This is a genomic window from Pseudomonas sp. GW456-12-1-14-TSB6, assembly GCF_059424205.1.
Map to the genome: position 1 here is coordinate 115,343 of NZ_JBWKZE010000005.1, position 56,600 is coordinate 171,942.

53 protein-coding genes (1 of these 53 cut by a window edge) are annotated in these 56,600 nt (G+C 60.6%); 25 read left to right on the plus strand and 28 right to left on the minus strand.

What is annotated here, in order from left to right:
* Positions 1-3 precede the first annotated feature (3 nt).
* The 6 genes from AC07Y2_RS06310 to AC07Y2_RS06335 form a co-directional block, all read right to left on the minus strand.
* The gene (locus AC07Y2_RS06310; RefSeq protein ID WP_007953665.1) at positions 4-1,014 is read right to left on the minus strand and encodes an ABC transporter permease subunit; all 1,011 of its coding nucleotides are present in this window, start codon (positions 1,012-1,014) and stop codon (positions 4-6) included.
* A gap of 74 nt (positions 1,015-1,088) precedes the next feature.
* Positions 1,089-2,684 carry an ABC transporter substrate-binding protein gene (locus AC07Y2_RS06315; RefSeq protein WP_103385644.1) on the minus strand — a complete coding sequence of 532 codons (1,596 nt, stop codon included), beginning with the start codon at positions 2,682-2,684 and terminating at the stop codon, positions 1,089-1,091.
* A gap of 77 nt (positions 2,685-2,761) precedes the next feature.
* Positions 2,762-4,177: an OprD family porin gene (locus tag AC07Y2_RS06320; RefSeq protein WP_103385645.1), complete on the minus strand. Its 1,416-nt coding sequence runs from the start codon at positions 4,175-4,177 to the stop codon at positions 2,762-2,764.
* Between the two features lie 177 nt (positions 4,178-4,354).
* Positions 4,355-5,953 (minus strand): ABC transporter substrate-binding protein, encoded by a 1,599-nt coding sequence (locus AC07Y2_RS06325; RefSeq protein WP_103385646.1) that lies wholly within the window; start codon positions 5,951-5,953, stop codon positions 4,355-4,357.
* A gap of 300 nt (positions 5,954-6,253) precedes the next feature.
* Positions 6,254-7,879, minus strand: coding sequence for an ABC transporter substrate-binding protein (locus AC07Y2_RS06330; RefSeq protein WP_103385647.1), 1,626 nt, complete (start codon positions 7,877-7,879; stop codon positions 6,254-6,256).
* A gap of 260 nt (positions 7,880-8,139) precedes the next feature.
* Positions 8,140-9,741 carry an ABC transporter substrate-binding protein gene (locus AC07Y2_RS06335; RefSeq protein WP_103385648.1) on the minus strand — a complete coding sequence of 534 codons (1,602 nt, stop codon included), beginning with the start codon at positions 9,739-9,741 and terminating at the stop codon, positions 8,140-8,142.
* Positions 9,742-10,610: 869 nt separating this feature from the next.
* On the opposite strand from AC07Y2_RS06335, the gene AC07Y2_RS06340 reads away from it, so the two are divergent.
* Positions 10,611-10,970, plus strand: coding sequence for a DUF6124 family protein (locus tag AC07Y2_RS06340; RefSeq protein ID WP_103385649.1), 360 nt, complete (start codon positions 10,611-10,613; stop codon positions 10,968-10,970).
* Between the two features lie 74 nt (positions 10,971-11,044).
* On the opposite strand, the gene AC07Y2_RS06345 is transcribed toward AC07Y2_RS06340, so the two are convergent.
* Positions 11,045-11,761, minus strand: a complete 717-nt coding sequence (locus tag AC07Y2_RS06345; protein ID WP_103385650.1) for an SIMPL domain-containing protein — start codon at positions 11,759-11,761, stop codon at positions 11,045-11,047.
* Between the two features lie 278 nt (positions 11,762-12,039).
* Between AC07Y2_RS06345 and AC07Y2_RS06350 the strand changes: the two genes are divergently transcribed.
* The 4 genes from AC07Y2_RS06350 to AC07Y2_RS06365 all read left to right on the plus strand — a co-directional run bounded on the left by AC07Y2_RS06350 (position 12,040) and on the right by AC07Y2_RS06365 (position 16,557).
* Entirely contained in the window at positions 12,040-13,302 is a 1,263-nt protein-coding gene (locus AC07Y2_RS06350) for an ATP-binding protein (protein ID WP_011332442.1), read from the plus strand.
* A complete protein-coding gene (locus AC07Y2_RS06355; protein ID WP_003221630.1) occupies positions 13,295-13,855 on the plus strand; it encodes a response regulator transcription factor in 561 nt (186 codons plus the stop codon). The genes AC07Y2_RS06350 and AC07Y2_RS06355 overlap by 8 nt, the downstream gene beginning before the upstream one ends.
* A gap of 96 nt (positions 13,856-13,951) precedes the next feature.
* Positions 13,952-15,679, plus strand: a complete 1,728-nt coding sequence (locus tag AC07Y2_RS06360; RefSeq protein ID WP_103385651.1) for an ABC transporter ATP-binding protein/permease — start codon at positions 13,952-13,954, stop codon at positions 15,677-15,679.
* Positions 15,680-15,810: 131 nt separating this feature from the next.
* The gene (locus tag AC07Y2_RS06365; protein ID WP_176240928.1) at positions 15,811-16,557 is read left to right on the plus strand and encodes a FadR/GntR family transcriptional regulator; all 747 of its coding nucleotides are present in this window, start codon (positions 15,811-15,813) and stop codon (positions 16,555-16,557) included.
* Between the two features lie 7 nt (positions 16,558-16,564).
* Here the strand turns inward: AC07Y2_RS06365 and AC07Y2_RS06370 are convergent, their stop codons facing one another.
* From AC07Y2_RS06370 to AC07Y2_RS06385, 4 genes are all read right to left on the minus strand, one after another.
* A complete protein-coding gene (locus AC07Y2_RS06370) occupies positions 16,565-16,918 on the minus strand; it encodes a hypothetical protein (RefSeq protein ID WP_039769246.1) in 354 nt (117 codons plus the stop codon).
* 191 nt (positions 16,919-17,109) lie between these two features.
* Positions 17,110-17,484, minus strand: a complete 375-nt coding sequence (locus tag AC07Y2_RS06375; protein ID WP_039769248.1) for a hypothetical protein — start codon at positions 17,482-17,484, stop codon at positions 17,110-17,112.
* Positions 17,485-17,586: 102 nt separating this feature from the next.
* Positions 17,587-17,778 carry a hypothetical protein gene (locus tag AC07Y2_RS06380; protein WP_103385652.1) on the minus strand — a complete coding sequence of 64 codons (192 nt, stop codon included), beginning with the start codon at positions 17,776-17,778 and terminating at the stop codon, positions 17,587-17,589.
* A gap of 11 nt (positions 17,779-17,789) precedes the next feature.
* Positions 17,790-19,088: a phospholipase gene (locus AC07Y2_RS06385; RefSeq protein ID WP_103385653.1), complete on the minus strand. Its 1,299-nt coding sequence runs from the start codon at positions 19,086-19,088 to the stop codon at positions 17,790-17,792.
* A 234-nt stretch (positions 19,089-19,322) separates the two neighbouring features.
* Here AC07Y2_RS06385 and kdgD point away from each other — a divergent pair, with 234 nt between their 5' ends.
* From kdgD to AC07Y2_RS06410, 5 genes are all read left to right on the plus strand, one after another.
* Positions 19,323-20,234 carry a 5-dehydro-4-deoxyglucarate dehydratase gene (gene kdgD / locus AC07Y2_RS06390; RefSeq protein WP_011332448.1) on the plus strand — a complete coding sequence of 304 codons (912 nt, stop codon included), beginning with the start codon at positions 19,323-19,325 and terminating at the stop codon, positions 20,232-20,234.
* A gap of 61 nt (positions 20,235-20,295) precedes the next feature.
* Complete coding sequence (locus AC07Y2_RS06395; RefSeq protein WP_039769256.1) at positions 20,296-21,735, plus strand: aldehyde dehydrogenase family protein; 1,440 nt, start codon at positions 20,296-20,298, stop codon at positions 21,733-21,735.
* Positions 21,736-21,834: 99 nt separating this feature from the next.
* Positions 21,835-23,199 carry an MFS transporter gene (locus tag AC07Y2_RS06400; protein WP_039769701.1) on the plus strand — a complete coding sequence of 455 codons (1,365 nt, stop codon included), beginning with the start codon at positions 21,835-21,837 and terminating at the stop codon, positions 23,197-23,199.
* An 11-nt stretch (positions 23,200-23,210) separates the two neighbouring features.
* Positions 23,211-24,764, plus strand: a complete 1,554-nt coding sequence (garD, locus tag AC07Y2_RS06405; RefSeq protein WP_039769258.1) for a galactarate dehydratase — start codon at positions 23,211-23,213, stop codon at positions 24,762-24,764.
* 184 nt (positions 24,765-24,948) lie between these two features.
* Positions 24,949-25,890, plus strand: a complete 942-nt coding sequence (locus tag AC07Y2_RS06410) for an AEC family transporter (RefSeq protein WP_007953620.1) — start codon at positions 24,949-24,951, stop codon at positions 25,888-25,890.
* 9 nt (positions 25,891-25,899) lie between these two features.
* Here AC07Y2_RS06410 and AC07Y2_RS06415 read toward each other — a convergent pair whose 3' ends face one another.
* From AC07Y2_RS06415 to gatC, 6 genes are all read right to left on the minus strand, one after another.
* Positions 25,900-26,280 (minus strand): carboxymuconolactone decarboxylase family protein, encoded by a 381-nt coding sequence (locus AC07Y2_RS06415; protein WP_039769260.1) that lies wholly within the window; start codon positions 26,278-26,280, stop codon positions 25,900-25,902.
* The gene (locus AC07Y2_RS06420; RefSeq protein ID WP_085666963.1) at positions 26,277-27,338 is read right to left on the minus strand and encodes a calcium/sodium antiporter; all 1,062 of its coding nucleotides are present in this window, start codon (positions 27,336-27,338) and stop codon (positions 26,277-26,279) included. Before AC07Y2_RS06420 ends, AC07Y2_RS06415 begins: the two co-directional genes overlap by 4 nt.
* Before the next feature lie 46 nt (positions 27,339-27,384).
* Positions 27,385-27,759: a septal ring lytic transglycosylase RlpA family protein gene (locus tag AC07Y2_RS06425; RefSeq protein ID WP_064593383.1), complete on the minus strand. Its 375-nt coding sequence runs from the start codon at positions 27,757-27,759 to the stop codon at positions 27,385-27,387.
* A 145-nt stretch (positions 27,760-27,904) separates the two neighbouring features.
* On the minus strand, positions 27,905-29,350 hold the full coding sequence (gene gatB / locus AC07Y2_RS06430) for an Asp-tRNA(Asn)/Glu-tRNA(Gln) amidotransferase subunit GatB (RefSeq protein ID WP_039769265.1): 1,446 nt from the start codon (positions 29,348-29,350) through the stop codon (positions 27,905-27,907).
* 10 nt (positions 29,351-29,360) lie between these two features.
* Complete coding sequence (gene gatA, locus AC07Y2_RS06435) at positions 29,361-30,812, minus strand: Asp-tRNA(Asn)/Glu-tRNA(Gln) amidotransferase subunit GatA (RefSeq protein ID WP_103385655.1); 1,452 nt, start codon at positions 30,810-30,812, stop codon at positions 29,361-29,363.
* Between the two features lie 16 nt (positions 30,813-30,828).
* Positions 30,829-31,116, minus strand: coding sequence for an Asp-tRNA(Asn)/Glu-tRNA(Gln) amidotransferase subunit GatC (gene gatC / locus AC07Y2_RS06440; RefSeq protein WP_007953612.1), 288 nt, complete (start codon positions 31,114-31,116; stop codon positions 30,829-30,831).
* Between the two features lie 211 nt (positions 31,117-31,327).
* Between gatC and mreB the strand changes: the two genes are divergently transcribed.
* The 8 genes from mreB to tldD all read left to right on the plus strand — a co-directional run bounded on the left by mreB (position 31,328) and on the right by tldD (position 42,542).
* Positions 31,328-32,365: a rod shape-determining protein MreB gene (gene mreB, locus AC07Y2_RS06445; RefSeq protein ID WP_002555108.1), complete on the plus strand. Its 1,038-nt coding sequence runs from the start codon at positions 31,328-31,330 to the stop codon at positions 32,363-32,365.
* Positions 32,366-32,505: 140 nt separating this feature from the next.
* Positions 32,506-33,630 (plus strand): rod shape-determining protein MreC, encoded by a 1,125-nt coding sequence (mreC, locus tag AC07Y2_RS06450; RefSeq protein WP_103385656.1) that lies wholly within the window; start codon positions 32,506-32,508, stop codon positions 33,628-33,630.
* A complete protein-coding gene (mreD, locus tag AC07Y2_RS06455; RefSeq protein WP_039769270.1) occupies positions 33,630-34,121 on the plus strand; it encodes a rod shape-determining protein MreD in 492 nt (163 codons plus the stop codon). Before mreC ends, mreD begins: the two co-directional genes overlap by 1 nt.
* A gap of 63 nt (positions 34,122-34,184) precedes the next feature.
* Entirely contained in the window at positions 34,185-34,781 is a 597-nt protein-coding gene (locus AC07Y2_RS06460; RefSeq protein ID WP_103385657.1) for a Maf family protein, read from the plus strand.
* A gap of 57 nt (positions 34,782-34,838) precedes the next feature.
* Complete coding sequence (gene rng / locus AC07Y2_RS06465) at positions 34,839-36,296, plus strand: ribonuclease G (RefSeq protein WP_007953605.1); 1,458 nt, start codon at positions 34,839-34,841, stop codon at positions 36,294-36,296.
* 75 nt (positions 36,297-36,371) lie between these two features.
* Entirely contained in the window at positions 36,372-40,175 is a 3,804-nt protein-coding gene (locus AC07Y2_RS06470) for a YhdP family protein (RefSeq protein WP_103385658.1), read from the plus strand.
* 58 nt (positions 40,176-40,233) lie between these two features.
* The gene (locus AC07Y2_RS06475) at positions 40,234-41,094 is read left to right on the plus strand and encodes a carbon-nitrogen hydrolase family protein (RefSeq protein WP_103385659.1); all 861 of its coding nucleotides are present in this window, start codon (positions 40,234-40,236) and stop codon (positions 41,092-41,094) included.
* A 5-nt stretch (positions 41,095-41,099) separates the two neighbouring features.
* Complete coding sequence (gene tldD, locus AC07Y2_RS06480) at positions 41,100-42,542, plus strand: metalloprotease TldD (protein ID WP_007953601.1); 1,443 nt, start codon at positions 41,100-41,102, stop codon at positions 42,540-42,542.
* A gap of 51 nt (positions 42,543-42,593) precedes the next feature.
* Here tldD and yjgA read toward each other — a convergent pair whose 3' ends face one another.
* Positions 42,594-43,118, minus strand: coding sequence for a ribosome biogenesis factor YjgA (gene yjgA / locus AC07Y2_RS06485; protein WP_007953598.1), 525 nt, complete (start codon positions 43,116-43,118; stop codon positions 42,594-42,596).
* Between the two features lie 108 nt (positions 43,119-43,226).
* On the opposite strand from yjgA, the gene pmbA reads away from it, so the two are divergent.
* From pmbA to AC07Y2_RS06515, 6 genes are all read left to right on the plus strand, one after another.
* On the plus strand, positions 43,227-44,573 hold the full coding sequence (pmbA, locus tag AC07Y2_RS06490; protein WP_039769277.1) for a metalloprotease PmbA: 1,347 nt from the start codon (positions 43,227-43,229) through the stop codon (positions 44,571-44,573).
* A gap of 162 nt (positions 44,574-44,735) precedes the next feature.
* A complete protein-coding gene (locus tag AC07Y2_RS06495) occupies positions 44,736-45,143 on the plus strand; it encodes a hypothetical protein (protein WP_039769279.1) in 408 nt (135 codons plus the stop codon).
* Positions 45,124-46,500, plus strand: coding sequence for a class II fumarate hydratase (locus AC07Y2_RS06500; protein WP_103385660.1), 1,377 nt, complete (start codon positions 45,124-45,126; stop codon positions 46,498-46,500). The genes AC07Y2_RS06495 and AC07Y2_RS06500 overlap by 20 nt, the downstream gene beginning before the upstream one ends.
* 27 nt (positions 46,501-46,527) lie before the next feature.
* Complete coding sequence (locus AC07Y2_RS06505) at positions 46,528-46,968, plus strand: DUF2753 family protein (protein WP_039769283.1); 441 nt, start codon at positions 46,528-46,530, stop codon at positions 46,966-46,968.
* Between the two features lies 1 nt (position 46,969).
* Positions 46,970-47,581 (plus strand): superoxide dismutase, encoded by a 612-nt coding sequence (locus tag AC07Y2_RS06510; RefSeq protein ID WP_074691823.1) that lies wholly within the window; start codon positions 46,970-46,972, stop codon positions 47,579-47,581.
* A gap of 29 nt (positions 47,582-47,610) precedes the next feature.
* Complete coding sequence (locus AC07Y2_RS06515; RefSeq protein ID WP_074691820.1) at positions 47,611-48,504, plus strand: ZIP family metal transporter; 894 nt, start codon at positions 47,611-47,613, stop codon at positions 48,502-48,504.
* A gap of 37 nt (positions 48,505-48,541) precedes the next feature.
* On the opposite strand, the gene AC07Y2_RS06520 is transcribed toward AC07Y2_RS06515, so the two are convergent.
* The 10 genes from AC07Y2_RS06520 to AC07Y2_RS06565 all read right to left on the minus strand — a co-directional run bounded on the left by AC07Y2_RS06520 (position 48,542) and on the right by AC07Y2_RS06565 (position 55,569).
* Positions 48,542-48,817 (minus strand): HPr family phosphocarrier protein, encoded by a 276-nt coding sequence (locus tag AC07Y2_RS06520; protein WP_039769289.1) that lies wholly within the window; start codon positions 48,815-48,817, stop codon positions 48,542-48,544.
* Positions 48,818-48,832: 15 nt separating this feature from the next.
* The gene (rapZ, locus tag AC07Y2_RS06525) at positions 48,833-49,690 is read right to left on the minus strand and encodes an RNase adapter RapZ (RefSeq protein ID WP_039769291.1); all 858 of its coding nucleotides are present in this window, start codon (positions 49,688-49,690) and stop codon (positions 48,833-48,835) included.
* Positions 49,691-49,692: 2 nt separating this feature from the next.
* Positions 49,693-50,157 carry a PTS IIA-like nitrogen regulatory protein PtsN gene (gene ptsN / locus AC07Y2_RS06530; protein ID WP_007953580.1) on the minus strand — a complete coding sequence of 155 codons (465 nt, stop codon included), beginning with the start codon at positions 50,155-50,157 and terminating at the stop codon, positions 49,693-49,695.
* 11 nt (positions 50,158-50,168) lie between these two features.
* On the minus strand, positions 50,169-50,477 hold the full coding sequence (gene hpf, locus AC07Y2_RS06535; protein WP_011332471.1) for a ribosome hibernation-promoting factor, HPF/YfiA family: 309 nt from the start codon (positions 50,475-50,477) through the stop codon (positions 50,169-50,171).
* Positions 50,478-50,550: 73 nt separating this feature from the next.
* On the minus strand, positions 50,551-52,044 hold the full coding sequence (locus AC07Y2_RS06540; protein ID WP_011332472.1) for an RNA polymerase factor sigma-54: 1,494 nt from the start codon (positions 52,042-52,044) through the stop codon (positions 50,551-50,553).
* 187 nt (positions 52,045-52,231) lie between these two features.
* Positions 52,232-52,957, minus strand: coding sequence for an LPS export ABC transporter ATP-binding protein (lptB, locus tag AC07Y2_RS06545; protein ID WP_007953572.1), 726 nt, complete (start codon positions 52,955-52,957; stop codon positions 52,232-52,234).
* Positions 52,957-53,502, minus strand: coding sequence for a lipopolysaccharide transport periplasmic protein LptA (gene lptA, locus AC07Y2_RS06550; RefSeq protein WP_039769292.1), 546 nt, complete (start codon positions 53,500-53,502; stop codon positions 52,957-52,959). The genes lptB and lptA overlap by 1 nt, the downstream gene beginning before the upstream one ends.
* Positions 53,489-54,061: an LPS export ABC transporter periplasmic protein LptC gene (gene lptC / locus AC07Y2_RS06555; RefSeq protein ID WP_007953568.1), complete on the minus strand. Its 573-nt coding sequence runs from the start codon at positions 54,059-54,061 to the stop codon at positions 53,489-53,491. The genes lptA and lptC overlap by 14 nt, the downstream gene beginning before the upstream one ends.
* Positions 54,062-54,069: 8 nt before the next feature.
* On the minus strand, positions 54,070-54,594 hold the full coding sequence (locus AC07Y2_RS06560; protein ID WP_074691813.1) for a KdsC family phosphatase: 525 nt from the start codon (positions 54,592-54,594) through the stop codon (positions 54,070-54,072).
* Positions 54,595-55,569 carry a KpsF/GutQ family sugar-phosphate isomerase gene (locus AC07Y2_RS06565; RefSeq protein ID WP_011332477.1) on the minus strand — a complete coding sequence of 325 codons (975 nt, stop codon included), beginning with the start codon at positions 55,567-55,569 and terminating at the stop codon, positions 54,595-54,597.
* 275 nt (positions 55,570-55,844) lie between these two features.
* Between AC07Y2_RS06565 and AC07Y2_RS06570 the strand changes: the two genes are divergently transcribed.
* A protein-coding gene (locus AC07Y2_RS06570) for an ATP-binding cassette domain-containing protein (protein WP_039769298.1) crosses the window boundary here: on the plus strand, positions 55,845-56,600 show its 5' portion. The gene runs 57 nt beyond the window's last position; only the first 756 of its 813 coding nucleotides appear in the window; the start codon lies at positions 55,845-55,847; its stop codon lies off the right edge, out of view.

The window sequence follows — 56,600 nt, forward strand, 5'->3', positions numbered from 1 at the left end:
ACCTCAGCGCTGATGACGGATGCGTGGGTTGGCAAAGCCGTAGAGGATATCCACCACGAAGTTGACCAGAATCACCAGGCAGGCGATTAACAGGATGCCGTTTTGCACAACCGGGTAGTCCCGGGCGCCGATGGCTTCGATCAGCCATTTACCGATGCCGGGCCAGGAGAAGATGGTTTCGGTCAGGACCGCACCGGCCAGCAGGGTGCCGACTTGCAGGCCGACCACAGTCAGCACCGGAATCAGCGCGTTGCGCAGGCCGTGGACGAACACCACGCGCGACGGCGACAGGCCTTTGGCCTTGGCGGTACGGATGTAGTCTTCACGCAGCACTTCGAGCATCGACGAACGGGTCATTCGCGCGATCACCGCCAGCGGAATGGTACCCAGCACGATGGCCGGCAGGATCAGGTGGTGCAGGGCATCGAGGAACGCGCCCATGTCATCGGCCAGCAGGGTGTCGATCAGCATGAAGCCGGTGCGTGGCTCGATGTCGTAAAGCAGGTCGATCCGCCCGGACACCGGGGTCCAGCCCAGGCTCACCGAGAAGAACATGATGAGGATCAGGCCCCACCAGAAGATCGGCATCGAATAACCCGCGAGGGAGATGCCCATCACCCCGTGGTCGAACAGGGATCCTCGCTTGAGGGCCGCGATCACCCCGGCCAGGAGGCCCAGGATGCCGGCGAACAGCAGGGCGGCCATGGACAGTTCCAGGGTCGCCGGGAAGAGGGAGGTGAACTCGGTCCATACGCTCTCACGGGTGCGCAGGGATTCGCCGAGGTCGCCGTGGGCCAGTTTGCCGATGTAGTCCAGGTATTGGGCGTACAGCGGTTTGTTCAGACCGAGGCGTTCCATTGCCTGAGCGTGCATTTCGGGGTCGACCCGACGTTCGCCCATCATCACTTCCACGGGGTCGCCGGGAATCATGCGAATCAACGCGAAAGTCAGCAAGGTGATGCCGAAAAACGTGGGGATCAACAACCCCAGTCGGCGGGCAATAAAACTAAACATCGTGTGTGGTACCTCATCAGCCGGTTAGGCGTGCCCGGTTTCCCTGGGGTCAGGGAAACCGGGAGTTTTCTTATCTACTTCACCTGGGTGGTGGCGAAGTTATTGGTTGTCAGAGGGCTGATGTGATAACCCTCTACGTTGTTGCGCATTGCGGTAAACATGCGGGTGTGGGCCATGCTGATCCACGGCTGATCCTGATTGAACAGCACTTGAGCCTGTTCATACAGCCCGGCGCGTTCGGCCGGATCTACTTTAGCCCGTGCTTCGTCGAGCAGGGCCTGGAATTTCTCGTTGCACCAGCGCGCGTAGTTTTCGCCGTTCTTGGCGGCTTCGCAACTGAGCATAGGCGTCAGGAAGTTATCCGGGTCGCCGTTGTCGCCCGCCCATCCGGCCGAGACCATGTCGTGCTCGCCGGCCTTGGCGCGTTTGAGCATCTCGCCCCATTCCATCACGCGGATGTCGATCTTGATCCCGACTTTCGCCAGGTCAGCCTGCATCATCTGCGCGCCGAGCATCGGGTTCGGGTTGGTCGGGCCGCCGCCGTTACGGGTAAACAGGGTAAACACGGTGCCTTCCGGTACGCCGGCTTCCTTGAGCAGCTTGCGGGCAGCATCGAGGTCACGTGGCGGGTTCTTCAGTTCGTGGTTGTAGCCCAGCAGGGTTGGCGGGTACGGGTTGACCGCAACCGTCGCGTTGCCTTTGCCGAACAGGGCGTTGACGTAGGCTTCCTTGTCGAAGGCGATGTCGATCGCCTTACGCACCCGCACGTCGCTGATGTACTTGTGCTGGGTGTTCATGGCGACGTACGAGACGGTCATCGCATCCAGTTCGTCGACTTTCAGATTGCTGTCTTTCTTGATGCTCGGGATGTCATCCGGTTTCGGGTACAGCGCGATCTGGCACTCGTTGGCCTTGAGTTTCTGCAAGCGCACGTTGTTGTCGGTGGCGATCGCCAGGATCAGCGCGTCAGCCGGCGGCTTGCCGCGGAAATAGTCCGGGTTGGCCTTGAAGCGCACCTGGGCGTCCTTGTTGTAGCGCTGGAAGATAAACGGCCCGGTGCCGACCGGCTTGTTGTTCAGATCGCCAGTCTTGTTGGCCTTGAGCAACTGATCGGCGTACTCGGCCGAGTAGATCGAGGAGAACGCCATGGCGATGTCGGCCAGGAACGGCGCTTCGCGACGGGTCAGGGTGAACTTGACGGTGTTGTCGTCGACTTTCTCGACGCTTTTGAGCAGTTCCTTGAAGCCCATGCTTTCAAAGTACGGGAAGCCCACGCTCGACAGCTTGTGCCACGGGTGATTCGGGTCCAGCTGACGCTGGAAACTCCAGACCACGTCGTCGGCGTTCATGTCGCGGGTCGGCTTGAAATATTCGGTGGTGTGAAACTTGACGCCTTTGCGCAGGTGGAACGTGTAGGTCAGGCCGTCGTCGCTGATGTCCCAGGATTCGGCCAGCGCCGGAATCACTTCGGTGGTGCCGGGCTTGAAGTCCGCCAGACGGTTTAAGATGGTTTCGGCCACCGCGTCGGCTGTGACTGCAGTCGTGTACTGGACTATATCGAAGCCTTCCGGACTGGCTTCGGTGCAGACCACCAAGGGTTTGGCCGAGACGCCGACAGCGACACTCAGCAACGCAGCCGCGATGGCCGCACGTAGGGGAAGCATTTTCATCAAGAACCCTCTGCAATCGGTTGAAGACAAAAGCCGAACGGCCGACTCGTCACTGAGTCAGCCGTCGGCTGGCGGTTTTACAGGATGTTGAATGGAACGGTGGTCACCAGACGGAACTCGTTGATGCTGCCGTCAGCCTGGTTTTCGCTGGCGCGGTGCGCGGTGTAGGTCGCGCGAACGGTGGTTGCCTTCAGAGGACCGCTCTGTACGGCATAAGCGGCACCGATGCCGTATTCATAGTGGTGCTCGCCGTCCATCGACTGCACGCCATCGTAGCCGCCACCCTTGTAGTGAGTGCCGTCGATGCCCCAGCCGCGGGCCTGGTAGATGTTGAACTTCAGGCCTGGCACGCCGTATTCGGCCATGTTCAGACCGTAGGCCACCTGGAAGGATTTCTCGTTCGGGCCGTTGAAGTCCGACAGCAGGGAGTTGGCCAGGTAGATACCGTTGGTTTCGTGCAGGTAGTCGAAGTACTCGTTACCGTTCACTTCCTGGTAGGAGAAGGTCAGGGTATGCGCCTGGTGGGTCAGACCGAACGACAGGGAGTAGGTGTCGTTGTCGATTTCACCGAGTTTTTTCTTACCTTCGTCCACGGTCTTGTAGTAGTTCAGACCGGTGGTCAGGGCCAGAACCGAGCTGTCACCCAGCACGTGGGTGGCGCCGAAGTAGTACTGGTTCCACAGGTCTTCGGCCTGGGTGCCCCACAGGCTGGTGGTCAGGCTGGCGAACGGCTGGTACGAGATACCGCCGGTGTGAACGTGGTCGGCTTCGGCATCGATCGCGCCGTATTCGGAGCGGAATTTGCTCAGGCTTTCTTCGGTACGCGGCGACACGCGGTCGAACGAGGCCAGGTCGAAGGACAGGTTGTTCAGTTCTTCGCTGTGGATCGCGAGACCTTCGAAGCTCGATGGCAGCGGACGGTTGCCGATCACATCGACCTGCGGGCTGCTGAAGTTCATGCGACCGGCGGTCAGGGTGGTGTTGGAGATCCGCGCCTTGACGTTGGCCAGGCCGACTTTGCTCCACTGGCCCTGGGCTTCGCCGCCTTCACGGGTCAGGGTACGGTTGTTGCCCGCGCCTGGACGGGTTCCCGGTGCGCCGCCGTTGTTGGCCGCCAGGTTCTCGCGGTCACGCTCCAGCGCGATGGCGTTGTACGCCGCCACTTCGGTGCTGAAACCGACGGTGCCTTCGGTGAAGCCCGAGTTGTACTTGACGATAGTGCCTTGCACCCAGTTGATACGGCGGTCGGTCGGGGTGGCCACACCATCCTTGCGATAGGTGAACTTGCCGCCGCGCTTCAGTTGTTCGTTGGCGTACCAGTTGCGGGTAGTGCCGGTGATCGACTGACCTTCGACGAAACCGGTGGCTTCTGCCTGGGCGCTCTTGGTGTTGACGGTCACCGGGGTGAACGCCTGGCTTTGGGTTTCCGCGTAAGCCGTGGCGGTGATGCTGCTGATGGCCAGGGCCAGTATCGCGGTATTGCTCAGTTTCATGGGTGAAGCTCCTTTACTTTCTTTTTATGCCGGCTTTTTTGGGTTGGCCGGTTATTGGTTTAGAACTCATTCACACATCGCAAACGTTTGCAAAAGGCCTGATTGGCGAATTTCGGCAAAGCGCTTGCGTGAGGGGGTAGACGGCCCCCTCAGCATTGCGGCTAATCGGTTTTTTGTTTAATCGATGCTGACACCCGAAAACACGTTGCGACCGAACGGGCTCACCTTGAACCCTTCGACTTTGGCGCTCAGCGGCTGGTTGACCGTCGAGTGGGCGACAGGCGTGATCGGCACTTGCTGCTTGAGCAGTTGCTGGGCCTGTTTGTAGAGCACGGTGCGCTGGTCGCGGTCGGTGACGACCTTGGCCTGCTTGATCAGCTTGTCGTAAGCCGGATCGCACCACATGGAGTAGTTGTTGCCGCCGATGGCGTCGCAGCTGTATAGCGTGCCGAGCCAGTTGTCCGGATCCCCGTTGTCACCGGTCCAGCCGATCAGGCTGACGTCGTGCTCGCCATTCTTGGTGCGTTTGATGTACTCGCCCCATTCGTAGCTGACGATCTTCACTTTCAGACCGATCTTGGCCCAGTCGGCCTGGAGCATTTCGGCCATCAGTTTGGCGTTCGGGTTGTACGGACGTTGTACCGGCATCGCCCACAGGGTGATCTCGGTGCCTTCCTTGACGCCGGCAGCCTTGAGCAGCTCTTTGGCTTTTTCCGGGTTGTAGGCGGCGTCCTTGATGGTGTCGTCGTAGGACCATTGGGTCGGCGGCATGGCGTTGACGGCCAGTTGGCCGGCGCCTTGATAAACAGCGTTGAGAATTCCCTGTTTATTCACCGCCATGTCCAGCGCCTGACGCACTTCGAGCTGGTCGAACGGCTTGTGGCGCACGTTGTAGGCGATGTAGCCGAGGTTGAAGCCTGGTTTCTCGATCAATTGCAGTTTCGGGTCGTTCTTCAGTGCCGGCACATCGGCCGGACGCGGGTGCAGGGTGACCTGGCATTCGCCGGCCTTGAGCTTTTGCACACGTACCGAGGCGTCGGTATTGATCGCGAAAATCAGGTTCTTCAGCTTCACCCGGCTCGGATCCCAGTAGTGCGGGTTGCCGGTGTAGCGAATGTTCGAGTCTTTCTGGTAGCTCTTGAACACGAACGGGCCAGTGCCGATCGGCTTCTGGTTGATGTCGCTCGGCTTGCCTTCGGCCAGCAGCTTGTCGGCGTACTCGGCGGACAGAATGGCGGCGAAGCTCATGGCAATGTTCTGGATGAACGCGGCGTCGACGCTGTTGAGCGTGAACTGCACGGTCAGCGGCCCGGTCTTCTCGACCTTGGCGATGTTCTTGTTGAGGCTCATCCCGTTGAAATACGGGAACTCGGTCGGATAAGCCTTACGGAAAGGCAGTTGCGGATCGAGCATGCGGTTAAACGTGAACAGCACGTCGTCGGCGTTGAAATCGCGTGTAGGTTTGAAGTACGGCGTTGTATGAAATTTCACCCCTTCACGCAGGTGAAAGGTGTACTTGAGGCCGTCCTCGGAAATATCCCAGCTGGTTGCGAGGCCCGGTACTACACCAGTCGCGCCTTTTTCGAACTCGGCCAGGCGGTTGTACAGCGGTTCGGCGGCGTCGTTATCGGTCGCCGTCGTGTACTGCGCGGTATCGAAACCGGCCGGGCTGCCTTCGGAGCAGAACACCAGGCTGTCGCTGGCGGCGAAACTGGCGGACGTGGCGGCCAACAGGCCGGCGCCCAGCAATGCGGAAAAAACCAAGGTATGGCGCATGACGCTCCCTCTTTTTTAGTGTTTTTCAATGCGCCGCGATCCCGTCCAGGGACGTTGTGGCTGCATTGAGCTCCAACCGAAACGAACAGCAAAACCGAAAGCCCACGCAGTCACTGGTCAGAACCCGACGGTAGGGGCCGTGGGTCTGGCAGTAAATGCGCTGAGTCCTAAAGACTCGTAGGAAAAGGCGACACGTCCTAAACCATCCCGGTCAGACGGGCTGGAAAAGGTTGTAGGCAAATTCCTTACTTCTCGGCAAAAAAAACAGCGGCGACGCTGAAAACGTCGCCGCTGCCTCTTTTATTTGCTGACGCTGACGCCGTAGAAGGAGTTCAAGCCGAACGGGCTGATCTTGAAGTCCTGCACGTTGGCGCGCATGGGTTGATACACCGTCGAGTGAGCGATAGGTGTCATAGGGACTGCATTTTTGAGGACGTGCTGCGCCTCTTTGTAGAGTTCGGTGCGCTTGGCCTGGTCAGTGGTGCGCTTGGCTTCTTTCACGAGGCCGTCGAATTTCTTGTCGCACCATTTGGAGAAGTTGTTGCCACTCAGGGAGTCGCAACCAAACAACACGTTGAGCCAGTTGTCCGGATCACCATTGTCACCGCTCCAGCCAATCAGCATGCCCTGGTTCTCGCCACCCTTGGAGCGCTTGATGTACTCGCCCCACTCGTAGCTCTGAATCTTCACGTTCAGACCGATTTTCTTCCAGTCGGACTGGAGCATTTCGGCCATCAGTTTGGCGTTCGGGTTGTACGGACGCTGAACCGGCATCGCCCACAGAACGATCTCGGTACCTTCCTTGACGCCGGCTTCCTTGAGCAGCTGTTTGGCTTTCTCAGGATCGTACTTGGCGTCCTTGATGGTGGTGTCGTAGGACCACTGGGTCGGCGGCATGGCGTTGACGGCCAGTTGGCCCGCGCCCTGGTATACCGAGTCGATGATCTGTGGCTTGTTGACCGACATGTCCAGCGCCTGGCGAACGCGCAGGTCGGCCAGCGGATTAGGCTCGTTGCTGCCCTTGACCTTGTCCATCACGTTGTAGGCGATGTAGCCCAGGTTGAAGCCAGCCTGGTCAGGCATCTTCAGCGCAGGATCGGCTTTCAGTGCCGCGAGGTCGGCCGGACGCGGGAACAGGGTGACCTGACACTCGTTCTTCTTCAGCTTCTGGATACGTACCGACGGGTCGGTGGTGATGGCGAAGATCAGGTTGTCGATCTTCACGTCTTCAGGCTTCCAGTATTCCTTGTTGCCGGTATAGCGGATGTTGGAGTCTTTCTGGTAGCTCTTGAACACGAAAGGACCAGTGCCGATCGGCTTCTGGTTGATGTCGGCAGCCTTGCCTTCTTTCAGCAGCTGGGCTGCGTACTCGGCGGACTGGATCGACGCGAAGCTCATGGCCATGTTCTGGATGAACGCAGCGTCGACTTCTTTCAGGGTGAACTTGACGGTGTGGTCGTCGACTTTATCGATCTTGGTGATGTTGGTGTCCATCCCCATGTCGGTGAAGTACGGGAATTCGGTCGGGTACGCCTTACGGAACGGGTCATCCTTGTTAATCATGCGATTGAAGGTGAACAGCACGTCGTCGGCGTTGAACTCACGAGTCGGCTTGAAATACGGGGTGGTGTGGAACTTGACGCCTTCGCGCAGGTGGAAGGTGTAAGTCAGGCCGTCATCCGAGATGTCCCACTTGGTCGCCAGACCAGGAATCACGGCGGTACCGCCACGCTCGAACTGGGTCAGACGGTTGAACATGGTTTCGGCTGAGGCGTCGAAGTCGGTTCCGGTGGTGTATTGGCCTGGATCGAAACCGGCCGGGCTGCCTTCGGAGCAGAACACCAGGTTAGTCGCAGCGGTGGCGAAAGGTGCGGAGGCTAACAAGCCTGCGCCGACTAAAAACGGAATGACCGCGTGTTTAAGCATGTTGGCCTCATGATTTGTTGTCATTTTTTAGTAGTGAGGTACGACCTCGTGAGTCGTGCCTGCGGATACTTATGCAGGGCCCATACCCAATGCAAGATCCAGAGCGCTCGGCGGCCTCAAAGCGTGGCACGAACGTACCTTAATGTCGCATCCGTATAACTTCTGACGCATTTGACCGTTTGCGACCGGTTTTTACGGTGCAAATGGAGCCCCAAAACGGTGCATTGGTCATGCCGTACGCGCCGCATTGGGGCCGGGTGTTACTTATTTATACCCACGCCATAGAAGGGGGTTAGACCGAACGGGCTGATCTTGAAGTCGCTGACTTCCTTGCGCAGCGGCTGGAACACCGTGGAGTTGGCGATCGGCGTGATCGGCACCTGCTGTTTAAGGATCAGTTGCGCCTGTTGATACAGTTTTACCCGTTGCGATTTATCGGTGGACACCTTGGCCTGCTGCACCAGCTTGTCGTAGGCCGGATTGCACCATTTGGCGTAGTTGCTGCCGTTCACCGCCGCGCAGCTGTAAAGCACGCCCAGCCAGTTGTCGGGGTCGCCGTTGTCACCGGTCCAGCCGTAGATCATCGCGTCGTGTTCGCCATTCTTGGCGCGCTTGATGTACTCGCCCCATTCATAGCTGACGATGTTGGCCTTGATACCGATCTTCTCCCAATCCTGCTGGATCATCTGTGCCGACATCCGCGCATTCGGGTTCGAGGCGCGCTGCACGGTCATGGCCCAGAGGTTGATGGTTGTACCCGGTGCAACCCCGGCTTCCTTGAGTAGCGCTTTGGCTTTCACAGGGTCGTGCGGCGCGTCTTTTATGTTCGGATCGAACGACCATTGCGCTGGCGGCAAGGCGTTTTGCGCCAGCTGTCCGGCACTCTGATAAACCGCTTTGATGATTGCCGGTTTGTCGATGGCCATGTCCAGCGCCTGGCGCACTTTGAGCTGATCCAGCGGCGGATGGGTGGTGTTGTAGGCGAGGAAGCCGAGGTTGAAACCGGGCTGCTTCAACACCCGCAGGTTCGGGTCTTTTTCCATCACTTCGATGTCGGCGGGGCGCGGGTAACCGCTGACCTGGCATTCGCCGGTCTTGAGCTTTTGCAGGCGGACGGCGGCGTCCGGGGTGATCGAGAACACCAGGTTGTCGAGCTTCACGTCCTCGGGTTTCCAGTAGTCCTTGTTCGCGGCGTAGCGGATCTGCGCGTCCTTCTGGTAGCGCTTGAACACGAACGGGCCGGTGCCGACCGGTTTCTGGTTGAGGTCAGCGGCGTGGCCTTCCTTCAGCAATTGGGCGGCGTATTCGGCCGATTGCACCGAGGCGAAGCTCATGGCGAGGTTTTGCACGAACGCGGCGTCGACGTTGTTCAGGTTGAAGCGCACGGTGTTGTCGTCGAGTTTTTCCACGGATTTGATCGTGGTGTTCAGGCCCATGTCGGTGAAGTACGGGGACTCGGCGGGGTAGGCCTTGCGAAAGGCGTTGTCCGGGTCGAGCAGGCGCTGGAAGGTGAAGAGGACGTCGTCGGCGTTGAAGGTTCGGGTTGGGGTGAAGTAGTCGGTGGTGTGGAATTTTACGTTTTGGCGCAGGTGGAAGGTGTACTGGAGGCCGTCCGGGCTTACGTCCCATTTGGTCGCCAGACCGGGTTCGACTTCGGTGCCGCCGCGTTTGAATTGGGTGAGACGGTTGAAGAGGGTTTCGGCGGAGGCGTCGAAGTCGGTGCCGCTGGTGTATTGGCTGGGGTCGAAGCCTGCGGGGCTGGCTTCGGAGCAGTAGACGAGGGTTGTGGCTGCGTTGGCGATTGGGGTTATGGCGGTCAGGGCCAGGGTGATCAGGAGTGGTTTTAGGGTGGATCTATGCATGTCTGGCCCGTGGGTTTTTAGGTGGTTGTTGTTTGAGGTTAGCGGGGATTTGGGGGTGTTCGGAAATATCGTTTTTTGAGGGGATGCGTCTATCTCGGTATATCTGGGCTTGTGTACATATCCGTTGCTGCGGTAACGGCTTCTTATGGTTCCGCCCTGACGGCGGGTCACTTTTTACAAACGCCTAAAAAGTAACCAAAAACGCTTGCTCCTGCGTTCGGCCCCTCGCTGGGGCTCGGGGTTCCTTCGTTACGGGATTCATCCGGGGGCATCGCCTACGGTTTGCTTCGCTGCACCTCCTCTCGATGTGTTTGGCTTCGCCAAACGGTCGCTGCGCTCCCACCCCCGGATAAATCCCTCCACTCAGCCTTCCGACGTCGCCAAAAGATCAAGAGCTTTACTCGAGCTAACGCTCATCGTGTTGAGTGGTGGGAAGCGGAAAGCGGAAAGCGGAAAGCGGAAAGCAACTGCGGACTGCTTGATCGTTCCCACGCTCCGCGTGGGAATGCAGCCCGGGACGCTCCGCGTTCCATTTTCGAATGTTTAAAGATGTGTGGGATTCACCGAACCTTCCCACAAGGTTTTCAGGTTGTCCGTCGGAAGCACGATCCCTAGTCTTTGGTTGTCGCAGAAGACTCTGCGATCGGGAGGTGAGATTCCCGGTTACTGAATTTGGAAACCAGAGCAAGCCGCCCCATAATCGCCGCCAGTTCATGCTGTCGGCAGTTCTTTATGGCGGCTATGTACGGGCGGACTTCGGTCCGGCCGGGTTGGTTTCCTTACCGGTAATCTCACTCCGTACATAGTTGCCACCTCATTTCTCGAGTGAGATCGGAAATGAGTGGCGCAAATTCATAAGGAAATGCTCCATGAACAAGCCCGTACCCGACCCACCCCTCGAAACACCCACACCCCTCGAAGAAGCCATGCGCGCCGAAGACCTCGCCCGCAACCGCGAAGCCATCAAACGCGCCCTCGACTATTACCTGTGCCCCAACCCCACCAAACCGCGCCCGAGCACGATGTACATGGTCACGCCCAACGTCGACACCGAAAGCCTGCTGGCCAATGCCTGCGAATCCCTGGCCTCGGCCAGTACCATCGCCAGCAATTTCGCCAACGAACTCAGCGGCCCGCAACGCAATACGGCACTGGGTATCCAGCAGATCATCATGCTGGCGGAGCTTGCAGTGAACCGCGCGCTGGATCGGGTTGATCCGCAAACCTGACAACACAAATCCCAGGTATAAAAAAAACCGGCGATCATCACTGATCGCCGGTTTTTCATTCAGTCGTCATTCAATCACTGCATCAACACTTCAATCGAGCCATCAGCGGTCAGGCTGACCTGGCTGGTGCCGGCTTCGACTTCAGGCGTGACGGGCGCCGAATCCATGCCAGCGGCTTTCATCATCATCGGGGCGCGCATGTACGGTTGCGGGAAGCCGTTGCTGTTGAGGTTCAGGTTGACGATTTTGTAACCCTTGCCGCCCAGGGCGTCGGTGGCCAGTTGGGCGCGGGCCTTGAAGGCGGTGACGGCTTCTTTCAGCAGTTGGTCTTCGCTGGCCTTGCGGGTCGGGTCGGCGATGGCGAAGTCCATGCCGCCCATTTTCAGGTCGGTCAGCAGCTCGCCGGTGAGTTTGGACAGGGCGGCGAAGTCGGCGCTTTCCAGGCGCAGTTCGGCGCGTTCGCGCCAGCCGGTGATTTTCTGGCCCTTGGTGTCGTAGATCGGGTAGCTGTTGCGGCTGCCCTGGCGCAGGGTGATGTCTTTGACCTGCTTCGCCTGGGCGAGGGCCTTGTTCATGGTGGTGCTGACGTCGGCGGCGAGTTTGGCCGGGTCGGTGTTCTGTTCTTCGGTGTAGAGGGTCACGATCATAAGGTCGCGGGCCACTTCCTGGCTGACTTCGGCGCGCAGGGAAATCTGGTTGTAGTGCAGCTCATCGGCGGCCATGGCCGGAAGGCTGGCGATGCTGCCGACGGTCAGGGCGAGAAGGGCGGCGCTGCGGCGAAATGTGTGCATGAAAGCTCCTTGATGAGGGCGCAGGTGATGGTTCGGGGGCCTGCGTGAAACCATCAGACTCTAGCTTTTATGATCCGGTTCGCCCAGTTACAACTTCTATACAGATGACAAGGCCAGCGACGAGATTCAAGCTGCAAGCCGCAAGCTTTTGCTCGTAGCTTGAAGCTCGCAACTTGCAACTGCTTTTGGGTGTGGTCGTTTGCCGCACTTTCGCCTCTCAAGCCCGCGCCTTGGTTATACTCCGTGCGATCCGCCTGGAGCGCTCATCAGGAGAGCTCATGCTCGCCCCCGTACAACTGACTTCCGCCACTCGCCAGAATCTCTGGCGGCTGACTTTCATCCGCACCCTGGTGCTCGCCGCGCAGGCCGGCTCCGTGGGCCTCGCTTACTGGCTGGATCTGTTGCCGTTGCCGTGGGTGCAACTGGTGATGACCCTCGGCTGTTCGATTCTGCTCTGTGTGTTCACCGCCGTACGCCTGCGCACTTCGTGGCCGGTGACCGAACTCGAGTACGCGCTGCAACTGGCCTGCGATCTGGTTATCCACAGTGCCTTGCTGTATTTCTCCGGTGGTTCGACCAACCCGTTCGTTTCGTATTATCTGGTGCCGCTGACCATCGCTGCGGTGACGCTGCCATGGCGTTATTCGGTGGTGCTGTCCGGTATTGCGCTGGCCTTGTACACATTGATGCTGACGCACTTCTATCCGCTGGAAACCCTGCCGGTGGCCCGGGAGAACTTGCAGATCTACGGCATGTGGCTGAGCTTCGCGCTGGCGGCGGCAGTGATTACGTTCTTCGCCGCGCGCATGGCTGAAGAGCTGCGCCGGCAGGAAGAGTTGCGCGCGATCCGCCGTGAAGAAGGCCTGCGCGATCAGCAATTGCTGGCCGTCGCGACTCAGGCCGCCGGTGCCGCCCATGAGCTGGGAACGCCGTTGGCGACCATGAGCGTGTTGCTCAACGAAATGCAGCAGGATCATCACGACCCGATGCTTCAGGAAGATCTGAAGGTGCTGAAGGATCAGGTAAAACTCTGCAAGGAGACTCTGCAACAACTGGTGCGCGCCGCCGAGGCCAATCGCCGGATGGCGGTGGAGATGCAGGACGTCACCGAGTGGCTCGACGAGGCGCTCAACCGCTGGCACCTGATGCGCCCGGAAGCCAGTTATCGCTTCCAGCGTCTGGGCCAGGGCCCGTTGCCGCGTGTGGCGCCGCCGCCGGATCTGACCCAGGCCTTGTTGAATCTGTTGAACAACGCCGCGGACGCTTGCCCGGAAAACCTTCAGGTGACCCTGGACTGGACCGCCGAAGACCTGACCATCAGCATCCGCGATCATGGCGCCGGTGTGCCGCTGGCCATCGCCGAGCAGATCGGCAAACCGTTTTTTACCACCAAGGGCAAAGGTTTCGGCCTGGGCCTGTTTTTGAGCAAGGCCAGCGTGACACGCGCCGGCGGCTCAGTGAAACTCTATAGTCATGAGGAAGGCGGCACGCTCACCGAGCTGCGCCTGCCCCACGGCGCACGAGGAGAGCAACATGAGTGACGAAATCCAAGTCGAAGGCGAAGAACTGCCGCATTTGCTGCTGGTCGATGACGACGCGACCTTCACCCGAGTGATGGCCCGTGCCATGGCCCGCCGCGGTTTCCGCGTCAGCACCGCCGGTTCTGCCGAAGAAGGCCTGACCATCGCTCAGGCCGATCTGCCGGACTACGCCGCGCTGGACCTGAAAATGGACGGCGACTCCGGTCTGGTCTTGCTGCCGAAGCTGCTGGAGCTGGACCCGGAAATGCGCGTAGTAATCCTCACCGGTTATTCGAGCATCGCCACGGCGGTTGAAGCGATCAAGCGCGGCGCCTGCAATTACCTGTGCAAACCGGCGGATGCCGACGACGTGCTGGCAGCGCTGCTTTCCGAGCATGCCGACCTCGACAGCCTGGTGCCGGAAAACCCGATGTCGGTGGATCGCCTGCAGTGGGAGCACATCCAGCGCGTGCTGACCGAGCACGAAGGCAACATTTCCGCCACTGCCCGCGCCCTGGGCATGCACCGCCGCACCTTGCAGCGCAAACTGCAGAAGCGTCCGGTTCGTCGCTGAACCTGCGCTGAACGACCATCGCCAGCCCTCGCGATAAAACGCACCGATCATCTATGATCGGTGCGTGTCTGTTCTTTTCTTTATCGAGCCTTTTCCATGAATCAGAACGCTGAATATTCCGCGGTCAACGATACTGTGCGCGGGCAGTTTTTTCGCAAGGTGTGGGCCATGACCACGCCTTACTGGCGCAGCGAAGAGAAGGGCAAGGCCTGGACGTTGCTGATCGCCGTGATTGCGCTGACGTTGTTCAGCGTGGCGATCTCGGTGTGGATCAACAGTTGGTACAAGGATTTCTATAACGCCCTGCAGAAGAAGGATGAGGCGGCGTTCTGGCAGTTGATCCTGTATTTCTGCGGCATCGCGGCCGTGGCGATTCTTGGCGCGGTGTATCGCCTGTACCTGACGCAGATGCTGACCATCCGTTGGCGGGCATGGCTCACCGAGAACCATTTCAAACGCTGGCTCGGGCACAAGAACTATTACCAGCTGGAGCAGGGCGGTTACACCGACAACCCTGACCAGCGGATTTCCGAAGACCTCAATACCTTCACCACCAACACCTTGAATCTCGCGTTGGGCCTGATCCGCACGGTGGTCAGCCTGGTGTCGTTTTCGATCATTCTGTGGGGCGTCTCCGGCAGCATCGAAGTGTTTGGTATCGAGATTCCCGGCTACATGTTCTGGTGTGCGCTGCTGTACGCAGCGGTCGGCAGTTGGCTGACGCACCTGATCGGTCGACGCCTGATCGGCCTGAACAATCAACAACAACGCTTCGAAGCTGACCTGCGTTTCTCCATGGTCCGCGTACGTGAGAACGCCGAGAGCATTGCGCTGTACAACGGTGAGCCGAACGAGAATCGCCGTCTGAGCAATCGCTTCGGTCTGGTCTGGCACAACTTCTGGGACATCATGCGGGTGTCCAAGCGCCTGACGTTCTTCACCTCGGGTTACGGCCAGATCGCAATCATCTTCCCGTTCATCGTCGCGGCCCCGCGTTACCTGACCGGCAAGATCGAACTGGGTGAGCTGATGCAGATCAACTCGGCGTTCGGCAACGTGCAGGAGAACTTCAGTTGGTTCATCAATGCCTATGCGGATCTCGCCGCGTGGCGCGCCACCTGTGATCGTCTGCTGAGCTTCCGCCAGGCCATGGCCGACAACGAAGAACGTACGCCAGCCATCGACGTGCAGAATCAGGGTGATGAGCTGAAGGTTCATAACCTCGGCCTCGATCTGGCCGACGGTCGTCATCTACTGACCAGCGCCGACATGACCGTGGAGCAGGGCGATCGGGTGATGCTCAGCGGTCGTTCCGGCAGCGGTAAATCCACGCTGCTGCGGGCGATGGGCCATTTGTGGCCGGCCGGGCACGGCAGTATTCGATTGCCGGCTTCGCGTTATCTGTTCCTGCCACAGAAACCGTATCTGCCGATCGGCACCCTGCGCGACGCCTTGAGTTATCCACAACCGGGCGACACCTACGCGCCCGAGCGTTATGCACAAGTGCTGGAAATCTGCCGTTTGCCGCATCTGGTGGCTCGACTGGACGAGGCCAATCACTGGCAGCGCATGCTCTCGCCGGGTGAACAGCAACGTCTGGCCTTCGCCCGCGCGCTGCTCTATGCGCCGCAATGGCTGTACATGGACGAAGCAACGTCGGCAATGGATGAAGAGGATGAAGCCACGCTGTATCAGGCGCTGATCGATCAGTTGCCCGGCCTGAGCATCGTCAGCGTCGGCCATCGCAGCAGCCTCAAGCGCTTCCATCCACGGCATGTGCGGATCGACAGTGGTCACCTGGTTGAGCAGAACGTGACCGCCTGATATGTCCACACAAACCCTGTGAGGGCTGGCTTGCCGCCTCCCACAGGGTTTGTGTGGAAACGGAAAGTGATCGTACAACCCGCTTGAGCTATGATGCCCACAAGCCGAATTTTCGAGACAAGATGCAGACCATGGAAAACCTGATCGACACCCCGCGACTCCCTCGCAAGCGCCGCAGCCTGGCTCAGGAACTGGTGACGGTGCTGACCGAGCAGATCCGCGACGGTCTGCTCAAGCGCGGCGACAAGTTGCCGACCGAGTCGGCGATCATGGAGGCCCATGGCGTCAGCCGCACCGTGGTGCGCGAGGCGATTTCCCGTTTGCAGGCGGCGGGGCAGGTGGAAACCCGTCATGGCATCGGCACCTTCGTGCTCGACACCCCGAGCCCAAGCGGTTTCCGGATCGACCCGGCCACCGTGGTCACCCTGCGTGACGTGTTGGCCATTCTCGAATTGCGTATCAGCCTCGAAGTCGAATCCGCCGGCCTTGCCGCGCAGCGCCGCAGCACCGAGCAACTTGCTGCGATGCGCGCGGCCCTTGATGCGCTGAATGACAGCGTGGCCCACGCCAGCGATGCAGTGGCGTCGGACTTCCAGTTCCATCTGCAAATCGCGCTGTCCACCGGCAACCGCTATTTCACCGACATCATGACCCACCTGGGCACCAGCATCATTCCGCGCACGCGGCTGAATTCGGCGCGCCTGGCCCATGACGATCAGCAGCACTACATGAGTCGCCTGAGTCGCGAGCACGAGGAAATCTACGACGCCATCGCCCGTCAGGATTCCGATGCCGCCCGTGCGGCCATGCGCCTCCATTTGACCAACAGCCGGGAAAGACTGCGCCAGGCTCATGAAGAGGCACAGGCGCAGGGGTGATTGTTGCTTATCGTTCGAGTTGAACTGTCAGCAATGGGGATGACGAAGCATTACCGTTGTTTATGGTGACGGTGTAATGCAGTTCGGCCCTCGCACCGGGAACAAGTTTTTTCTCAAAGACATCTTTGGGGATGGCGAAGATCACTGACTTTCCCACCTCGGCTGCGGTCAGGGTATGTCTTGCTTCCCATTTGTTACCGGTCGAGGTCTCTACTTTCATGGTAATCACGTCGCCAGCGACGGCCTGCTGGTAAGGCGGTACATCACCGTGAGCGTCTCCTTTGAGTTTGCTAAGGAAGAGCACACCGTTCTCGGCTTCCTTGAGAATAGGTGCCACCAAGGTTTTGACTTGTGCAGTCATGATCAAACTCCTTTTCACATCCATTTGAACCGTTGTAAGAACGCAAACCATGGTGTTGCGTAGATGGAGCCGGTTCGTTAACTCCCAAGTCAGTAAGCCCGAACCTGCCAAGCGTTCGCACCTGTCAGAAATGACAGTTGCGATGAACGGTAGTAGTGAGCTCGGTCTTGGAAGGACTCGAAAGAGCAGGATCAGGACTCGATGTACAGTTTCAGCGGCTCCGAACAAGGCTCGAGACCGGCCTCATCAGCGAACTTGTAGCGCAGTTCAACGGTGCTGTTCAGGTACTTTTCCAGCTCGAATCTCGGGATGCTCAGTTCGATCCCGGTCAGGCCGACCATGTCATCCAGTGTGTCATCCCAGACGCCGGTCGGCTCCGCCAAACCCTGCCATTCAGGCTCCTCCGGATCATCACCGAGGATCGGGTACACATCCCAGTTCGGCGGTGTGTTCTGGCCATCGGGCACACGAACGATCAAGTCATCATCCAGAGTTGATAACCGCAGAATGATCGAGTCGCTGGCGTGGTCGGGGAATTGCGGAAGGTGTGCAGCGGCAAACGTCATGTTTCGCTCTCCTTGAAAGATCTGCCGCGATCCTTCGCGGCAGTCGTCGCACTTTACCCGGCGAGTCGGTGAGGCGCGCCGGGGCAATCTTGTCCGGGCATTTCAGCTCTGGGGCAGAGTCGAACGATCCAACCTGACTGCGAGTTTGCCGGGGCCGGGCCGGACGTCGAACGTCGCCTGGCCATGAGCATCCACCGACGCCCGGGCGATGGCCACGCCATCGCGCAGCAATTGCAGCGGCGCACCTTCCATCGATTGGCCCGAGGCCAGTTCCAGTTTCAATTTGATGGTCATCGAATCGCTCCTTAATTCGTGTTGCCCGTTGGGTGATAGTCCTTGAGCAGCAGGTAAGTGCTCCAGCCCCACCAGTCGTCGACGGTGGCGGTGTCGTTGAGGTTGTTGACGTCCTTGCGCCGCAGGACTTTGTTGCCCTCGACGCGGAACAGTGGCGAGAAGTTGTTGGCCGGGTCCAGCACGGCCGTCAGATCCGGCAACCGTTGCAGCGCGTTGAAGGTGGTCGGCACGTTGCCGCTTGAATACGCGGCGTACACCTCGTCCGCCGAATCCTGTACCGCCCGATTCACCTGATTGCGGTTGTCAGCGTCCGTGGCGTCGAAGTAGCGCTTGTCACCGAATGCCCGCCATTGCTCGCCATGTCCGTTGCGTACCTTGAGGCCGAACTTGCTGTCTTCGTCGTGCATGAAACGTGTGATGAGCGAGCCCAGATCGCTCGGTGTCACCGCTGCGGCCATGGCTTTGCGCGGCACTCGCAAATGCCCGGAAGAGAACAGATCGGTGAGGTAGTGGTCGGCGAATGCGTTCATCGCGTAGGCCCGTTCCAGTTGCAGTTCGTCCTGACTGGCGTGGGCGGCAGCGGCGGTTTGCAGGGCGGCGGTGTGCCCGGCGATGTAGGCCTGGCGAGCCCATTCGCCGAAGTGGTCGGCGTTGTTCGCTGCCAGTTTCAGATAGCGACCGAGCGGGAACAGGGCCGAGACAAAACTCCCGCCGCCGGTGATTTTGTTCCACTCTTCCGACAACGTATCTCCTAACGCGTCGTAGGCCTCATGAGGTTGCTTGCCATCCTTGATGGCCTGTTTAACCGCGTCGATCTCCTTTTGCATGATTGCGAGAATTTGCGTCGCCTCGATCTTCGAGGCCGACAGCGTGGCGAGAGTGTCGAAGGCCGCCGTGAAGCGCTGAAGGCGATCAGCCGAAGTCGACCCTTCATTGATCGGACGGTCGACGATTCCATAGAAATCACCGCCCAGCGCCAGCACCTGGCCGTAGGTCAGCGCCAATCCGTTCGGCAGATGCAGCGGCACATTTTGCGCGAGCACCGGCTCGGCATTTTCAATAAAGCGCAGCCGGGTGTTATCGCCTATAGCCTTGTGTTCCGCACCTTCGAAGCGCAGTTGCGGCTTGCCTTTCAAGGCTTGAGCGGGCAGGGCGATCGCGGGTTCGACATCGCTGTGCGAGTCGGCGATGTGCAACAGCAAGTGCGGGTTCTCGGCATTGAAGGCGATGCCGCCGGGGGTAAACAAGTCATCAAAACGGGCGATGACCGGTGCAGGCTTTTCGGGGCATTTTGTTTGTAGACCGGACATTTCTTTCTCCTTGATATGTCGTCGGCAGGTTGTATTTGACTGTACGTATATACAGTTAAAATCAGCCTAGTCGAGAAATTTCCTACGTCAAAAAAAATCTTGTCCGACAAAAAATGCCCTGCAACGATGAAATGCAGTTGACGGTTATATTTTAAGTTGTACGATGACCTACAACTTCGGCGAAGGCTGAACGGTCCACTCACAAAAAAACGTTGCTACCAGGGTGTTCGAATAATGAATCCACAAGAACTGAAGTCCATCCTCTCCGCCGGCCTGCTCTCGTTCCCGGTGACCGATTTCAATGCTCAGGGCGATTTCAACCGCGCTGGCTACATCAAACGCCTGGAATGGCTGGCCCCGTACGGTGCTTCAGCCCTGTTCGCCGCCGGTGGCACCGGTGAATTCTTCTCCCTGGCCGCCAGCGAATACTCGGAAATCATCAAGACTGCCGTCGACACCTGCGCCAGCAGCGTGCCGATCCTCGCCGGTGTCGGTGGTTCGACCCGTCAGGCCATCGAATACGCTCAGGAAGCCGAGCGTCTGGGCGCCAAAGGTCTGTTGCTGCTGCCGCACTACCTGACCGAAGCCAGCCAGGACGGCGTCGCCGCCCACGTTGAAGCGGTGTGCAAATCGGTCAACATCGGCGTGGTGGTCTACAACCGCAACGTCTGCCGCCTGACCGCGCCGCTGCTGGAACGCCTGGCCGAGCGCTGCCCGAACCTGATCGGTTACAAGGACGGTCTGGGCGATATCGAACTGATGGTGTCGATCCGTCGTCGCCTCGGCGATCGCTTCAGCTACCTCGGTGGTCTGCCGACCGCCGAAGTCTACGCCGCTGCCTACAAGGCCCTGGGCGTGCCGGTCTACTCGTCGGCGGTGTTCAACTTCATCCCGAAAACCGCGATGGACTTCTACCACGCGATTGCCCGTGAAGATCACGCCACCGTCGGCAAGATCATCGACGACTTCTTCCTGCCGTACCTGGACATCCGCAACCGCAAAGCCGGTTACGCCGTGAGCATCGTCAAGGCAGGCGCCAAGATCGCCGGCTATGACGCAGGCCCGGTGCGGGCGCCGCTGACCGACCTGACCGGCGAAGAGTACGAAATGCTCGCTGCGCTGATCGACAAGCAAGGTGCGCAGTAACACACCTCTATAAACAAGGCCGCTGAGCAATCAGCGGCCTTTTGCGTCAGGAGAATGATTCGTGACCAAGCGCTATGACAACTACATCAACGGTGAATGGGTCGCCGGTAACGATTACTCGGCGAACATCAACCCGTCCGAACTGAGCGACACCATCGGCGATTACGCCAAGGCTGACCTGGCTCAGGTCAACGCCGCCATCGACGCCGCGCGCGCCGCGTTCCCGGCGTGGTCGACCTCGGGCATTCAGGCCCGTCACGATTCGCTGGACAAAGTCGGTACTGAAATCCTCGCCCGCCGCGAAGAGCTCGGCACCCTGCTGGCCCGGGAAGAGGGCAAGACCCTGCCCGAAGCCATCGGCGAAGTGACCCGCGCCGGCAACATCTTCAAGTTCTTCGCTGGCGAGTGCCTGCGCCTGTCCGGCGACTACGTGCCGTCGGTGCGCCCGGGCGTCAACGTTGAAGTCACCCGCGAAGCCCTCGGCGTGGTCGGCCTGATCACCCCGTGGAACTTCCCGATTGCCATCCCGTCGTGGAAAATCGCCCCGGCCCTGGCCTATGGCAACTGCGTGGTGTTGAAACCGGCGGATCTGGTGCCGGGTTGCGCCTGGGCCCTGGCCGAAATCATCTCCCGCGCAGGCTTCCCGGCCGGCGTGTTCAACCTGGTGATGGGCAGCGGCCGCGTGGTTGGCGAAGCGTTGGTCAACAGCCCGAAAGTCGACGGCATCAGCTTCACCGGCTCCGTCGGTGTGGGCCGTCAGATCGCCGTCAACTGCGTGTCGCGTCAAGCCAAGGTTCAGTTGGAGATGGGCGGCAAGAACCCGCAGATCATTCTCGACGACGCCGACCTCAAGCAGGCGGTCGAGCTGTCGGTGCAGAGCGCGTTCTACTCCACCGGCCAGCGTTGCACGGCTTCGAGCCGACTGATCGTCACTGCCGGGATTCATGACAAGTTCGTCGAAGCCATGGCCGAGCGCATGAAGTCGATCAAGGTCGGCCACGCGCTGAAGGCTGGCACCGACATCGGTCCGGTGGTTTCGCAAGCGCAGCTTGAACAGGACATGAAGTACATCGACATCGGTCAGTCCGAAGGCGCGCGTCTGGTCAGCGGCGGTGCTCTGGTGACCTGCGACACCGAGGGTTACTTCCTTGCGCCGACCCTGTTTGCCGACAGCGAAGCGTCGATGCGCATCAGCCGCGAAGAGATCTTCGGCCCGGTGGCCAACATCGTCCGCGTGGCCGATTACGAGGCTGCACTGGCCATGGCCAACGACACCGAATTCGGTCTGTCGGCGGGTATCGCCACCACGTCGCTGAAGTACGCCAACCACTTCAAGCGTCATTCCCAGGCCGGGATGGTGATGGTCAACCTGCCGACCGCCGGTGTCGATTACCACGTTCCGTTCGGTGGCCGTAAGGGGTCATCCTATGGCTCACGTGAGCAAGGCCGCTATGCGCAAGAGTTCTACACGGTCGTGAAGACCAGCTACATCGGTTCGTAAATCGCTGCACCCGCGCCGGGCCTTCGCCTGAGGCCCTGCGCGGTACAAGACCAAAGAATGTTTTACCCGCATAAAAATAATCAGTGGGAGTACATCTACATGCAATCGTCCAAGCCGACTCACGTCCGCTATTTGATCCTGCTCATGCTGTTTCTGGTGACCACGATCAACTACGCCGACCGCGCCACCATCGCGATCGCCGGTTCCAGTTTGCAAAAAGACCTCGGCATCGACGCGGTCACCCTCGGCTACATCTTCTCTGCTTTCGGTTGGGCCTACGTGGCCGGGCAAATTCCCGGCGGCTGGCTGCTCGATCGCTTCGGCTCGAAAAAAGTCTATGCCCTGAGCATTTTCACCTGGTCGCTGTTCACCGTGCTGCAAGGCTTCGTCGGTGAGTTCGGCATGTCCACGGCCATCGTCGCGCTGTTCATGCTGCGCTTTTTGGTCGGCCTGGCCGAGGCGCCATCGTTCCCCGGCAACGCGCGCATCGTCGCGGCCTGGTTCCCGACCGCTGAACGCGGCACCGCTTCGGCGATCTTCAACTCGGCGCAATACTTTGCCACCGTGTTGTTCGCGCCGCTGATGGGCTGGATCGTGTTCTCCTTTGGCTGGGAGCACGTGTTCATCGTCATGGGCCTGCTCGGCATCGTGTTCTCGCTGGTCTGGCTCAAGGTTATCCACAGCCCGCGCCAACACCCGATGGCCAACGAAGCGGAAGTGAAGTTCATCGCCGACAACGGCGGCATGGTCGACATGGACCAGAAACAAGGCAAAAAGGCAGACGGTCCGAAGTGGGATTACATCCGCCAGTTGCTGACCAATCGCATGATGCTCGGCGTTTATTTGGGCCAGTACTGCATCAACGGCATCACCTATTTCTTCCTGACCTGGTTCCCGGTGTACCTGGTGCAGGAACGCGGCATGACCATCCTCAAGGCCGGTTTCATTGCCTCGTTGCCGGCGATCTGCGGCTTTATCGGCGGCGTCCTCGGCGGGGTGATTTCCGATTACCTGCTGCGCAAGGGCCATTCGCTGACCTTCGCCCGCAAGGCGCCGATCATTGCCGGTCTGCTGGTTTCGAGCAGCATCGTGGCGTGCAACTATGTCGACGTTGAATGGATGGTGGTCGGCTTCATGGCCCTGGCATTCTTCGGCAAAGGCGTGGGCGCGCTGGGCTGGGCGGTGGTGTCCGACACCTCGCCGAAACAGATCGCCGGTCTGAGCGGTGGCCTGTTCAACACCTTCGGCAACATCGCCTCGATCACCACTCCGATCGTCATCGGTTACATCATCAGTTCCACCGGCTCGTTCAAATGGGCGCTGGTGTTCGTCGGTGCCAACGCACTCGTGGCGGTGTTCAGCTACCTGGTGATCGTCGGCCCGATCAAACGTGTGGTCCTTAAAGAGCCGCCAACCCAAGGCGGTTCCGAAGCCACCGGCAAATTGTCTCAAGCGCATTCCTGAGGAGCGGCGTCATGCAGTTGATTGAACATTCCGACTCGCCGCGCTACATCCGCCTGCACGAGCGGGACAACGTAGTGGTAGTGGTCAACGACCAGGGCGTGCCGGCCGGCACCGCATTTGCCGATGGCCTGGTGACGGTGGATTTCGTGCCGCAGAGTCACAAGGTCAGCCTCGTGGATATCCCCGAGGGGGGCACGGTGATTCGCTACGGCCAGATCATTGGCTACGCGTTGCAGCCGATTCCCCGTGGCAGTTGGGTCAAGGAAGATCAACTGCGCATGCCGACCGCGCCACCGCTGGACAGCCTGCCGCTGTCCACCGATGTGCCGGCCGCCCAGGCACCGCTGGAAGGCTTCACGTTCGAGGGTTATCGCAACGCCGACGGCACCGTCGGCACGCGCAACATTCTCGGGATCACCACCACCGTGCAATGCGTCACCGGGGTGCTGGATCACGCGGTAAAACGCATCAAGGACGAACTGTTGCCCAAGTACCCGCACGTTGATGACGTGGTGGCGCTGACCCACAGTTATGGTTGCGGCGTGGCCATCACGGCCACCGACGCCTACATCCCGATCCGCACTGTGCGCAATCTGGCGCGCAACCCGAATCTCGGTGGCGAGGCGTTGGTGATCAGCCTGGGATGCGAGAAATTGCAGGCCGGGCAGGTGATGCACGAGGACGACGCTTCTGTAGATCTGAGCGAGCCATGGTTGTATCGCTTGCAGGACTCCAGTCACGGTTTCACCGAGATGATCGAGCAGATCATGGAACTGGCCGAAGTCCGCTTGAAGAAACTCGACCAGCGCCGCCGGGAAACCGTGCCGGCGTCTGAGTTGATTCTCGGCATGCAGTGCGGCGGCAGTGATGCGTTTTCCGGCATTACCGCCAACCCCGCGCTGGGTTACGCCTCGGACTTGCTGCTGCGGGCGGGCGCGACGGTGATGTTTTCCGAAGTCACCGAAGTGCGCGATGCGATCTACCTGCTGACCTCACGGGCGCAGAGCAAAACCGTTGCCGAGGAACTGGTGCGCGAAATGGACTGGTACGACCGTTACCTGGCCAAGGGTGAAGCGGATCGCAGCGCCAACACCACCCCGGGCAACAAGAAGGGCGGGTTGTCGAACATCGTCGAAAAGTCGCTGGGCTCGATCGTGAAGTCCGGCAGCAGCGCGATCAGCGGTGTGCTCGGCCCTGGGGAGCGCTTCAAGCAGAAGGGCCTGATTTTCTGTGCGACGCCGGCGAGCGATTTTGTCTGCGGCACCTTGCAACTGGCGGCGGGGATGAATCTGCATGTGTTCACTACCGGGCGTGGCACGCCTTATGGTCTGGCCATGGCGCCGGTGGTGAAGGTTTCGACCCGTACGGAGCTGGCGCAGCGTTGGCCGGATCTGATCGATATCGATGCCGGGCGGATTGCTACCGGACGCGCGTCCATCGAGGAGTTGGGTTGGGAGTTGTTCCACTACTACCTGGATGTGGCGAGCGGCAAGCAACAGACGTGGGCGGAGAAGCACAAGCTGCATAACGACATTACGTTGTTCAATCCGGCGCCGATTACTTGATCTGCTTGAGGGGTATGGATCGTTCCCACGCTCCGCGTGGGAATGCAGCCCGGGACGCTCCGCGTCCCAACAGCGTGACGCGGAGCGTCACAGGAGACGTTACCACGCAGAGCGTGGGAACGATCAGGGTGAAAGTGGCTTATCATTAGCCCCCTAACGACGCTCACCTCCAAGGCTCCCCGGCATGCTGGCTATCTTCCTCGAAACCCTGAACATCACCGCGCCGGTGTTTGCCATGCTGTTTCTCGGTGTGCTGCTCAAGCGCATCGACTGGATCAACGACAACTTTATCCACACCGCTTCGTCGCTGGTGTTCAACGTCACCATGCCGGCGCTGCTGTTTCTCGGCATCCTGCACGCCGACCTGCACGCCGCGCTGCAACCGGCGCTGCTGATCTATTTCGCCCTCGCCACGCTGGTCAGTTTTGCCGTGGCCTGGGGCTGGGCGATTTTCCGCTGTCCGCGTGAAGATCGCGGCATTTATACCCAAGGCGCGTTTCGCGGCAACAACGGGGTGATCGGCCTGGCGCTGGCGGCGAGCATGTATGGCGACTACGGGATTTCCCTCGGCGCGATTCTCGCGGCGCTGGTGATCCTGTTCTACAACACCCTGTCGACCATCGTGCTGGCGGTCTACAGCCCGGTGATCAAGTCGGACCCGTGGAGCATCTGCAAAAGCGTGGTCAGCAATCCGTTGATTATCAGCGTGATCGCGGCGGCGCCGTTCGCTTATTTCAAGATCGGTCTGCCGGGGTGGCTGGAAACCTCCGGTCAGTACCTGGCGCAGACCACGCTGCCGCTGGCGCTGATCTGCATTGGCGGCACGCTGTCGCTGGCGGCGCTGCGCAAGAGCGGCAACATGGCGCTCAGTTCGAGTCTGGTCAAAATGGTCGGCCTGCCGGTGATCGCCACGCTGGGTGCATGGCTGTGGGGTTTTCGCGGGGCGGAGCTCGGGATTCTGTTTCTGTATTTCGGCAGCCCGACTGCCGCCGCCAGTTTTGTCATGGCCCGTGCGGCGCAGGGCAACCATGAACTGGCGGCGGCGATCATCGTGCTCACCACGCTGATGGCGGCGATCACCACCAACATCGGGATTTTCTTTTTGCAGTGGGGCGGGTGGATCTGAGGCCGGCGATTACTCAGGCTTCTGGTAACTGTCGATCACTTCCTGCGCCGCGCGGAACGCATCGATCGCCGCCGGCACGCCGGCATAAACCGCGCAATGCAACAGCGCTTCGCGGATCTCTTCAACGGTGCAGCCGTTGTTCAACGCGCCGCGCACGTGACCTTTCAACTCTTGCGGGCACTTCAGCGCGGTCAGCGCGGCGAGGGTGATCAGGCTGCGGGTTTTCAGCGGCAGACCTTCGCGATTCCACACGCCGCCCCAGGCGTGTTCGTTGACGAAGTCCTGCAAGGGTTGAGTGAACTCGGTGGCGTTTCCCAGCGCGCGATCGACAAACGCGTCGCCCATTACCTGACGGCGGACTTCAACCCCGGACTTCTTCGATTCGGTCATGGCACATCCTTCTTGTGGTGTTGGCGGCGCCAGGCGCGCACGGACGTGAAAAACAGAAACGCCAGCAGCGTCGGCAGCACATAAAACAGCATCAATCGTTCAAGCTTGCCGGCCAGTGGCATGCCGGTGGTGAACGACACCACGTGCAGCCCGTACGCCAGATACAAACCCAGCAGCAGCAGACCTTCCGCGCGAGTCACTCGGTAGCCGGAATAGAACACCGGCAGGCATAGCAACGCGACGCCGAGCATTACCGGCAGGTCGAAATCCAGCGCATTGGGCGAGACCGACAGCGGTGTCGGTGCGATCAGCGCGGTGAGGCCCAGCACCCCGAGCAGGTTGAACAGGTTGGCGCCGATCACGTTGCCCACGGCGATGTCCCGCTGACCGCGCAGCGCGGCGATCAGCGAGGTGGCGAGTTCCGGCAGCGAAGTGCCGACCGCGACCACGGTCAGACCAATCACCCGTTCGGAGAATCCCAGGTCAGTGGCGACGACCACGGCCGCCCCCAGCAGCAAGTGTCCGGCGAACACCAGCATGCCCAGGCCGCCGACAATCATCAGCAGGCTGGTGAACCACGGGGCTTGCGGATCGTGGGGTTGATCGGAATGCGGGCGGGTCGAGTGCCGCGACTGGCGCAGCAACAATCCGAGGTAAAGCGCCAGGGCACCGAGCAACAGAATGCCGTCGAAGCGCCCGAGTTCTTCATTCCACGCCAGTACGAATACCAGCAGGCTGGCGCCGATCATCAACGGGATATCGAGGCGCACCAGTTGCCGCGACACCCGCAGCGGAATGATCAGCGCTGACAGGCCGAGGGTGACAAGAATGTTGAAAATGCTGCTGCCGATCACGCTGCTGACGGCGATGTCCGGCGTGTGCGCCTGCACGGCTTGCAGGCTGACGGCCATTTGCGGGGCGCTGCTGCCGAGGGCGACGATGGTCAGGCCGATGATCAGTGGTCGTACATGCAGGCGCGCGGCCAGGCGCACGGCGGCGCGCACCATCAGCTCGGCGCCGGCGATCAGCAGGAACAGCCCGCTGAGCAATTCGATCACGCTGATCAGCGGCAAGTCGGTCAGTCCGAAAATGGTGGACGCTCCATCAGTCGTCGAGGGCCTGCACCCGAACCCGGGCGGTTCCACTGCGCAGCATACCGAGCTGTTCGGCCGCCGCACGTGAAACATCGATCAGGCGGCCGCGGGTGTGCGGGCCACGGTCGTTGATGCGGACCACGACGGATTCATCGTTTTTCAGGTTGGTGACCTTCACCCGAGTGCCGAACGGCAACTGGCGGTGGGCGGCGGTCAGGGAATTCTGGTTGAACGCTTCGCCGCTGGCGGTACGTTTACCGTGGTGTTTGGCTCCGTAATAGGAGGCGACGCCGGTCTGGTCGTAACCGTGAGGGTCGATGATGTCGGTGCTGGCGCAACCGGCCAGCAAAGAGAGCAGGGCGCAGGCGCCGAGCAGACGTTTCATTCATAAGCTCCCAAGTGATCGTTCCCACGCTCCGGCGTGGGAATGCACCCCGTGACGCTCTGCGTCACACCGCAATGGACGCGGAGCGTCCGAGGCGGCATTCCCACGCAGAGCGTGGGAACGATCCTCAGGCGCGGGGCCATCGTCAGCCTTCGAGCTTGCTTTTCAGCAGTTCGTTCACTTGCTGCGGGTTGGCCTTGCCCTTGGAGGCTTTCATGGCCTGACCGACGAAGAAGCCGAACATCTTGCCGCGCTTGGCTTCGTCTGCCGCGCGGTATTGTTCGACCTGCTCGGCGTTGGCCGCGAGCATTTCGTCCAGCACCGCCGAGATCGCGCCAGTGTCGGTAACCTGCTTCAGGCCGCGCTTTTCGATGATCTCGTCTGCGCTGCCTTCGCCGTTGGCCATCGCTTCGAACACCACCTTGGCGATCTTGCCGGAGATGGTGTTGTCCTTGATGCGCTGCAGCATGCCGCCCAGTTGCTCGGCGGAAACCGGCGAATCCTCGATGTCCAGGTTCTGCTTGTTGAGCAGGCTGCCCAACTCGACCATCACCCAGTTCGCCGCCAGTTTGGCGTCGCCGCCGATGCTCGCGACTTTCTCGAAGTAGTCCGCCTGCTCACGGCTGGTGGCCAACACGTTGGCGTCGTAGGCCGACAGACCGAAGGCACTCTGGAAGCGCTCGCGTTTCTGCGGTGGCAGCTCCGGCAGAGTGGCGCGCACGTCGTTGAGGAACGAGTCCTCGATGACGACCGGCAGCAGGTCCGGATCGGGGAAGTAACGGTAGTCGTTGGCTTCCTCTTTGCTGCGCATCGGACGGGTTTCGTCCTTGTTCGGATCGTACAGACGGGTCTGCTGGATCACTTTGCCGCCGTCTTCGATCAGGTCGATCTGACGCTGGATCTCGGAGTTGATCGCCTTCTCGATGAAGCGGAACGAGTTGACGTTCTTGATCTCGCAGCGGGTGCCGAACTCGACCTGGCCTTTCGGACGTACCGACACGTTGCAGTCGCAACGCAGCGAACCCTCGGCCATGTTGCCGTCGCAGATGCCCAGGTAACGCACCAGCGCGTGGATCGCCTTGACGTAGGCCACCGCTTCCTTGGCGCTGCGCATGTCCGGCTCGGACACGATTTCCAGCAGCGGCGTGCCCGCACGGTTCAGGTCGATGCCGGTGGCACCGCTGAATTCTTCGTGCAGGCTCTTGCCGGCGTCTTCTTCCAGGTGCGCACGGGTGATGCCGACGCGTTTGACCGTGCCGTCTTCCAGGGCAATGTCCAGGTGACCCTTGCCGACAATCGGCAACTCCATCTGGCTGATCTGGTAGCCCTTCGGCAGGTCCGGGTAGAAGTAGTTCTTGCGGGCGAACACGTTGTGCTGACCGATCTCGGCGTCAATCGCCAGACCGAACATCACCGCCATGCGCACCGCTTCCTGGTTGAGCACCGGCAGCACGCCGGGCATGCCCAGGTCGATCAGGCTGGCCTGGGTGTTCGGCTCGGAACCGAACTGGGTGGAACTACCGGAAAAGATTTTCGACCGGGTGGTGAGCTGGGTGTGAATCTCCAGCCCGATCACGACTTCCCATTGCATGTGTGTCTCCTCAGAAGCCGGTTGGGGTGCGAGTGTGCCAGTCAGTGTTCAACTGATACTGATGCGCAACGTTGAGCAAACGGCCTTCCTGGAAATACGGCGCGAGCAGTTGCACGCCAACCGGCAGACCGTCGACAAAACCGGCCGGCATCGACAGGCCCGGCAGGCCCGCGAGGTTGGCGGTGATGGTGTAGACGTCTTCCAGGTAGGCAGCGACCGGGTCGCTGTTCTTGGCGCCGAGTTTCCAGGCCGGGTTTGGCGTGGTCGGGCCGAGGATGACGTCGACTTCATTAAATGCGGTCATGAAGTCGTTCTTCACCAGGCGACGGATCTTCTGCGCTTTCAGGTAGTAGGCATCGTAGTAACCGGCGGACAGCGCGTAGGCACCGACCATGATCCGGCGCTGTACTTCAGGCCCGAAACCTTCGCCACGGGAGCGCTTGTACAGGTCTTCCAGGTTCTTCGGGTCTGCGCAGCGGTGGCCGAAGCGCACGCCGTCGAAACGCGACAGGTTGGAGGAGGCTTCTGCCGGGGCGATCACGTAGTACGCAGGGATCGCGTGCTGCATGTTCGGCAGGCTGATTTCCTTGATCACGGCACCGAGCTTCTGCAGCTCTTTGATGCTGTTCTGGATCAGGTCGGCGATGCGCGGGTCGAGACCTGCACCGAAGTACTCCTTCGGCACACCGATGCGCAGGCCTTGCAGCGAACCATTCAGGCCAGCGGCGTAGTCCGGCACTGGCTCATCGATGCTGGTGGAGTCGTTCGGATCGAACCCGGCCATACCTTGCAACAAAATCGCGCAGTCTTCGGCAGTGCGCGCCAGAGGGCCGCCCTGATCGAGGCTGGAGGCGTAAGCGATCATGCCCCAGCGCGAAACGCGACCGTAGGTCGGTTTCAGGCCGGTGAGGTTGGTGAACGCGGCCGGCTGACGGATCGAACCGCCGGTGTCGGTGGCCGTTGCGGCAGGCAACAGACGAGCGGCAACCGCGGCAGCCGAACCACCGGACGAACCGCCCGGCACGTGTTCCAGGTTCCACGGGTTTTTCACCGCGCCGTACCAGCTCGACTCGTTGGCCGAACCCATGGCGAATTCGTCCATGTTGGTCTTGCCCAGGGTCACGGTGCCGGCGGCGGCCAGCTTCGATACCACGGTGGCGTCGTATGGGGCCTTGAAGTTGTCGAGCATCTTCGAGCCGCAGCTGGTGCGGATGCCCTGGGTGCAGAACAGGTCTTTATGGGCGATCGGCGCGCCGAGCAGGGCGCCGTTCTCACCATTGGCCCGGCGCACGTCGGCGGCTTTCGCCTGCTCGAGGGCCAGCTCTTCGGTGAGGCTGATGAAACTGTTGAGCTGCGGGTCGAGCTGGGTAATGCGTGCCAGCAGGACTTTGGTCAGCTCTTCGGAGGAAAACTTTTTATCGGCGAGACCGCGGGCGATCTCGGCCAGAGTCAATTGATGCATTGCAGGCTCTTTCCCTTTAGTCGATGACTTTCGGAACCAGGTACAGGCCGTTTTCGACCGCTGGTGCGATGGACTGATAAGCCTCGCGGTTATTGCTTTCGGTCACGACGTCGGCGCGCAGGCGCTGACTGGCTTCCAGCGGGTGGGCCAGCGGCTCGATACCGTCGGTATTGACCGCCTGCATTTCGTCAACCAGCCCGAGAATGCTGTTGAGGGCCGAAGTGATGTGTGGAAGATCGGCGTCATTCAGGCCAAGGCTGGCCAGATGAGCGATTTTTTCCACGTCGGAGCGTTCTAGCGCCATCGGGTTTCTCCAGTGGAAAACAGGACGGACGGCGTCCGTGTGTTAGATTGTCGGAACACTACCGCACTTCTACGGTCATAAGGCCGCGATTGTGGGGCTTGGTGCACAGAAAAGCGGCCAATTTAACATATTGGCGCCTTGCCCAAAATCCCTGTCGTTGTTAGAGTTTGCCGCACTTTTTTACCCACGCGTTGCCTAGGGTCCCTTTCCCATGTTCAAGAAACTGCGTGGCATGTTTTCCAGCGATCTTTCCATTGACCTGGGCACTGCCAACACCCTTATTTACGTGCGCGAGCGCGGTATCGTCCTGAATGAGCCATCGGTTGTGGCCATTCGGACACACGGTAACCAGAAAAGTGTCGTCGCTGTCGGCACCGAGGCCAAGCGCATGCTCGGCCGTACGCCGGGCAACATTGCTGCCATTCGTCCGATGAAGGACGGCGTGATCGCCGACTTCAGCGTCTGCGAAAAGATGCTGCAATACTTTATCAACAAGGTTCACGAAAACAGCTTTCTGCAGCCCAGCCCTCGTGTGCTGATCTGCGTTCCATGCAAGTCCACCCAGGTTGAGCGTCGTGCCATCCGTGAATCGGCCCTTGGTGCCGGTGCCCGTGAAGTGTTCCTGATCGAAGAGCCGATGGCCGCTGCGATCGGTGCCGGCCTGCCGGTTGAAGAAGCTCGCGGCTCGATGGTCGTGGATATCGGTGGTGGTACCACCGAAATCGCGCTGATCTCCCTGAACGGTGTGGTCTACGCCGAATCCGTACGCGTTGGCGGCGATCGCTTCGACGAAGCGATCATCACCTACGTGCGCCGCAACTACGGCAGCCTGATCGGCGAATCCACCGCCGAGCGCATCAAGCAGGAAATCGGCACGGCCTATCCGGGCGGCGAAGTTCGCGAAGTCGACGTTCGCGGTCGCAACCTGGCCGAAGGCGTTCCACGCGCATTCACCCTGAACTCCAACGAAGTGCTGGAAGCTCTGCAAGAGTCCCTGGCAACCATCGTTCAGGCCGTGAAAAGCGCCCTGGAGCAATCGCCGCCGGAACTGGCTTCCGACATCGCCGAGCGTGGCCTGGTGCTGACCGGTGGTGGCGCGCTGCTGCGTGACCTCGACAAGCTGCTGGCCCAGGAAACCGGTCTGCCGGTGATCGTTGCCGAAGATCCGTTGACCTGCGTCGCTCGCGGTGGTGGCCGTGCACTGGAAATGATGGACAAGCACACCATGGACCTGCTCTCCAGCGAATAATCGCCGGGTGCAATACGTGGGTGAGCGCACAGGCAGCACTTTGCAGTGCTGCCTGTTGGCGTTTATCTTCTGTCAGTCTTCATCCAGGCCGGTTTGATGCCGTATGAATAAACAGAACATTTGCCTGGGAGGAGCGGCTTATTAAACCGCTTTTCGCCAAGGGCCCCTCACTGGGCGTGCGCTTGTTGGTGTTGGCCGTGCTGTCGGTCGCGCTGATGGTCGTTGATGCGCGCTTCAGTCTGCTTAAACCCGTACGCAGCCAGGCCTCGCTGGTGCTGATGGACGCCTACTGGATTACTGACCTGCCCGGACGGTTGTGGGAAGGGATCGCCAGCCAGTTCGGCAGTCGCACCGAGCTCGTCGCCGAAAATGAAAAACTCAAGTCGGAGAACCTGCTGTTGCAGGGTCGCATGCAGAAGCTTGCCGCCCTCACCGAGCAGAACGTCCGTCTGCGCGAGTTGCTCAATTCCTCCGCGCTGGTCAACGAGAAGGTCGAAGTGGCCGAGTTGATCGGCATGGACCCCAACCCTTTCACCCATCGCATCATCATCAATAAAGGTGAGCGTGATGGCGTGGTGCTCGGTCAGCCGGTGCTCGATGCTCGCGGCCTGATGGGGCAGGTGGTCGAACTGATGCCGTACACCTCCCGTGTGCTGCTGCTGACCGACTCGACCCACAGCATTCCTGTGCAGGTGAACCGTAACGGTCTGCGGGCGATCGCCAGCGGCACCGGCAACCCGGAACGCCTTGAGTTGCGCCATGTCGCCGACACCGCCGATATCAAGGAAGGGGACCTGTTGGTCAGCTCCGGTCTCGGCCAGCGTTTCCCGGCGGGTTACCCGGTGGCGACGGTCAAGGAAGTCATCCACGATTCCGGCCAGCCATTCGCCATTGTTCGCGCCGTGCCGACCGCCGCATTGAACCGCAGCCGTTACCTTCTGCTGGTATTCAGTGACAACCGCACCGCCGAAGAACGTGCCAACGATGCCGCGCAGGCTCAGGAAAACCTCGATGCCTTTGGTGGCGGTCCGGTGATTCCGGCCACGGTGCCGAAAATCGTCACTCCGCCTGCCGCAGCAGCAACTCCTGCCACGACGACAGCGCCGGCTGCGCCTGCCGCCAGCTCCGCGCCGGCCAAACCCGCTGCAAGCAAACCGCCTGCAGCCACACCAGCGGCCAGCAAGCCACCGGCGAATCAGCCCGCTGCTCGACCAGCAGCCAAACCGCCTGTCACTGCGCCGGCCACCACCGGGAGGCAAGAATAATGGTCGGGGCTACCGCATCGCGTAACGGCTGGATCGTCTGGCTGACGTTTATCGTCGGCATACTGCTCAGCGTCTCGCCATTGCCGATTTTCATGGAAATCCTGCGCCCGCTGTGGCTGGCTTTGCTCCTGGCCTTCTGGGCTTTGTACCTGCCGCATACGGTCGGCATGGTCACGGCCTTCTGTCTGGGATTGGCCGAAGACGTGCTGCAAGGCGATCTGCTCGGTCAGAATGCCTTGATCCTGACCCTGATCACGTTCCTGGTGCTGTCATTGCAGCAACGCCTGCGAATGTTCCCGATGTGGCAGCAGAGCCTGGTGATTCTGGTGATCTTCGGCCTCGCCCAGCTCGTACAACTCTGGCTCAGTGCCTTGACCGGCAACCGTCAGCCGACCCTCGCACTGGTCCTGCCGGCACTGGTCAGCGCCTTGCTCTGGCCATGGGTCAGCTTCGCTTTGCGTGGGTTGCGCCGGCGCTACAAAATCAACTGATTCGGTCAGGCATGGGCCCCCACCGGTGCCATGAGGCAGGGCACTCAACAGGGAGATGTTTGGATGAAGCCGCTTTACCTCGCCTCAGGATCGCCGCGTCGGCGTGAGTTGCTCACGCAGATCGGCATCCCGTTTACCGCCATCAGCGCGGATATCGATGAAACCCCTCTCGCCAATGAATCCCCATCGGCCTACGTCGAGCGCCTGGCGCGCGGCAAGGCAGAGGCCGGGCGGCGCACCGTCGTCTGCGACGTAGCGTTTTGCGTACTGGGCGCCGACACCGCCGTGGTGCTGGACGGCAAAATTCTTGGCAAACCGGTGGACGAAGCCGATGCATGCGCCATGCTGATGATGTTGTCCGGCAAGGAGCATGAAGTGCTGACGGCGATTGCCGTGCTCGACGGCGAGTGCTGCGAGTCGCGGGTGGTGCGCAGTCGGGTGCGGTTCCGCCCGATCAGCCGCGAAGAAGCCGTCGCCTACTGGGCCAGCGGCGAGCCCCGGGACAAGGCGGGTGGCTACGGCATTCAGGGGCTTGGCGCGGTGTTCGTCGCCGGCCTCAATGGCAGTTACTCGGCGGTCGTCGGCTTGCCGGTGTGCGAAAGCGCAGAACTGCTTGGCCATTTCGGCATACCCTGTTGGCAAACCCTGAACGCGCAATGAGCGTCGAACGGACAAGATGCAGCCATTATCGTGAACATGCCTGAACGAGACCCTGCCATGAGTGAAGAGATTCTGATCAACATCACGCCGATGGAATCGCGCGTGGCGGTGGTCGAAAACGGTGTGCTGCAAGAAGTGCACGTCGAGCGTACGCAAAAACGCGGGATCGTCGGCAACATCTATAAAGGCAAGGTGGTGCGGGTTCTGCCGGGCATGCAGGCGGCGTTCGTCGACATCGGCCTGGATCGCGCAGCCTTCATTCACGCCTCGGAAATTTCCCTGCGCGAAGGTCCTGCGGTGGAAAGCATCAGTGCGCTTGTACACGAAGGCCAGAGCCTGGTGGTGCAAGTCACCAAGGATCCGATCGGTTCCAAAGGTGCGCGGCTGACCACGCAACTGTCGATCCCGTCGCGTTATCTGGTGTACATGCCGCGCACGGCCCACGTCGGCATTTCCCTGAAGATCGAAGACGAAGCCGAGCGCGAACGCCTCAAGCAGGTGGTAAGCGACTGCGTGGCCAAAGAAGGCATCAAGGAGGCCGGCGGCTTCATTTTGCGTACCGCCGCCGAAGGTGCCGGGGCCGATGAGATCCTGATGGACATCCGCTACTTGCGCCGCTTGTGGGATCAGATCAACGAACAGATCAAGACCATCGGCGCACCGAGTGTGATCTACGAAGACCTCGGCCTGGCGCTGCGCACCCTGCGCGACCTGGTCAGCCCGAAGATCGAGAAGATCCGCATCGATTCCCGGGAAACCTTCCAGAAAACCACGCAGTTCGTCGCCGAACTGATGCCAGAAATCGCCGATCGTCTGGAGCACTACCCGGGTGAACGGCCGATCTTCGACCTGTACGGCGTCGAAGACGAAATCCAGAAAGCCCTGGAACGGAAGGTGCCGCTGAAGTCCGGCGGTTATCTGGTCATCGATCCAGCGGAAGCCATGACCACCATCGATGTGAACACCGGGGCGTTCGTCGGTCATCGCAACCTCGAAGAAACCATCTTCAAGACCAACCTCGAAGCCGCGACCGCGATTGCCCGGCAGATGCGCCTGCGCAACCTGGGCGGGATTATCATCATCGACTTTATCGACATGGAAGACGAAGAGCACCAGCGCCAGGTGCTGCGTACCCTGGAGAAACAGCTGGAGCGCGATCACGCCAAGACCAACATCATCGGCATTACCGAGTTGGGCCTGGTGCAGATGACGCGCAAGCGCACCCGCGAAAGCCTCGAGCAAGTGTTGTGCGAACCGTGCAGCAGCTGTCAGGGCCGGGGCAAGCTGAAAACTCCGGAAACCATTTGCTACGAGATTTTCCGCGAGATCCTGCGCGAAGCCCGGGCCTATCAGGCCGAGGGTTATCGGGTGCTGGCGAACCAGAAAGTCGTCGACCGGCTGCTCGATGAAGAGTCCGGTAACGTGGCCGAACTTGAAGGTTTCATCGGGCGCACCATACGCTTCCAGGTGGAAACCATGTATTCCCAGGAACAATATGACGTGGTGCTGCTCTGAACCCCTGCATCACCTTTTTCCTGAAACGGCTGGCCTCAGCTTTTTGCAGTATTTTTGCCATGGGAGCCAACTGACATGGAACGTCTGACACGCATTTTGGCCGCACTGACCCGCTGGGGTCTGGGCCTGTGCGCGTTGGTTCTGGTATTGATGGCGTTGTACGTCAGTCTCGGCCGGGAACTCACGCCACTGGTGGCCGAATACCGCACCGATATCGAAGACAAGGCCAGTGCCGCCCTCGGCATGCCGCTGCAGATCGGCGAGCTGGAAGGCAACTGGAGCGGATTTGCCCCGATCCTGCTGGCCCACGACGTGATGGTCGGCAGCGGCGCCAACGCCTTGCGCCTGGATCGGGTGCGCGCGGTGCCGGATCTTTGGGCCAGTCTGCTGGCCCGCGAAGTGCGCATCGCCCATCTTGAACTCAACGGTCTGAAGATCAGCCTCAAGGAAGGCGAAGACGGAAAGTGGGCGCTGGAAGGCTTGCCGGTGCAGCAGGATCAGCCCATGGATCCCGAGCAACTGTTCAACCGCATGCAAATGATTCAGCAACTGTCGGTGCTCGACAGTCAGGTGACGTTGCAGCCGCTGGAGCAGGCGCCGCTGACCCTCACTTATGTCGGCCTCAATCTGAAGACCGGGTCCAGCCGCCAACGCCTCGATGCGCGCCTGACCCTGCCCGACGGTCAGCCTGTGGCGCTGAGCCTACGCACACGACTTCGTCCGAATCAGTGGCAGAGCAGCGAAGTGGAAGGTTATGTCAGCCTGCCGCAGAGCGACTGGTCAAAATGGCTACCCGAGCGCTTGACCCAACAATGGAATTTCTCCGAGATCAAGGCCGGTGGCGAGCTGTGGGTCAACTGGCGCGAGGGGGCGTTGCAGAGTGCTGCGATCCGTCTCAATGCGCCGCAACTGACCGGCGCCTACGCTGAACGCAAGCCGATCCAGATCAACAATCTGGCGCTCAATGGCTATTTCCAGCGCGGTTCCGAGGGAGCCATTGTCACGCTTGATTCGCTGGCGATGAATTTCGGCGAAACCCGCTGGGAATCCCATGTCCAGATCAAACAGACTGCCGCCACCGACAAGAACGAAGAACTCTGGCATCTGCAGGCTGACCGGCTCGACCTGACGCCGATCACCCCTTTGCTCAATGCCCTCGGCCCGTTGCCCCAAGGCGTCGCCACCGTGGTCGAGCGCCTGAAAGTAACCGGCGGTCTGCGTAACGTGCTGCTGGATTTCCGGCCGAACGCCACCGACGACAGCAAATTCAGCTTCGCCGCCAACCTCGATCAAGTCGGCTTCGACGCCTACCACGGCGCGCCGGCGGCACGGAATGTCAGCGGCAGTCTTACCGGCAATCTCGGTGGCGGCGAGTTGCGCATGGACAGCAAGGACTTCGTCCTGCACCTCGATCCGATCTTCGCCAAGCCGTGGCAATACATTCAGGCCAACGCCCGGTTGACCTGGAAGCTCGATAAAGAAGGTTTCACCCTGATCGCGCCGTACCTGAAGGTGCTCGGCGAGGAAGGCAAGATCGCCGGCGACTTCCTGATCCGCCTGCATTTCGATCACAGCCAGGAAGACTACATGGATCTACGGGTCGGTCTGGTGGATGGCGACGGTCGCTACACCGCCAAGTACCTGCCGCAAGTCCTGAGCCCGGCCCTCGACGAATGGCTGCGTACGGCGATTCTCAAGGGCGCGGTGGATCAGGGGTTCTTCCAGTATCAAGGCTCGCTGAACAAGAACGCCGGGGAAGCGGATCGCAGCATCAGTCTGTTCTTCAAGGTGCACGACGCCGAGCTGGCTTTCCAGCCGGGCTGGCCGCACGTGAGCAAGGTCAACGGTGATGTGTTCATCGAAGACAGCGGCGTGCGCATTCTCGCCAGCAAGGGCCAGTTGCTCGATACCCAGGTCGGCGACGTCTTCGTCAATATTCCCCATGTGCCGAGCGGCGAGCACAGCCACATGTTCCTCGACGGCAGCTTTGCTGGCGGGCTGGGCGATGGCCTGAAGATTCTTCAGGAGGCGCCGATTGGCACCGCCGATACTTTTGCCGGCTGGGAAGGCGAGGGTGACCTGCAAGGCAAGCTCAAACTCGATGTGCCATTGGCCAAGGGCGATCAGCCGAAAATTCTCGTCGACTTCAAAACCGCCAATGCGCGCTTGAAGCTGGCGGAGCCGAAGCTTGAATTGAGCCAGCTCAAGGGCGACTTCCGCTTCGACAGCGCAAAAGGGCTGAGCGGACAGAACATCAGTGCCCGGGCTTTTGACAAGCCGGTGACCGCGCAGATCTTCGCCGACGGTGCCCCCGGCAATCTCAAGACCCGGATCGCGGCGTCAGGGCAGGTCGAGGTCAAGAAACTCACCGACTGGCTGGGCGTGACTCAGCCATTGCCGGTGTCCGGGACCATCCCATATCAGTTGCAAGTGAATCTGGACGGTGCCGACAGCCAATTGATGGTCAGTTCCAGTCTGAAGGGCGTGGCGGTGGATCTGCCGGCGCCGTTCGGCATGGCCGCCGATGTCGGGCGTGACACGGTGTTCCGCATGACCTTGCAGGGGCAGGAGCGGCGTTACTGGGTCAATTACGATCAACTGGCCAACTTCACCTTCGCCGCGCCACCGGGCAACTTTGCCGATGGTCGGGGTGAGCTGTTCCTCGGCGCTGGCGAAGCGGTGTTGCCGGGCAGCAAAGGCCTGCGGGTGCGTGGCGTGTTGTCGGAGCTGGACGTAAAACCGTGGCAGGATCTGCTGGACAAATACGCCGGCCAGGATCCGGGCGGCAACGCCAAACAGTTGCTCAGCAGCGCGGATTTCAAGATCGGCAAGCTCACCGCGTTCGGCACCACACTGGATCAGGCAGCCGTGCAGGTGAATCGCAAGCCCGCTGCCTGGGCGCTGGCCCTCGACAGCCAGCAGGCCAAAGGCACGGCGGGCATTCCTGACGCCAAGGGCGCGCCGATTGCGGTGAACCTGCAATACGTGCGATTGCCGGCGCCGGACCCGACGGTGCAAGCCGACGAAAACGCCCCGGACCCTTTGGCTTCGGTTGATCCGAGCAAGATTCCGGCGCTGGATATCACCATCAATCAATTGTTCCAGGGCCAGGAACTGGTCGGCGGCTGGTCGCTCAAGGTTCGACCGACCGGCAAGGGCATTGCCCTGAACAACCTCGATCTGGGCCTCAAGGGCATCCTCCTGCAGGGCAGCGGTGGCTGGGAGGGAGTGCCCGGTGCCACGACCAGTTGGTACAAGGGGCGGATCGGCGGCAAGAACCTCGCCGATGTGCTCAAGGGCTGGGGCTTTGCGCCGAGCGTGACCAGCGAAGAATTCCACATGGATGTCGATGGCCGCTGGCCGGGCTCGCCGGCGTGGCTGGCGACCAAGCGCTTCTCCGGTACCCTCGATGCGTCCCTCAACAAAGGCCAGTTTGTTGAAGTGGAGGGCGGCGCTCAGGCATTGCGGGTGTTTGGTCTGCTCAACTTCAACTCGATTGGCCGGCGTTTGCGGCTCGACTTCTCCGACCTGTTCGGCAAGGGCCTGAGCTATGACCGGGTCAAGGGTTTGCTGGTGGCGACCAATGGCGTTTATGTGACGAAAGAGCCGATCAAGTTGACCGGCCCCTCGAGCAACCTGGAACTGGACGGCACGCTGGATCTGGTGGGCGACAAGGTGGATGCCAAATTGCTGGTGACTTTGCCTGTGACCAACAACCTGCCGATTGCCGCGCTGATTGTCGGCGCGCCGGCCGTCGGCGGTGCGTTGTTCCTGATCGACAAGCTGATCGGCGATCGCGTGGCGCGGTTCGCCAGCGTCAAATACACCGTGAAAGGCCCGTGGAAAGAGCCGAAAATCACCTTCGACAAGCCTTTTTGAACAGCCAGCCCCTGAACCGATGGAGTAGCATGGCCGCATACCTCTTGCGGAGTGCGCCATGTCTTTAGCGGTGATTCAAATGGTCAGCCAGAGCGATGTGCTGGCCAATCTGCGCGATGCCCGACGTTTGCTCGAACAGGCAGCCAACGCCGGCGCGAAGCTGGCGGTGCTGCCGGAAAACTTCGCGGCCATGGGCCGTCGCGACATCGCCGATATTGGCCGCGCCGAAGCGCTTGGCGAAGGCCCGATCCTGCCGTGGTTGAAACAGACCGCCCGCGACCTCAGGTTATGGATTGTGGCCGGCACCTTGCCGTTGCCGCCGTTGGGGCAGCCTGAGGCCAAGTCCCATGCCTGTTCGTTGTTGGTGGACGATCAGGGCGAATTTGTTGCCCGCTATGACAAGTTGCACCTGTTCGATGTCGACGTAGCGGACAATCGCGGCCGTTACCGCGAATCCGATGACTATGCTTATGGCAGTGGCGTGGTGGTCGCGGACACGCCGGTCGGGCGATTGGGCCTGACGGTGTGCTACGACCTGCGCTTCCCGGAGCTGTACAGCGAACTGCGCGCTGCCGGGGCTGAACTGATTACCGCACCGTCGGCCTTCACTGCTGTGACGGGGGCGGCGCACTGGGATGTACTGATCCGCGCGCGGGCCATCGAAACCCAGTGTTACGTGCTGGCGGCAGCCCAGGGCGGGACGCATCCGGGGCCGCGGGAAACCTTTGGCCACGGGGCGATTGTCGATCCGTGGGGTCGAGTGCTGGCGCAGCAGGAACAAGGCGAAGCCGTGTTGCTGGCCGAGCGCGACAGCAATGAACAAGCGTCCATCCGGGCGCGAATGCCGGTGACCGGTCATCGGCGGTTTTTTTCGCAGGGCGCACAGCGACCTGCTTCAGAACACGAATTTAAGGCGTAAAACCTATGAGCGAGTTGTTGTCCTCAGTCAGTGATCACCTGTTGGCGCCCGGCGGCGTGACGATCGAGAGCCTGCAAGGCGTGCTCGGTGATCTGGCGGGTCCAGGCATCGATGCGGCCGACCTGTATTTCCAGGGGCAGATTTCCGAGTCCTGGTCGCTGGAAGACGGCATCGTCAAGGAAGGCAGTTTCAACCTCGACCAGGGTGTTGGCGTACGTGCGCAGTCCGGTGAGAAAACCGGTTTCGCCTACAGCAACGCGATCACCCTCGAGGCCCTGGGCGCGGCGGCCCGTGCGGCCCGTTCGATTTCCCGTGCCGGGCAGAACGGCACGGTGCAGGCGTTCAGCACCCAGGATGTCGCCCAGTTGTACGCGCCGGACAATCCGCTGGAAGTCTTGAGCCGCGCTGAAAAAGTCGAACTGCTCAAGCGCATCGATGTGGCGACCCGCGCGCTTGACCCGCGAATTCAGCAGGTCAGCGTGAGCATGGCCGGGGTCTGGGAGCGCATTCTGGTGGCCTCGACCGACGGTGGTCTGGCTGCCGACGTGCGTCCGCTGGTACGTTTCAACGTCAGCGTGATCGTCGAGCAGAACGGCCGCCGCGAGCGCGGCGGTCATGGCGGCGGCGGGCGTACCGACTACCGTTATTTCCTCGCCGAAGACCGCGCCATGGGCTATGCCCGTGAGGCGCTGCGTCAGGCGCTGGTGAACCTGGAAGCGATTCCGGCACCGGCCGGGACCTTGCCGGTGGTTCTGGGCTCGGGCTGGTCCGGCGTGCTGCTGCACGAAGCGGTCGGCCACGGCCTGGAAGGCGACTTCAACCGCAAGGGCAGCTCGGCCTACAGCGGTCGTATGGGCGAAATGGTTGCCTCGAAACTTTGCACAATCGTCGATGACGGCACCCTGAGCGGTCGTCGCGGTTCCCTGAGCGTCGACGACGAAGGCACCCCGACCGAGTGCACCACGCTGATCGAAAACGGCGTACTCAAGGGCTACATGCAGGACAAGCTCAATGCGCGGCTGATGGGCGTGGCCCGCACAGGCAACGGTCGTCGCGAATCCTACGCACACTTGCCGATGCCTCGGATGACCAACACCTACATGCTCGGCGGCCAGAGCGATCCGGCGGAAATCATCGCCTCGGTGAAGAAGGGCATCTATTGCGCCAATCTCGGCGGCGGTCAGGTCGACATCACCAGCGGCAAGTTCGTGTTCTCCACCAGCGAGGCGTATCTGATCGAGGACGGCAAGATCACCGCACCGGTCAAAGGCGCAACGTTGATCGGCAACGGTCCGGAAGCGATGAGCCGGGTGTCGATGGTTGGTAACGATCTGGCGCTGGACAGCGGTGTGGGCACGTGCGGCAAGGACGGGCAGTCGGTGCCGGTGGGTGTGGGTCAGCCGACCCTGAAAATCGATGCGATAACCGTGGGTGGCACGGGCGCATAAGAAGGGATGGAGCTTCGGGTGGCGCGCGGTGCGACCACCCGGTGGCGAATATCAGCGCAGACCGCGTTGAGTCTCGTCCAGCTCACGGATGTACTTGAAGATCTTGCGGCTCGAGGCAGGAGGTTTGTTTTGCGCAACCTCGTGCTGGGCCTGACGGATCAGGGAACGCAGTTGCTGGCGATCGGCGTCCGGGTAATCGACGACGAATTTCTCCAGCACGGCATCGTCACCGGCGATCAGGCGGTCACGCCAGCGTTCGAGGTTGTGGAAGCGCTCGTTGTACTGACGGGTCGAGGCATCGAGTTGATCGAGCAAGGTGAGAATCGCGTCAGTGTCCTGATCGCGCATCAGTTTGCCGATGAACTGCAAGTGCCGTTTACGCGCGATGTTCGCGGTGTGCTTGGGCGCATCGGCCAGGGCCCGGCGCAAAGCGTCGGTCAATGGCAGTTTTGCCTGCAAGTCGGGCTTGAGCGTTGTAAGGCGCTCGCCAAGGTCAACCAGAGCATGCAGCTCGCGTTTGACCTGGGATTTGCTTTTTTCTCCCGTATCGAGGGAGTCGTCGTAAGAATCAACCATGGTGGCAGTCCGCAAAGAAACGCCGCCATGATAACCAGTCGGGGGCCGCTTGTCCGGCCCGGTCGCTCGAAGGCCCCAGCCGAAAGCAGAATTTGAGTGGAGATGAGCATGAGTGCAGTTGAAAGCGTCGGCCCACAGGCATTGCCGGCACTGCAGGAACAGGTCGAGCAGATCATCGCCGAAGCCAAGCGTCAGGGTGCCAGTGCCTGTGAAGTGGCGGTGTCGCTGGAGCAGGGCCTGTCGACGTCGGTGCGTCAACGTGAAGTCGAAACGGTCGAGTTCAACCGCGATCAGGGTTTTGGCATCACGTTATATGTCGGCCAGCGCAAGGGCTCTGCCAGCACGTCTGCCACCGGGCCGGATGCGATTCGCGAGACTGTCGCCGCCGCGCTGGCGATTGCCAAACACACGTCGGAAGACGAAGCCTCGGGGTTGGCCGATGCGGCGCTGATGGCCAGGGATATTCAGGATTTCGACCTGTTCCACCAATGGGACATCACGCCGGAGCAGGCCATCGAGAAGGCGTTGCTTTGTGAAGCAGCCGCGTTCGACGCCGATGCGCGCATCAAGAATGCCGATGGCACCACGTTGAGCACTCATCAGGGCTGCCGCGTGTATGGCAACAGCCATGGTTTCATCGGCGGTTACGCTTCGACCCGGCACAGCCTGAGCTGCGTGATGATCGCCGAGGCCGATGGCCAGATGCAGCGCGATTACTGGTATGACGTGAACCGCCAGGGCAGTTTGCTGGCGGATCCGGTGAGCATTGGCCAGCGCGCGGCGCAGCGTGCGGCTAGCCGTCTGGGTGCGCGCCCGGTGCCGACCTGCGAAGTGCCTGTATTGTTTTCGGCGGAACTGGCGGGTGGGTTGTTCGGCAGCTTCCTGTCGGCGATTTCCGGCGGCAGTCTGTACCGCAAATCGTCGTTCCTCGAAGGCACTTTGGGGCAGAAGCTGTTCCCGGAATGGCTGACCATCGACGAGCGTCCGCACCTGATGCGTGCCATGGGCAGTGCGTCGTATGACGGCGACGGCCTGGCGACCTATGCCAAACCGTTCGTCGAAAAGGGCGAACTGGTGTCGTACATCCTGGGCACATACTCCGGTCGCAAACTCGGCATGCCGAGCACCGCCAACGCGGGCGGTGTGCATAACCTGTTCGTCACCCATGGCGATGAAGACCAGGCCGCCTTGCTGCGGCGCATGGGTCGTGGCCTGCTGGTCACCGAACTGATGGGCCATGGTCTGAACATGGTGACCGGTGATTACTCGCGCGGTGCGGCAGGTTTCTGGGTCGAGAACGGTGAAATCCAGTTCGCGGTGCAGGAAGTGACTATCGCCGGCAACATGCGGGACATGTTCAAGCAGATCGTCGCGGTGGGTAACGATCTGGAACTGCGCAGCAACATTCGCACCGGTTCGGTGTTGATCGAGAAGATGACTGTCGCGGGCAGCTAAGCCCCAGGCAGGTACAAAAAAAGGCGCGCCACCCGATTGGGTGGCGCGCCTTTTTTATGCCTGCAAATCTTTTCAGCTGCTCAGGGCAGCTGAAAAGCCACCCTTGTGTTGGTTCTCATTATCATCTAATAATAAATATCATTATCGGATGAGCCCAGGATCATGAGTTCTGCCTTGCACGAGCAGCCGTATCTCGAAAGCTGGCGCTGGATGAGTCGCCGGATCCGTTGCGCGATGGATCCCGACGAACCACGACTGATCGAACACTACCTGGCCGAAGGCCGGTATCTGGCCTGCTGCACGGCGACTTCGCCCTGGATGATCGCTGAAACCTCCTTCCGTCTGCTGCTCGACACGGCCACCGATATCGCGCTGCCGTGGCACTGGCGCAGCCTGTGTCTCGATCAAGCCTGGCGCCCCTTGCGTGAAATGGAGCGCCTCTCGCTGTGCAAGTGCCGGCTCAAGCGCTGGCAAAGCTACACCTGGCAATTGGCGACCTGCGAGTTGCTTCCCTCGATTCCTCTCATAGAACTGGTGCAAGGATTTTCAGATGACCAAGACACGTATTGAGCGCGACAGCATGGGCGAACTGCAGGTGCCGGTGGACGCTCTCTACGGCGCGCAGACCCAGCGCGCAGTGGATAACTTCCCGATCAGCGGCAAGCCGATGCCGACCCAGTTCATCCGCGCCCTGATTCTGGCGAAAGCGGCCGCCGCGCGCGCCAACGTTGAACTCAACCAGCTCAGCGCCGCCCAGGGCAAGGCAATCAGCGATGCCGCCCAAGGGTTGCTGGAAGGCGACTTCATGCGGCATTTCCCGGTGGACATCTTCCAGACCGGTTCCGGCACCAGCTCCAATATGAACGCCAATGAAGTGATTGCCACGCTGGCCAGCCGCTTGCTCGACGAACCGGTGAACGCCAACGACCACGTCAACTGTGGGCAGAGCAGCAACGACATCATTCCTACCACTATCCACGTCAGCGCCGCGCTGGCCCTGCACGAACAACTGCTGCCGGCGCTGCTGCACCTGGTGCAGGTGATCGAGCGCAAGGCCGAACAGGTCCATCATCACGTCAAGACCGGCCGCACCCACTTGATGGACGCCATGCCGGTGCGCATGAGTCAGGTGCTCAACGGTTGGGCGCAGCAGCTCAAGGCCAATATCGGTCACCTGCAGGATTTGCTGCCAAGCCTGCAATCCCTGGCCCAGGGCGGCACGGCGGTCGGTACCGGGATCAATGCGCATCCGGAATTTGCTGCGCGGTTCAGCCGCCAGCTCAGCCAGTTGACCAATGTCCAGTTCACCCCTGGCAAGAATCTGTTCGCCCTGATCGGCTCGCAGGACACTGCCGTGGCCGTCTCGGGCCAGCTCAAGGCCACCGCCGTGTCCCTGATGAAAGTCGCCAACGACCTGCGCTGGATGAACTCCGGCCCGCTCGCCGGGCTCGGTGAAATCGAGCTTGAGGGCCTGCAGCCGGGCTCATCGATCATGCCAGGCAAGGTCAATCCGGTGATTCCGGAAGCCACCGCCATGGTAGCTGCGCAAGTGATCGGCAATGACTCGGTGATCACCATCGCCGGTCAATCAGGCAATTTCGAGCTGAACGTGATGCTGCCTATCATTGCCCAGAATCTGCTGAGCAGCATTGAGTTGCTGGCCAACTCCAGCCGTTTGCTGGGTGACAAGGCCATCGCCACCTTCAAGGTCAACGAGTCGCGCCTCAAGGAAGCGCTGTCGCGCAACCCGATTCTGGTGACCGCGCTCAACCCGATCATCGGTTACCAGAAAGCTGCCGAGATTGCCAAGCAGGCCTACAAGCAGGGTCGCGCGGTGATCGACGTTGCGCTGGAACACACCGACCTGTCGCGCAGCCAGCTGGAAGAGTTGCTCAATCCCGAGAAACTCACCGCCGGTGGCGTGTAAGCACCGCAACCGCTTTGGAGGTTCACCATGGAGCACTGGAAACGCACGATCGAACGGGCCAATCGCTGCTTCATCCTGGGCGAGCTGATCGATGCCCGCGAGGCCTACCTGCAAGCATTGGCTTTGGCGCAGGTGTTGTTCGAGCGCTGGGCCGATGCCGACGAAGCGGTGGCGGCTTGCGTCATCTCCCATCACAACCTTGCCGATCTGCACCTGCGCCTGAATCAGCCGGAGGAGAGCGCCGAGTACCTGTGCGCGATTCATCAACGGCTGTTGCAGACCATGCAGGACGAGCGCCTGCGTCCGGCCCTGCGTGAAGCCGCGCTGCGCCAGAGCAGCAAGACCTACGTCGAGCTGCTCAATTTCATCAGCGAACACGGCGAATACCCGCGCACCCAGCGTTTGCTGCACTCGGATACCGGCAACGCGCGCCGAGTGCCTGCCCCACATCACCATGGAGTCCACTGAAATGGCTTTTACCCTGCCAGCCTTGCCTTACGCCTACGACGCACTGGAGCCGCACATCGATGCGCAAACCATGGAGATCCACTACACCAAGCATCATCAGACTTACATCAACAACCTGAACGCTGCGGTCGAGGGCACCGAATTCGCGGAATGGCCGGTGGAGAAGCTGGTCGCCAGCGTCCAGCAACTGCCGGAAAAGCTCCGCGCGGCGGTGATCAACCAGGGCGGCGGTCATGCCAACCATTCGCTGTTCTGGGAAGTGATGGTGCCCAACGGCGGTGGCAAACCGGACGGTGCGCTGGCCAGGGCGATCGATGAGCAGCTGGGTGGCCTCGACAGCTTCAAGGACGCCTTCACCAAAGCCGCGTTGACCCGTTTCGGCAGTGGCTGGGCGTGGCTCAGCGTCATGCCCGACAAGAAACTGGTGGTGGAAAGCAGCGGCAACCAGGACAGCCCGCTGATGAACGGCAACACGCCGATTCTCGGGCTCGACGTGTGGGAACACGCGTACTACCTGCGTTATCAGAACCGTCGGCCGGAATACATCAGCGCGTTCTACAACGTGATCAACTGGCCGCAAGTTGCTGCGCGCTATCAGGCCGCGATGGTTTAAGTCCCTATAAAAACAATCCAAGGCTGACTATGGGCACTGAAACACTGGCGATCGGAAGTGGGCGTATGTTTCGTTACGCAATCGGTTCGCTGCTGCTGTTGGCGGGCATGTCCCTGTTGGTCGCACACGGACTCGATTGGCTGAATCTGGAGCCGAGGTTGTCGCGGGCATTGCAGGGCGGCGCGATTTGCGCCCTCGGCACCGCGCTGGGGGCTGTTCCGGTGCTGGTAATCCGCAACATGCCCCAGGCGCTGGGCGATACGCTGTTGGGTTTTGGCGCCGGTGTAATGCTGGCGGCGACCGCGTTTTCACTGATCGTGCCGGGAATCGCCGCCGCCGAAAGTCTGGGACTGAGCCCATGGGGCGCCAGCGGCCTGATTTGCTTCGGCATCATGCTCGGGGCGTTCGGTCTGTATCTGGTTGATCGCCGTGTGTCGGGGGCCTCGCCGGAAATGCTCATCGGCACCGTCGAACATCCGGTGATTCCGCCACGGATCTGGTTGTTCGTGTTCGCCATCATTGCCCATAACATCCCGGAAGGCATGGCGGTCGGTGTCTCGGCGGGCGGTGGAATGCCTGACGCAGAAAGTCTGGCGATGGGCATTGCCTTGCAGGATGTGCCGGAAGGGCTGGTGATTGCACTGGTGCTGGCCGGCGCCGGGATGTCGCGGGTCAAGGCGTTTTTGATTGGCGCAGCGTCAGGTCTGGTCGAACCGGTATTTGCGCTGCTCTGTGCGTGGCTGGTCAGTCTTGCCGAACTGTTGCTGCCCTTGGGGTTGGCGCTGGCGGCTGGTGCCATGCTGCTGGTGGTGACTCACGAGGTCATCCCCGAGTCGCGACGCAATGGTCACGAGAAGCTGGCCAGTCTGGGATTGCTGATCGGCTTCTGTCTGATGATGGTGATGGATACGGCGTTGGGATGAACCGGGGGAGGGAGCGGGCTACTTCGCCTCAGGCGTTTCAACCGCCTTCGTCGAAGTAGTTGTTGATCAGTGTCACCAGCGCGTCCATGGCTTCCTGTTCCTGGTGACCTTCGGTACTCAGGTGGATTTTGGTGCCCTTGCCCGCAGCGAGCATCATCATCGCCATGATGCTTTTACCGTCAACCGTGGTGTCCGGTGTGCGGCCGACTCTGATCGTGCAATCGGGAAACTGGCCCGCCACTCCGACGAATTTTGCCGATGCGCGGGCGTGCAGGCCCAGCTTGTTGATGATTTCTATTTCCCGAGCAGGCATCGCGTTGTGAATCCTTTAGCTGAGGTCGCGGTGGCGAACCTGGACGTTCTTCAGGGTCTTCTGCAGCGCCTGGCCAAGACGTTCGGTCAGGTAAACGGAACGGTGATGCCCGCCGGTGCAGCCGATGGCAATGGTGACGTAAGCGCGGTTGCTCGCCGCAAAGCGCGGCAACCATTTGTTCAGATACGTATAAATGTCCTGGTACATCTCCTCGACCTCCGGCTGCGCCGCCAGATACTCGGCGACCGGCTGATCGAGACCGGATTGCGCGCGCAGTTCCGGTTTCCAGTACGGGTTCGGCAGGCAGCGTACATCGAACACCAGATCCGCATCCACCGGCATGCCGCGTTTGAAACCGAAAGACTCCACCAGAAACGCGGTACCCGGCTCCGGCTGGTTCAACAGGCGCAGCTTGATGGTGTCGCGCAGTTGGTAGAGGTTCAGATTGGTGGTATTGACCTTCAGATCGGCCAGATCGGCAATCGGGCCCAGCAGGGCGGTTTCGTCGTCGATGGCTTCGGCCAGCGAGCGGTTGGCGTTGCTGAGCGGGTGACGACGACGAGTTTCCGAAAAGCGTTTGAGCAACGTTTCGTCATCGGCGTCGAGGTACAGGACATCGCACTGGATATGCCGGCTGCGCACTTCCTCGAGCAACTCTGGAAAACGTGACAGATGACTCGGCAGGTTGCGGGCGTCGATCGAGACGGCCACCAGCGGCTGGAGCATTTCGGTATGAACCAGCGCACGTTCGGCCAGATCCGGCAGAAGACCTGCCGGCAGGTTATCGATGCAGTAGTAACCGTTGTCCTCAAGGACATCCAGGGCGGTACTTTTACCCGAGCCGGAACGGCCACTGACAATGATCAAGCGCATGGTTACGGCCTGTTCTGTTCTTCCAGTACAACCTGGTACAAGGCTTCGTTGCTAGGCGCGCTACGCAGTCTGTCGCGCACGTCCTTGCGGTCGAGCATGCTGGCGATCTGGCGTAACAGCTCCAGGTGCGCATCGGTGGCGGCTTCCGGCACCAGCAGGACGAAGAGCAGGTCCACGGGCGCGCCGTCGATAGCGTCGAAATCGATAGGGGCATCAAGGTGCATCAGCGCACTGATCGGCGCTTCGCAGCCCTTGAGGCGGCAGTGGGGAATGGCGATGCCGTTGCCAAAACCGGTGGAGCCCAGTTTTTCACGGGCAATCAATGCCTCGAATACATCTTGCATCTCCAGATCCGGAACTTCCCGGGCGATCAGGTTGGCAATTTGTTCCAGGGCTTTCTTTTTACTGCCGCCCGGCACGTTCACCAGGGAACGGCCGGGGGTCAGGATACTTTCAAGTCGGATCATGGGGGTGGGGGTTATCGACCGGTAGCGCCCTGAAGCAGGCTCTGGGTCTTTTCCTTATGCTTTTTGAGTTGTTTATCAAGCTTGTCGGTCAGCGCGTCGATCGCAGCGTACATATCGGTATGTTCCGCGTTTGCGACGACCTCATTGCCGGGAATATGCAGCGTGGCTTCGATTTTCTGCTTCAGTTTTTCGACGCACATCGTGACTTGCACGTTGGTGATCTTGTCGAAATGCCCTTCGAGCTTCTTGAGCTTGAGCTCGATGTACTCGCGCAGAGGCTGGGTAACTTCCAGTTGGTGTCCACTGATGTTGACTTGCATACAGCTTCTCCTTCGTTGCCAGTGCATAAAGCGGCAGGCCGAAGAGCCTGCCACTGGAACGCTGTAACGTGGCTTACATCAACCGCTTGCGTTCGCTCGAAGGCGCGATCCCGAGGGATTCGCGGTACTTGGCGACCGTGCGGCGAGCCACCTGAATGCCTTGTGCCTCCAGTAAACCAGCGATCTTGCTGTCACTCAACGGCTTTTTCTGATTTTCCGCGGCAACCAGTTTCTTGATGATCGCGCGGATCGCCGTGGACGAGCATTCACCGCCCTCGGAGGTGCTCACATGGCTGGAGAAAAAGTATTTCAGCTCATATATGCCCCGTGGGGTATGCATGAATTTTTGCGTGGTTACGCGGGAAATCGTCGACTCGTGCATGCCAACCGCTTCTGCAATGTCGTGCAGGACCAGCGGCTTCATGGCTTCGTCGCCGTACTCCAGAAAACCGCGCTGATGCTCGACGATCTGGGTGGCCACTTTCATCAGGGTTTCGTTGCGGCTTTGCAGGCTCTTGATGAACCAGCGGGCTTCCTGCAACTGATTGCGCATGAAGGTGTTGTCGGCGCTGGTGTCGGCGCGGCGCACGAAACCGGCGTACTGGGCGTTGACCCGCAGGCGCGGCACCGACTCCTGGTTCAGCTCGACCAGCCAGCGCTCGTTGTCCTTGCGCACGATGACGTCAGGCACCACGTATTCGGCTTCAGTGGATTCGATCTGCGAACCGGGGCGCGGGTTGAGGCTCTGCACCAGTTCGATGACCTGACGCAGCTCGTCTTCCTTGAGCTTCATGCGGCGCATCAACTGGCTGTAGTCGCGGCTGCCGAGCAAGTCGATGTAATCGGTGACCAGGCGCTTGGCTTCGGCCAGCCAAGGGGTCTTGGCCGACAGCTGGCGCAATTGCAGCAGCAGGCATTCGCCCAGGTTGCGTGCGCCGATGCCGGCCGGTTCGAATTGCTGGATGCGGTGCAGGACGGCTTCGATCTCGTCCAGTTCGATGTCGAGTTCCGGATCAAAGGCGTCGAGAATTTCTTCGAGGGTTTCGTCCAGGTAGCCCTGATTGTTGATGCAATCGATCAGGGTGACAGCGATCAGGCGATCGGTGTCGGACATCGGTGCCAGGTTCAACTGCCACAGCAGGTGGCTTTGCAGGCTCTCGCCGGCGGAGGTGCGGGTGGTGAAGTCCCACTCGTCATCGTCGCTGCTCGGCAGGCTGCTGGCGCTGGTCTGGTAGACGTCTTCCCAGGCGGTGTCGACGGGCAGTTCGTTGGGGATTCGCTCGTTCCATTCGCCGTCTTCGAGGTTATCGACTGTCGGCGCGGTCTCCTGATAGGAGGGTTCCTGGATCTCGGTGTTGGGCTTCTGTTCGGCGTTGTCGGCCATGGGATCGGAGTTGTCGAAGTCGTCGCCGTCTTCCTGGCGTTCGAGCATCGGATTGGATTCCAGAGCCTCCTGGATTTCCTGTTGCAGATCCAGGGTCGACAATTGGAGCAGGCGTATGGCCTGTTGCAGCTGCGGTGTCATCGTCAGCTGCTGGCCCATTCTCAAGACTAGCGATGGTTTCATGGCAGGGGCTTAACACCTTATTCGCCGGCGCTATGCGCCATCCACTACAGGGCGCCGGAGCGCCAAACTTAAGCAAATTATATGCCTGAAACTGTCGTGTTTGCCTAGAGCGCTGTAACAATAAAAGCGTATAAAAAAGGCGCTTCAACGTTACAGCACCCGGACGGCTGGTCGGATGCTGTCGCGCTTACAGGCGGAACTCGTGACCCAGATAGACTTCCTTCACCAGATCGTTGGCGAGGATGGTCGCGGAGTCGCCCTCGGCGATCAACTGGCCGTCATTGACGATGTAGGCGGTTTCGCAGATATCCAGCGTCTCACGGACGTTGTGGTCGGTGATCAATACACCGATACCCTTGGCCTTGAGGTGGTGGATGATCTGCTTGATGTCGCCGACCGAGATCGGGTCGACACCGGCGAACGGTTCGTCGAGCAGGATGAACTTTGGTGCCGTGGCCAGTGCGCGGGCGATTTCCACGCGACGGCGCTCACCACCGGACAGGCTCATGCCGAGGTTGTCGCGGATGTGGCTGATATGGAATTCCTGCAGCAGGCTTTCCAACTCCTTGCGACGACCGGCCTTGTCGAGCTCCTGACGGGTCTCAAGGATGGCCATGATGTTGTCGGCTACCGACAGTTTGCGGAAGATCGACGCTTCTTGCGGCAGATAGCCGATACCGGCCTTGGCGCGACCGTGCATCGGCTGATGGCTGACGTCCAGATCGTCGATCAATACGCGACCCTGATCGGCCTGGACCAGGCCGACGATCATGTAGAAGCAGGTGGTCTTGCCGGCGCCGTTCGGGCCGAGCAGGCCGACGATCTGACCGCTGTCGATCGACAGGCTGACGTCGCGCACGACCTGGCGGCTTTTATAGGCCTTGGCCAGGTGCTGAGCTTTCAGAGTTGCCATTACTGGGTTTTCTCGTCGGTTTTCTTCTTCGGCTGGATCACCATGTCGATGCGCGGACGCGCTTCGGTGACCTTGCTGCCAGTGGCTCGACCGGCGCTGGCCAGTTTCTTCACCGTGTCATAGACGATTTTCTCGCCCTGAGTGGTGTTGTTGTCCTTGTCGACGACTTTCGCCTTGTCGATCAGCACAACGCGGTTTTGCGCGGCGTGGTACTGAATGGTCACGCCCCAGCCCTGTACAGGCTTGGTGTCGCCCGCCGTCTGCAACTGCTCGAAGTAGGCAAGGTTGCCCACCGAGGTCACGACGTCGATATCGCCGGTCTGGGTGCGGGTGATGGTCACGGTGTTGCCTTTGACGATCATCGAACCCTGAGTGATGATTACGTCACCTTTATAGGTAGCAACGCCGTTCTTGTCGTCCAGCTGGGCATCGTCGGCCTGAATACGGATTGGCTGCTCTTGATCGTTCGGCAGAGCCCAGGCGCTCACGCTTCCCAGTGCTGCGCCCAGACTGAGCAAAATAGGGAGGGTTTTAACGAGCCTCATACTGTCCTCTTACGTTCGATAGCAGGTGTATCCTGCTTTCCTTCAAATACGCTTTCATTCCTACGCCAGTCGATACACCGCCAGCGCCGTCGATTCTAACGGGTTGCTGGGTCTGCGCATATTGCTGCTGCGGGAACACCGTCATGCGAGTGGAGGTGATCAGGGTGTCGCGGTTCTTTTCGTCGGTGCGCTTGACGCGTACCGAGTCGATCAGCTCGACCTCGGTGCCACCGGAGTTCACTTCACCGCGTTCGCTGGTCACGTGCCACGGGAAGTCGGTGCCACGGAACATGTTCAGATCGGGCTTGGTGACCAGTGTAATGTCGGTTGCCTTGACGTGCTCGGCCTTGTCGGACGTCATTTCGTACTGCACTTTGCCGTCTTCGAGGTACTGGATCGTGTGCGTATTGGTCGCGTACCAGTCGATCGGGCTTTCCTCTGCCGAAACCGGCGGTTTGTCGAGGAAGCGTTCCGGGCTGATGTTCCAGTAGCCGACCGCACCGAAAATCGCCGCGATGCAACCGAACAGCAGGATGTTGCGAAACTTTTTGCTAAACATGGTTGGACTCACAGATACGCATTGTTGGCGGCGTCGAGGCTGCCTTGGGCGCGCAGGATCAGTTCGCAGAATTCGCGGGCGGCACCTTCGCCGCCACGGGCGTGGGTGACGCCGTGAGCGTGTTCGCGCACGAAGGCTGCTGCGTTGGCCACGGCCATGCCCAGCCCCACGCGACGGATCACCGGCAGGTCGGGCAGGTCGTCACCGAGATAGGCGACTTGTTCATAGCTTAGGCCCAGTTGCTCCAGAAGACCGTCGAGAACGACCAGTTTGTCTTCGCGACCCTGAAACAGGTGCGGGATCCCCAGGTTCTTCGCCCGACGCTCGACCACCGGAGTCTTGCGACCGCTGATGATGGCGGTCTGTACGCCGGCGTTCATCAGCATCTTGATGCCCTGGCCATCGAGCGTGTTGAAGGTCTTGAATTCACTTCCGTCTTCAAGGAAGTACAGGCGCCCGTCGGTGAGGACGCCGTCGACGTCGAAAACCGCCAGTTTGATGGCCTTGCCGCGTTGCAGCAGATCGGTGCTCATTTACATCACTCCTGCGCGCAGCAGATCGGAGAGGTTGAAGGCGCCGATCGGGCGATCCTCTTCATCTACGACAACCAGCGCGTTGATTCGGTGGTCTTCCATGATTTTCAGGGCTTCGGCGGCGAGCATCTCGGCGCGGGCGGTCTTGCCGTGCACGGTCATCACCTGGTCGATGGTGGCGCTGTGGATATCGATGCTGCGATCCAGGGTGCGACGAAGGTCGCCGTCAGTGAAGATCCCGGCCAGTTTGCCGTCCGCTTCAAGAATGACGGTCATGCCCAGACCCTTGCGAGTCATTTCCATCAGCGCGTCCTTGAGCAGGGTGCCGCGCTGTACCTGTGGCAGTTCCTGACCGGCGTGCATGACATTTTCCACTTTCAGCAGCAGGCGTCGGCCCAATGCACCGCCCGGGTGGGAAAAGGCGAAGTCTTCGGCGGTGAAACCGCGCGCTTCCAGCAGTGCCACGGCCAGGGCGTCGCCCATGACCAATGCGGCGGTGGTCGAGGAGGTTGGCGCAAGGTTCAATGGGCAGGCTTCGTGCTCGACGTGCACGTTGAGATTGACCTCTGCCGCTTTGGCCAGCGGCGACTGCGGGTTGCCGGTGACGCTGATCAGCTGGATGCCCAGGCGCTTGATCAGTGGCAGCAGGGTGACGATTTCGTTGGTGGAGCCGGAGTTCGACAGGGCCAGGATCACGTCGTCACGGGTGATCATGCCCATATCGCCGTGACTGGCCTCGGCCGGGTGTACGAAAAACGCCGGGGTGCCGGTGCTGGCCAGGGTCGCGGCAATCTTGTTGCCGATGTGCCCGGACTTGCCCATGCCGACCACGACAACACGGCCCTTGCTGGCCAGAATCATCTCGCAAGCGCGTACGAAATCGGCGTCGATATGGGGCAACAAGCCTTGTACGGCTTCCACTTCGAGGCGGATGGTGCGTTGTGCCGATTGAATCAGGTCGCTGGTTTGGCTCATGTCAGAAATTGTATAGCCCGATTAAAAGGCGGCGATTATAGCGGTTATGTTGAAAAGCCTCACGCAAGTTCGTCGCGCTTTGTCATTCCTCGTTACCAAAACTCTGCAAATAAGGCTTCGAGCCCTTCAACTCGCAGAATGCGGACCGGTGCAGGCCTTGGGCGCTTGCCCTTTGCAGTGATATAGTTCGCCGCCAGTTCGGCCTGCCCGGGATGTAGGGGCTTTCCTCAGAAAGCCAGGCGTCCGAGTGAGAGGCTGCATCGCAAGGAGTTTAGATGAGTGCCGATAACGCCTACGCGGTCGAGCTGAAGGGAGTCTCCTTCAAGCGCGGTGCGCGGAGCATTTTCAATAACGTCGATATCCGCATCCCGCGCGGCAAGGTCACCGGCATCATGGGGCCTTCCGGGTGTGGCAAGACCACACTGTTGCGCCTGATGGGCGCCCAGTTGCGGCCATCCAAGGGCGAGGTCTGGGTCAACGGCCAGAACCTGCCGAAGCTGTCGCGCAGCGATCTGTTCGATGCGCGCAAGCACATGGGCGTGCTGTTTCAGAGCGGTGCGCTGTTCACCGATCTCGATGTGTTCGAGAACGTCGCCTTCCCGCTGCGTGTTCATACCGACCTGCCGGACGAGATGATCCGCGACATCGTCCTGCTCAAATTGCAGGCAGTGGGGTTGCGCGGTGCGATCGAGCTGATGCCTGACGAGCTGTCCGGCGGCATGAAGCGCCGGGTCGCCCTGGCCCGGGCCATCGCCCTCGATCCGCAGATCCTCATGTACGACGAACCGTTCGTCGGCCAGGATCCGATCGCCATGGGTGTGCTGGTTCGCCTGATCCGTCTGCTCAACGATGCGCTTGGAATCACCAGCATCGTGGTGTCCCACGACCTCGCCGAAACCGCGAGCATTGCTGACTACATCTATGTGGTCGGTGATGGCCAGGTATTGGGGCAGGGCACGCCGGACGAACTGATGGGCTCGGACGATCCGCGTATCCGCCAGTTCATGACCGGGGAACCCGACGGCCCGGTG

Coding starts and splice junctions, on each gene's coding strand:
- AC07Y2_RS06350 (WP_011332442.1), top strand. CDS start 12,040: ATGCTCGCCCCCGTACAACTGACTTCCGCCACTCGCCAGAATCTCTGG.
- AC07Y2_RS06470 (WP_103385658.1), top strand. CDS start 36,372: ATGGAACGTCTGACACGCATTTTGGCCGCACTGACCCGCTGGGGTCTG.
- AC07Y2_RS06310 (WP_007953665.1), bottom strand. CDS start 1,014: ATGTTTAGTTTTATTGCCCGCCGACTGGGGTTGTTGATCCCCACGTTT.
- AC07Y2_RS06325 (WP_103385646.1), bottom strand. CDS start 5,953: ATGCGCCATACCTTGGTTTTTTCCGCATTGCTGGGCGCCGGCCTGTTG.
- garD (WP_039769258.1), top strand. CDS start 23,211: ATGCAGTTGATTGAACATTCCGACTCGCCGCGCTACATCCGCCTGCAC.
- AC07Y2_RS06515 (WP_074691820.1), top strand. CDS start 47,611: ATGGGCACTGAAACACTGGCGATCGGAAGTGGGCGTATGTTTCGTTAC.
- ptsN (WP_007953580.1), bottom strand. CDS start 50,157: ATGATCCGACTTGAAAGTATCCTGACCCCCGGCCGTTCCCTGGTGAAC.
- AC07Y2_RS06365 (WP_176240928.1), top strand. CDS start 15,811: ATGGAAAACCTGATCGACACCCCGCGACTCCCTCGCAAGCGCCGCAGC.
- AC07Y2_RS06335 (WP_103385648.1), bottom strand. CDS start 9,741: ATGCATAGATCCACCCTAAAACCACTCCTGATCACCCTGGCCCTGACC.
- AC07Y2_RS06460 (WP_103385657.1), top strand. CDS start 34,185: ATGAAGCCGCTTTACCTCGCCTCAGGATCGCCGCGTCGGCGTGAGTTG.
- AC07Y2_RS06410 (WP_007953620.1), top strand. CDS start 24,949: ATGCTGGCTATCTTCCTCGAAACCCTGAACATCACCGCGCCGGTGTTT.
- AC07Y2_RS06495 (WP_039769279.1), top strand. CDS start 44,736: ATGAGTTCTGCCTTGCACGAGCAGCCGTATCTCGAAAGCTGGCGCTGG.
- AC07Y2_RS06345 (WP_103385650.1), bottom strand. CDS start 11,761: ATGCACACATTTCGCCGCAGCGCCGCCCTTCTCGCCCTGACCGTCGGC.
- AC07Y2_RS06315 (WP_103385644.1), bottom strand. CDS start 2,684: ATGAAAATGCTTCCCCTACGTGCGGCCATCGCGGCTGCGTTGCTGAGT.
- pmbA (WP_039769277.1), top strand. CDS start 43,227: ATGAGTGCAGTTGAAAGCGTCGGCCCACAGGCATTGCCGGCACTGCAG.
- AC07Y2_RS06340 (WP_103385649.1), top strand. CDS start 10,611: ATGAACAAGCCCGTACCCGACCCACCCCTCGAAACACCCACACCCCTC.
- AC07Y2_RS06375 (WP_039769248.1), bottom strand. CDS start 17,484: ATGACGTTTGCCGCTGCACACCTTCCGCAATTCCCCGACCACGCCAGC.
- gatB (WP_039769265.1), bottom strand. CDS start 29,350: ATGCAATGGGAAGTCGTGATCGGGCTGGAGATTCACACCCAGCTCACC.
- AC07Y2_RS06320 (WP_103385645.1), bottom strand. CDS start 4,177: ATGAAACTGAGCAATACCGCGATACTGGCCCTGGCCATCAGCAGCATC.
- lptC (WP_007953568.1), bottom strand. CDS start 54,061: ATGTTTAGCAAAAAGTTTCGCAACATCCTGCTGTTCGGTTGCATCGCG.
- gatC (WP_007953612.1), bottom strand. CDS start 31,116: ATGGCGCTAGAACGCTCCGACGTGGAAAAAATCGCTCATCTGGCCAGC.
- AC07Y2_RS06355 (WP_003221630.1), top strand. CDS start 13,295: ATGAGTGACGAAATCCAAGTCGAAGGCGAAGAACTGCCGCATTTGCTG.
- AC07Y2_RS06370 (WP_039769246.1), bottom strand. CDS start 16,918: ATGACTGCACAAGTCAAAACCTTGGTGGCACCTATTCTCAAGGAAGCC.
- kdgD (WP_011332448.1), top strand. CDS start 19,323: ATGAATCCACAAGAACTGAAGTCCATCCTCTCCGCCGGCCTGCTCTCG.
- AC07Y2_RS06385 (WP_103385653.1), bottom strand. CDS start 19,088: ATGTCCGGTCTACAAACAAAATGCCCCGAAAAGCCTGCACCGGTCATC.
- tldD (WP_007953601.1), top strand. CDS start 41,100: ATGAGCGAGTTGTTGTCCTCAGTCAGTGATCACCTGTTGGCGCCCGGC.
- rapZ (WP_039769291.1), bottom strand. CDS start 49,690: ATGCGCTTGATCATTGTCAGTGGCCGTTCCGGCTCGGGTAAAAGTACC.
- AC07Y2_RS06560 (WP_074691813.1), bottom strand. CDS start 54,594: ATGAGCACCGATCTGCTGCAACGCGGCAAGGCCATCAAACTGGCGGTT.
- rng (WP_007953605.1), top strand. CDS start 34,839: ATGAGTGAAGAGATTCTGATCAACATCACGCCGATGGAATCGCGCGTG.
- AC07Y2_RS06565 (WP_011332477.1), bottom strand. CDS start 55,569: ATGAGCCAAACCAGCGACCTGATTCAATCGGCACAACGCACCATCCGC.
- AC07Y2_RS06400 (WP_039769701.1), top strand. CDS start 21,835: ATGCAATCGTCCAAGCCGACTCACGTCCGCTATTTGATCCTGCTCATG.
- AC07Y2_RS06510 (WP_074691823.1), top strand. CDS start 46,970: ATGGCTTTTACCCTGCCAGCCTTGCCTTACGCCTACGACGCACTGGAG.
- AC07Y2_RS06520 (WP_039769289.1), bottom strand. CDS start 48,817: ATGCCTGCTCGGGAAATAGAAATCATCAACAAGCTGGGCCTGCACGCC.
- lptB (WP_007953572.1), bottom strand. CDS start 52,957: ATGGCAACTCTGAAAGCTCAGCACCTGGCCAAGGCCTATAAAAGCCGC.
- AC07Y2_RS06505 (WP_039769283.1), top strand. CDS start 46,528: ATGGAGCACTGGAAACGCACGATCGAACGGGCCAATCGCTGCTTCATC.
- lptA (WP_039769292.1), bottom strand. CDS start 53,502: ATGAGGCTCGTTAAAACCCTCCCTATTTTGCTCAGTCTGGGCGCAGCA.
- AC07Y2_RS06360 (WP_103385651.1), top strand. CDS start 13,952: ATGAATCAGAACGCTGAATATTCCGCGGTCAACGATACTGTGCGCGGG.
- mreD (WP_039769270.1), top strand. CDS start 33,630: ATGGTCGGGGCTACCGCATCGCGTAACGGCTGGATCGTCTGGCTGACG.
- AC07Y2_RS06475 (WP_103385659.1), top strand. CDS start 40,234: ATGTCTTTAGCGGTGATTCAAATGGTCAGCCAGAGCGATGTGCTGGCC.
- mreB (WP_002555108.1), top strand. CDS start 31,328: ATGTTCAAGAAACTGCGTGGCATGTTTTCCAGCGATCTTTCCATTGAC.
- hpf (WP_011332471.1), bottom strand. CDS start 50,477: ATGCAAGTCAACATCAGTGGACACCAACTGGAAGTTACCCAGCCTCTG.
- AC07Y2_RS06425 (WP_064593383.1), bottom strand. CDS start 27,759: ATGAAACGTCTGCTCGGCGCCTGCGCCCTGCTCTCTTTGCTGGCCGGT.
- gatA (WP_103385655.1), bottom strand. CDS start 30,812: ATGCATCAATTGACTCTGGCCGAGATCGCCCGCGGTCTCGCCGATAAA.
- AC07Y2_RS06540 (WP_011332472.1), bottom strand. CDS start 52,044: ATGAAACCATCGCTAGTCTTGAGAATGGGCCAGCAGCTGACGATGACA.
- AC07Y2_RS06500 (WP_103385660.1), top strand. CDS start 45,124: ATGACCAAGACACGTATTGAGCGCGACAGCATGGGCGAACTGCAGGTG.
- yjgA (WP_007953598.1), bottom strand. CDS start 43,118: ATGGTTGATTCTTACGACGACTCCCTCGATACGGGAGAAAAAAGCAAA.
- AC07Y2_RS06330 (WP_103385647.1), bottom strand. CDS start 7,879: ATGCTTAAACACGCGGTCATTCCGTTTTTAGTCGGCGCAGGCTTGTTA.
- AC07Y2_RS06415 (WP_039769260.1), bottom strand. CDS start 26,280: ATGACCGAATCGAAGAAGTCCGGGGTTGAAGTCCGCCGTCAGGTAATG.
- AC07Y2_RS06380 (WP_103385652.1), bottom strand. CDS start 17,778: ATGACCATCAAATTGAAACTGGAACTGGCCTCGGGCCAATCGATGGAA.